This is a genomic window from Kitasatospora sp. A2-31, assembly GCF_022288725.1.
GTDB lineage: Bacteria > Actinomycetota > Actinomycetes > Streptomycetales > Streptomycetaceae > Kitasatospora.
Window position 1 is genome coordinate 544,339 of sequence record NZ_JAKNTA010000001.1, and the last position, 55,471, is coordinate 599,809.

Below are 55,471 nucleotides of genomic sequence, written 5' to 3' on the forward strand. Positions count from 1 at the left end.
AGGAAGCCGGCCCGGAAGGCGTCGCCGACGCCGGTCGGGTCGGTCTTGCTCTCCTCGGGGGCGCAGCCGACCAGCACCGGCGGCTCGCCCTTGCGGTCGATCCGGACGCCCTTGCTGCCGAGGGTGGTGATCCGGGTGCCGACGCGGGTGAGGATCTCCTCCGCGTCCCAGCCGGTCTTGGTCTCGATCAGCGCGGCCTCGTACTCGTTGGTGAACAGGTACGCGGCGCCGTCGACGATCTCCCGGATGTCGTCGCCGTCCAGGCGGGCCAGCTGCTGGGACGGGTCGGCGGCGAAGGCGTAGCCGCGGGTACGGCACTCCTGGGTGTGGCGCACCATGGCCTGCGGGTCGTCCGCGCCGATCAGCACGAGGTCCAGGCCGCCGACGCGGTCGGCGATCGGCTTGAGCTCGATGTTGCGGGCCTCCGCCATGGCGCCGGTGTAGAACGACGCGATCTGGTTGTGGTCCTCGTCCGTGGTGCACATGAAGCGGGCGGTGTGCCGGGTCTCGGAGATGTGGACGGACTGGCAGTCCACGTTGTTGCGCTCCAGCCAGCTGCGGTACTCGGAGAAGTCCGCGCCGGCCGCACCGACCAGGATCGGGCGGAGCCCGAGGACGCCCATGCCGAACGCGATGTTCGGGGCGACACCGCCACGGCGGATGTCCAGGGTGTCGACCAGGAAGGACAGCGACACGGTGTGCAGCTGCTCTGCGACGAGCTGGTCGGCGAACCGGCCGGGGAACGTCATCAGGTGGTCGGTGGCGATCGAGCCGGCGACGGCGATACGCACGGGAGGTCTCCTCAGGATGGCGGCATGGCCACGGAAAGCAGGGGGCGAACCCACCCACGGTACCCGGGACGGGGCGCACGACGGCAATACCGCCGCAGTTGGCACCCCCCGCCCTCGAACGTGTACTACCCCCGGGTAGCCCTGGTGGGGGTCCGGTGGTCGGCCTAGGGTCGCTGGCAGGGGCCGGTCCGGCCCCGACCGAGCCGCGGCAGCGCCGCCGCGGCAGCCTGGATCGGAGCCATGGCCGATGATGCCCAGTCAGCACCCGATGCGTGTTCCGGCCGCCCTGCGGGGCGATGCCGACGGCGAGACCCTGGACGCGCTGGTGGACTCCTCCCGGCAGCTGCGGCGGTTCTGGCCGCTGCTGGCGACCGGCCCCGAGCCCAGCGCCCCCGCGCCGGCCGGCTTCCGCGTCCCGTCCGGGGCGCAGCGCCTGGTCGCGGGCATGGCCGAGTACGGGATGTAGGCCGGTCCTGCGGGCCGGGTCCCCCGGGGCCGTCCAAGGGGGCACGGGGGGCTCGGCGGGGGCCGGGCGGGAACCACGGGAACCGGATCCGTCCGGGCCACGTCACATCCGCGCGGTGCGGCCGCCGAGGCGGTGCCGCTGAGCCCTCGGGAGGATGGACAGATGGACCTGACGGATCTGGAGCCGATGCCCCGGCGTACGAGCGGCGCGCGCGCTGACCGCCCGCGCGGGCGGCGGACGGCGGCGGTGGCCGCCCTGGTGCTGGCGGCGGCCGTCGCGGTGGCCGGGTGCGACGGCGACGGCGGCAAGTCCGCCGCGGAGTCGGCCACCCGCTCCTCGACGGCGTCCGCGAGCACCGCGGCCTCCCCCACCGCTCCGGCCTCCCCGGCGGCGCCGTCCGCCTCCGCCCCGGTGGCGCCCCCGTCGGCCGATCCCTCGGTGACCGCCCCCGACCCCCGGCCGGCGAGCCCCACGCCGGGCTCCGTCCCGCCGGTACCGGCGCTGACGCCGACGCCGGCGCCCACCCCGCCGCGCGAGGGCATCGCGGTCGGCGAGCCGGATCCGAACGGCAAGCCCGCGGTGCGCCCGGCGATCACCTACCGGGTGGACGGCAACCGGTTGACGGTCTGGTTCTACGGCGGGATCTGCGAGCGCTACGCGCTGAAGGCCGACGAGTCCAAGCCTGGCCGGGTGGACGTGCGGGTGACGCTGGCGGCGCCGATGCCGGCCGGCCAGAGCTGCGCCGAGCTCGCCAAGCGGCAGACCGTGGCTGCCGATCTGAAGCAGCCGCTCGCCGGGCGGACGGTGTTCGACGCCTCGAACGGCCAGGCCGTGCCGCTGGAGACCGACGCGGCCGCCGGGCCGAACCCGGACGGGGCCGGCCCGGACGTCGCCGGGCGGTAGCCGGGGCCCGGCCCGCAGGAACGGCGAAGGCGGCCCCGGAGGATCCGGAGCCGCCTTCGCCGTCTGCCGACTAGCTGAACGAGTCGCCGCAGGCGCAGGAGCCGGTGGCGTTCGGGTTGTCGATCGTGAAGCCCTGCTTCTCGATGGTGTCCACGAAGTCGACGGTCGCACCACCCAGGTACGGGGCGCTCATGCGGTCGGTGACGACCTTGACACCGTTGAAGTCCTTGACCACATCGCCGTCGAGCGAACGCTCGTCGAAGAAGAGCTGGTAACGCAGGCCGGAGCAGCCGCCGGGCTGGACGGCGACGCGCAGCGCAAGGTCGTCGCGGCCCTCCTGCTCCAGCAGGCCCTTGACCTTGGCCGCGGCGGCATCGGTGAGGAGGATGCCACTCTCGACGGTGGTCTCGTCCTGGACGGTCATCTGCTTTCTCCCGGTCTTGACGACGGTCTGCCGCCAGTACCAACCGATCGCCGTCCGGATTCATTTCCCGGGCGGCGCTGCTCTTCGGTGGTCTGCTGCGGCGGAATTTCCGTGGGCCGGGTGTGCACCGGCTCCCCTACTACGCTCCCCATGCTCGCACACCGGCGGGGCTCGGTCACCGCCCCGTGCGCCGATCCGGACGAACCGGCCCCCTCCGGGCGCCGCCGCGGCCAGGATGGTGGGCATGATCCTGCGACTGGTCCAGGACACCGCCGCCGATGCGGAGGCCGTCCAGCACCTCGCCCGTCTCGCGTTCGCCCCGTTCCCCGACGCCGGCCCCGGTGCTCCCGGCCCCGGCGGGCGGGACGCACCGCCGTCCGTGTACCAACCGGCCCGCACCAGACACCTGGTCCGCACCGACCCGCAGGGCTGCTGGCTGGCGGAGCGGGACGGCGAGCCGGTCGGCGCGGTGCTGTCGCTGCGCCGGGAGGGCCTGTGGGTCCTGGCCCTGCTCGCGGTGCGGCCGGAGGCCCGGGGCAAGGGCGTCGGGCGGCTGCTGCTGGAGCGGGCCGCCGCGCACGGCCGGGGCTGCCTGCGCGGGATGCTCTGCGCCTCGCCGTCGCCGGCGGCGGCCCGGCACTACCGCCGGGCGGGCTTCACGCTGCACCCGGCGATGCGGCTGACCGGGCGGGTGGACCGCTCGGGGCTGGTCGACCCCGGTGACATCCCGGTGCACCCGGGCAACGCCACCCACCGGCACCTGCTGGACTCGGTGGACCGCCGGCTGCGCGGGGCCGCGCACGGGTCGGACCACGAGCTGATGCTGGCCCACTTCGAGGAGTTGCTGGTCGCCGACGCCCTGGCGGGCAGCGGCTACTGCTACCGGGACGGGGGCGAGGTGAAGCTGCTGGCCGCCACCTCGAAGCGGATCGCCGTCCGGCTGCTGCGCGAGGCGCTGGCCAGGGTGCCGGACGGCGTCCCGGCCCGGGTCGAGTACCTGACCGCCGAGCAGGAGTGGGCGCTGGACGTCGGCCTGGAGGTGGGCCTGAGCGTGGAGACCCGGGGCTACCTGGGCCTGCGCGGGATGCGCCCGCCCGCCCCGTACCTGCCCGACGGCGGGCTGCTCTGAACGCCCGGGACCCCCGCCCGGGCGAGCCGGGCGGGGGTCCTCGGAGCGCGTCGGCTCAGGCCATGGTGTCCAGGATCTCCCGGACCATCTCCATCGTGGTGCCCGGGTGCAGGAAGGCGAAGCGGGCGACCGTCTCGCCGTCCCAGCCGGTCGGGGTGACGAAGCCGATCTGGTCCGCGAGCAGCTGCTGCGACCAGCGGTAGTAGTCGTCGTTGGTCCAGCCCTTGCGCTTGAAGCAGACCGCGGAGAGCTGCGGGTCGAACAGCAGCTCCAGGTGCTCGGTGTCGCGGATCAGCTGGGCGGTGTCCCGGGCCAGCTGGAGGCCGGTCTCGATGGCGTCGGTGTACGCCTGGGTGCCGTGCACGGCCAGCGAGAACCAGAGCGGCAGGCCGCGGGCGCGCCGGGTCAGGTGGTAGGCGTAGTCGGTGGGGTTCCACTCGTCGCCCTCAGTGTGCAGGACGTCCAGGTAGGAGGCGTCCTGGGTGTGCACGGCGCGGGCCAGCTGCGGGTTGCGGTAGAGCAGCGCGGCGCAGTCGAACGGGGCGAACAGCCACTTGTGCGGGTCGACCACGAAGGAGTCGGCGTGCTCGATGCCGTTGTAGCGGGCCCGGACGGACGGGGCGAAGAGGCCCGCGCCGCCGTAGGCGCCGTCCACGTGGAACCACATGTCGCGCTCGCGGGCGACCTCGGACAGGCCCTGGAGGTCGTCGACGATGCCCTCGTTGGTGGTGCCGGCGGTGCCGACGACGGCGATCACCGTCTCCGGGTTCGGGTCGGCGGCCAGCGCGGCGCGCAGCGCCTCGCCGGTGAACCGGCGGTTCACGGTGGGGACCTTGAAGGCCTCGACGCCGATGATGTTGAAGGTGTTCTTGACCGAGGAGTGCACCTGGTCGGCCACGGCGATCCGCAGCCGCGCCTCCGGACCGACGCCCAGGCGGCGGCGGGCGGTGTCGCGGGCGACCACCAGGGCGGAGAGGTTGCCGGCCGAGCCGCCGGAGACGAAGGTGCCGCCGGCCGTCCCGGGCATCCCGGCGCGGTCCGCTATCAGGCGCAGCACCTGGTTCTCGGCGGCGATCGCACCGGCCGCCTCCAGCCAGGAGATGCCCTGCAGCGAGGCGCAGGAGACCACCATGTCGAAGAGCAGCGCGGCCTTGGTCGGGGCGCACGGGATGAAGGACAGGTAGCGCGGGCTGTCCGCGGAGATCACCGCGCGGGACAGCTCGTGGTCGTAGAGCTTGAGCACGTCGGCCGGGTCGTTGCCGTCCGGGTTGAGCAGGCCGGCCAGCTGGGCGCGCAGGTGCTCGCCGTCACCGGGGTGGTCGAGCGGGACGGGGTCGTACTGCAGCCGCTCGCGCATGTAGTCGAAAACCAGGTCGACCAGTTCGCTGTCGGGCCGGTGCATGCGGTCGGGGGCTGCGGACACGGGTGTCCCTTTCAGCTGTGGGGGTCGGGGGCCGCCGGGCCGCGCGGGACGTCGCCACCGCGTTTGCCGGACGTGATCAGCGTAGGCAGCACCGGGCCCTCGCCGCGCGTCCGAACGCGGCTGGTCAGGCAGGTTTCGAGCGTCTTCGGCGGGGTCCGCGCAGGATTCCTGCGCGGGGCCCGGGTCGGGCCGTCCGGGGTCGGGGGCCGCCCGGCCTGGAGGGGTCAGCCGATCAGCTGGGAGAGCACCACGGAGGAGCGGCTGCGCTGGACGCCGGGCTCGCGGCGGATCCGCTCGATGACCGCCTCCAGGTGGCGCATGTCGACGGCCCGCAGGTGGACCAGGGCGTCCGGGTCGCCGGTGACCGTCCAGGCGGCGACCACCTCCGGGAACTGCCGCAGGCTGGCCAGGATCTCCTCGGGGGCGGTCCGCTCGCGGCAGTAGACCTCGACGAAGGCCTCGGTCTGCCAACCGAGCACCGACGGGTCGAGGACGACGGTGAAACCGCGGACCACCCCGCGCGCCCGCAGCCGGTCGATCCGGCGGCGGACGGCGGTGGCGGAGAGGTTCACCTGCAGGCCGATCTCGGCGTACGAGGCGCGGCCGTCGCTGCCCAGCCGGGCCAGCAGGAGACGGTCGGTCTCGTCGAGGTCGGCCCCGACCGTCTCGTGCGCTCGGCTGCTGCTCATCGGTGCGGGGCTCCACAGGTCGTACGGGATCGGCGGGTTGGGTCGGCGGGCCGAAGAAACGGTTCGGCACCATTCTGGCGGATGCCATGACCGAGTTCACGGCTTGCGCATGACCGCCGTGGGCGGTCCGCGGGTGACGGTCGGTCCGTTCCGGGCCGTTCACCGTCCGTGCCGGCCCGCGCCGTGTCCACGCCCTGTCCGCGCCCGACCGCACTCGGCCGGTCAACCGATCAACCCGTCGAGCTCACCCGGTCAGCAGGACGATCTTCCCGCGGGTGCGCCCCTCGGCGCTCAGCGCCTGGGCCGAGGCGGCCTGGGCGAGCGGGAAGGTCGAGGCGACGGTGACGGTGAGCCGACCCGCGTCGGCGAGCTCCGCCAGTTCGGCCAGCCCGGCGGCGTCCGGGCGGGCCCAGACGTACTGCCCGCCGAGCGCCCGCACCCCGTAGTCGGCCACCGACGCGATCCGGGCCGGATCGGCCACCAGGGTGGCCGAGAGCCCGGCCGCGCCGCCGCCGACCAGGTCGACGGCCGCGTCCACCCCGTCCGGGGCCAGTGCGCGGACCCGCTCGGCCAGGCCCTCGCCGTGGGCCACCGGCTCTGCGCCCAGCCCCCGCAGGTAGTCGTGGTTGCGTTCGCCCGCGGTGCCGATCACCCGGGCCCCGAAGGCCCGGGCCAGCTGGACGGCCAGGTGGCCGACGCCGCCGGCGGCGGCGTGCACCAGCACGGTGTCGCCGGCGCCGACCCGGACGGCCCGCAGCGCCTGCAGCGCGGTGAGCCCGGCCAGCGGCAGGCCGCCGCACTGCGCCCAGTCCAGGGCAGCGGGCCGGCGGGCCAGGGTGCGGACGGGCGCGGCGACCAGCTCGGCGTAGGTGCCGTGCTCGACGGTGTCCTTGCGGACGTAGCCGTAGACCTCGTCGCCGGGCTCGAACTCGGTCACCCCGCCGCCCACCGCACGGACCACCCCGGCCGCGTCCCAGCCCATCACCAGCGGGAAGTGCGCGTCGATCAGGCCGTCCAGCCGGCCCTCCCGGACCTTCCAGTCCACCGGGTTCACCCCGGCCGCCCTGACCTGCACCAGGACCGAGTCCGGCCCGACCTTCGGGTCCGGCAGCTCGGTGTACTCGACCACCTCGGGGCCGCCGTAGCGGCGGATCACGATTGCCTTCATGGGGCACAGCCATACCCGGCCGCCCGTGGATATCGCTCCGGCCACGCCGGACCCGGAGCATTTTCCTCCGGCCACCGGAGGGCACCGATCTGGCGAGCGGTTCTCGTCACATCGACAGGATGGCCATCGTCAGTCTGACGCTAACCGGTTATCATAGATAGCGTCAGATAGACGAGAAGGCTGCACCGACTGATCGGCCGCACAGAAGGGCACCCGCCCGTGACCACCACCACCGAGACCTACGGCGTCGACCCCGCTCCGACGCCGCTCGCTCTGCTGCTGCTCGGCCGCGAGGCCGACCCGAACAGCGAGCGCGGCGTCGAGTGTCCGGGAGACCTCCCCCCCGCCTCCGACCCGGACCTCGTCGAGCGCGCCCGGGCGGCCAAGGCCGCGCTCGGCGACCGCGTCTTCATCCTCGGCCACCACTACCAGCGCGACGAGGTCATCGAGTTCGCCGACGTCACCGGCGACTCCTTCAAGCTGGCCCGGGACGCGGCCGCCCGGCCCGAGGCCGAGTACATCGTCTTCTGCGGTGTGCACTTCATGGCCGAGTCCGCGGACATCCTCACCACGGACGCCCAGCAGGTCGTCCTGCCGGACCTCGCGGCCGGCTGCTCGATGGCCGACATGGCCACCGCCGAGCAGGTCGCCGAGTGCTGGGACGTGCTGACCGACGCCGGCATAGCCGACGTGACCGTCCCGGTCTCGTACATGAACTCCTCCGCCGACATCAAGGCCTTCACCGGCAAGCACGGCGGCACCATCTGCACCTCCTCCAACGCCAAGCGCGCCCTGGAGTGGGCGTTCGAGCAGGGCCAGAAGGTGCTCTTCCTGCCCGACCAGCACCTCGGCCGCAACACCGCGGTCCGCGAGATGGGCTTCTCGCTGGACGACTGCGTGCTCTACAACCCGCACAAGCCGAACGGCGGCCTGACCGCCGAGCAGCTGCGGGACGCCAAGATGATCCTCTGGCGCGGCCACTGCTCGGTGCACGGCCGGTTCTCGCTGGACTCGGTGAACGACGTGCGCGAGCGCATCCCGGGCGTCACCGTGCTGGTGCACCCCGAGTGCAAGCACGAGGTCGTCGCGGCCGCCGACATGGTGGGCTCCACCGAGTACATCATCAAGGCGCTGGACGCCGCCGAGCCCGGCTCCAAGTGGGCCATCGGCACCGAGCTCAACCTGGTCCGGCGCCTGGCCAAGGCCCACCCGGACAAGGAGATCGTCTTCCTGGACCGCGCGGTCTGCTTCTGCTCGACCATGAACCGGATCGACCTGCCGCACCTGGTCTGGGCGCTGGAGTCGCTGGTCGAGGGCCGGGTGCCGAACGTGATCACCGTGGACCCGGAGACCGAGAAGTACGCCAAGGCGGCGCTGGACCGGATGCTCGCCCTGCCGTAGCCCACCCCGCTCCCGTCGTCACGCGACAAAGGGCGGGCCCCCTCCGTGCGGCGAATTCGAGGGGTCGTTGCAACACGTGGTGAGTTGATCAAGCCGCGAGCAGTGTAAGCAGACGCTCGGCTGGGGTTTCCCAGCCGAGCGTTTTGCGTGGGCGGCTGTTGAGTCGGTCGGCGACGGCGGCCAGGTGCTCGGGGGTGTGGACGGACAGATCGGTGCCCTTGGGGAAGTACTGGCGGAGCAGGCCGTTGGTGTTCTCGTTGGAGCCCCGCTGCCAAGGGCTGGCGGGCTCGCAGAAGTAGACCGGGACGCCGGTGTCGCGGGTGAAGCCTCGGTGGGCGGCCATCTCGCAACCCTGGTCCCAGGTCAGGGACTGCTGCAACTGCTCCGGAAGCGTCTTGAAGACGTCGGTGAGCGCGCGGCGCACGGCGTTGGAGGTGTGGCCGGTAGGCAGGTGGACGAGGACCAGGTAGCGGCTGCTGCGTTCGACCAGGGTGGCGATCGCGGAGCGCGACTTGGGGCCCACGATGAGGTCGCCCTCCCAGTGGCCGGCGACGGCTCGGTCGGCGGCCTCGACGGGTCGCTCGCTGATCATCAGCATGTTCTTGACGGGGCGGGACCTGCGCCTGTCCGTCTGACGGCGCGGGCGGCGGAGCCGTCGCCCGGTTCTCAGGTTGCGAGTCAGGTCGCGGTGCAGGTCTCCCCGGCCCTGGGTGTAGAGGGCCTGGTAGACCGTCTCGTGGCTGACGTGCATCCCGGGATGCTCGGGGAAGCCTTCGCGGAGCGCGCGACAGATCTGCTCGGGGCTCCACTGGATTGCCAGCCGGTCCTGGATGAAGTCCCGCAGTTCAGGGCTCTGGCCTATCTTGCTCGGCTTGGGGCGGGGCCGGCGCTGGTCGGCACGGCGCTGGGCGGCGTGCGGGCGGTAGTACCAGCCGCCCTTCGGCAGCACCGTGCGGTTGCGCCTGATCTCACGGCTGACGGTCGAGGGGCTGCGGCCCAGCTCCGCCGCGATGGCCCGGATCGTGGCCTTCTCCCGCAGCCGGTCGGCTATGTGGATGCGCTCGGTCTCGCTGAGGTAGCGGGAGGTCTCGGGCGCCGCGGGCTCGGCCGGTGCGACAGGAGGCGGCACCACCTCGTAGATCGGTGGTGCCGCCTTCTTCCGGCCCGACGCGTTGCGGCCGTTGCGCCATCGCTTGCCGGTGCGGACGTTGATGCCGACTACCGCGCAGGCCTCGGCGAACCCCATTCCTTGATCCACAAGCCGGAAGTATTCCTCCCGCTCCCGCACCAAGGCCCTCGGCCCTTGACCTACCGTCCGGTTCTCCCGGATCTCGAACATTGCACCCCTTGAACTGGGGTGTTGCAACGACCGGTAGAACTCAAGGTGCGGAGGGGGCCCGCCCTTTTCGTCGTCTGGCGTCCGGAACGAGATGTCGGCTACTCGGGGATGCCGGGGATCAGGCCGTCACCCTCGGCCCGCAGCAGCAGCCGGACCTCGTCGATCGTCGCATCGGCATTCGGGAGGATCAGGTCGGACGGCTCCAGGGAGTCGTCCGGAAGCGGGCTGCCGTGCTCCTTCACGGCGCTCAGCAGCTGGCCGAGCGCCCGCCGGAAGTGGTCCTCGTCCCCCGACTCCAGCGCGGCGAGGAGCTCCTCGTCGAGCTCGTTGAGCCGGTTCAGATGGGCGTCGCCCACCTCGAACTGGCCCTCCCCCATGACCCTCATGATCATGCCGTGCGTCTCCCTGGTCGGTCGGGTGAAGCTCAGATCACTTGTTGTAGTTGATGCGCGGGGTGTCCTGCTGCGGGGCGGCGTCCTGCGGCCGGCCCTGCTCGATGGCCTGCGGACCGGAGGCCGGGGAGCCGCCCGTCAGCTCGGCCTTCATCCGGGCCAGCTCCAGCTCGACGTCCGAGCCGCCGGCCACGCGCTCCAGCTCCGCCTCGATGTCGTCCTTGCGGCCGAGCCCGCTGGCGTCGTCGAGGGCGCCGGAGGCCAGCAGCTCGTCGATCGCGCCCGCCCGGGCCTGCATCTGCGCCGTCTTGTCCTCGGCCCGCTGGATGGCCAGGCCGACGTCGCCCATCTCCTCCGAGATGCCGGAGAAGGACTCGGCGATCCGGGTCTGCGCCTGGGCCGCGGTGTAGGTGGCCTTGATGGTCTCCTTCTTGGTGCGGAAGGCGTCGACCTTGGCCTGCAGCCGCTGGGAGGCGAGCGTGAGCTTCTCCTCCTCGGCCTGGAGCTGCTGGTACTGCGTCTCCAGGTCGGTGATCTGGGACTGCATGTTGGCCTTGCGGGTGAGCGCCTCGCGGGCGAGGTCCTCCCGGCCGAGCGAGAGCGCCTTGCGGCCCTGGTCCTCGTACTTGGCGGACTGCTGCTGCAGCTGGGTCAGCTGGAGCTCCAGGCGCTTGCGCGAGGTGGCCACGTCCGCGACACCGCGACGTACCTTCTGCAGCAGTTCGAGCTGCTTCTGGTACGAATAGTCCAGCGTCTCACGCGGATCCTCCGCCCGGTCCAAGGCCTTGTTCGCCTTGGAGCGGAAGATCAGCCCCATACGCTTCATGATTCCGTCGCTCATGGGCCTCGGGTGCCCCCTTCTCCGGCCTGCGGTCTCTATCTCGTTACCAGACACGACGAGTGTATGTGCAGCGAGCCCGTCGCCGCAGTGCACCTGCCTGCAACAAGACTGCTACAGCGCACCCGGTGGGGGCCTCATCCCCGGGGTGGATCCGCCCCTCATCCCCGCCCTCCTCCGCCCGAGTGATCCCCTACGGGAACACCCCCGGAAACCCGCCGCCGGCGGCGGCCGGTCCCGATCGATATGCGTTTGGGTCCGAGGGCACCCCGAGAAGCCGTGCCGCACCCCGTACGCTGGGGGTGTGTTCCGACGCCGTTCAGATGATGCCGCTGCCTCCGCCGCCGTGCTGGAGCAGGACCAGACGACCCAGCCGCGCGACCCGCAGGCGAAGAAGGGCCGCCCCACGCCCAAGCGCAGTGAGGCCGAGGCCAACCGGCGTACCCGCGTGACCGTGCCCAAGGACCGCAAGGAGGCCTCCCGCCAGGCCCGCGAGAAGATGCGGGTCGAGCGCGAGAAGCAGCGCACCGCGCTGCTGGAGGGCGACGAGCGCCACCTGCCGGCCCGCGACAAGGGCCCGGTGCGCAGGTTCGTCCGCGACTACGTGGACGCCCGCTGGTCGCTCGCCGAGTTCTTCCTGCCCGCCGCCGTGGTCATCCTGGTGCTCAGCATCGTCAAGGTGCCGGCCCTCCAGCTGCTCTCCACCGTGCTGTTCCTGCTCTTCTTCGTCCTGGTGATCCTGGACTTCCTCCGGCTCGGCCTCGGCCTGCGCAAGCAGCTCGGCGAGCGCTTCGCCGGCCAGAACACCCGCGGCGCGGTCGCCTACGGCCTGATGCGCATCCTGCAGATGCGCCGGCTGCGGCTGCCCAAGCCGCAGGTGCGGCGCGGGGAGAAGCCCTGACCGCCGAACCGGTGGACTCCGGCTGGGCCCCTCCTGCCTGGGAGGGGCCCAGCCTGTACGCGCTCCCGGGCCAGGGGGACGGCGGGCACGACCGGCTCGCCCAGGAGCGCCGGCTGCCCTCGCGCAGCGGCTCCTTCGCCGGCGGCAACGCCCCGCGGCCGGACCGCCACGGCGATCTGCGCAACCTCGTCCGGCAGGAGCTGGTCGCCCGGCAGCTGGCCGAGCAACTCGCCGGCCGCACCGGGCAGCGCGTCCTCGACATCGGCTGCGACCAGGGCACCCAGGCCCTTCGGCTGGCCCGGGCCGGCCACTACGTCACCGGAATGGACTCCGACGCCATCGCGCTCGGCGTCGCCCAGGCCGCGCTGGCCGAGGAGCCGCCCGAGGTCCGCGACCGGGTCCAGCTGCTCAGCGGTGACGGCCACCAGTGCGGACGCTGGTTCGGGCCGCGCAGCTTCGACGTGGTGCTCTGCCACGGCGTCCTGATGTACCTGCCGGATCCGGACCCGATGATCGCCTCGCTGGCCCGGCTGCTGGCTCCCGGCGGGCTGCTCTCCCTGCTCGTGCGCAACCGCGACGCCCTGGCGCTGCGGCCCGCCGCCGCCGGGGACTGGCGGGCCGCCCCGCACGCCTTCGAGACCGACCGGTACTACAACCGCCTCGGGCTGGCGGCCCGCGCCGACCGCCTCTCCGACCTCGCCGTCACCCTCTCCGAGGTCTCGGTGCCGCTGCGGCACTGGTACGGCGTCCGGGTCTTCACCGACAACACCCCCGAGAACATGGCACCGCCGGTGGACGGCCGGCAGCTCGCCCAGCTGCTGGAGGCCGAGGAGCGGGCCGGCCGCACCGACCCGTACCGGCAGGTCGCCGCGCTGCTGCACGTGTTCGGCGCCAAGTAGGCGGGGCGGTGCGGCCGGGGGCCGTCCGGTGAGGACCTCCGGGACCGCTCAGGCCTCGTGCAGGCTCATCGAGTAGATCTCCCGGCCGTCGTCGAGCAGGACCGCGGTGTCCACGCCGTCCTCGGCCAGCTGCTTCCAGGTCTCGCCGATCCAGGTCTCGGCGTCCCCCTGCCCCGCGAACTCCTCCTGGCCGTTCGGGGCGGCCACCACCGTGCCGTCCGCCTTCTCGTACCGCCACGTCCAGACCATGCCCGGCTCCTCCCGCCGACGACCGTTGCACTGAGCTCCGTGCTGCGCACCTTAGCCTGCCCGGCCCGATCTTCCGTATGCCTCGTCCGGCAGGATGGCCGCATGGCACCCGACCCCGCACTCCCCCGCACGCTGGTCCTCGGCGGCGCGCGCTCCGGCAAGTCCACCAAGGCCGAGCAGCTGCTCGCCGCGTACCCGGACGTGCTCTACGTCGCCACCAGCGGCACCCGGGACGGCGACACCGAGTGGGCGCAGCGGGTCGAGCTGCACCGGGAGCGGCGCCCGGCGGGCTGGCGCACCGCGGAGACCTGCGACCTGGAGGCGGTGCTGGCCGACACCGCCGACCCGGCCCCGGTGCTGATCGACTGCCTGGCGCTCTGGCTGACCGCGGTGATGGACGAGTGCGGTGCCTGGGAGGACGCGGTCTGGACGGAGGGCGGCGAGGCCGCCGTGCAGCGGCGGTGCGCGGCCCTGGCGGCGGCCTGGGCGGGCACCGCCCGCCGGGTGGTGGCGGTCAGCAACGAGGTCGGGATGGGGGTCGTCCCGGCCACCGCGGCGGGCCGCCGCTTCCGCGACACCCTGGGCCGGCTCAACATGGCGGTGGCGGACGCCTCGGAGCGGGTGCTGCTGGTGGTGGCCGGGCAGGTGCTGACCGTCAAGCCCGCCGCAGGCTGAACTCCGGCGCCGTGTAGCCTTCGACGCGATGGACACGACCGTGGATCTCGATACGTTCTCCTCGCTCGTCGAGCGCCCCGACGAGAGTGCCCGACGGGCCGCCGAGGAGCGCTGGCACGCGCTGGACCGGCGGCGCGGCGGCCTCGGCCGGCTGGAGGAGCTGGGCAGCTGGCTCGCCTCCGTGCAGGGTCGCTCCCCGGTCCGCCCGCTCTCCGCGCCCAAGGTGCTGCTGTTCGCCGCCGACCACGGGGTGGCGGTCCTCGGTGTGTCCCGGCTGCCCGCGCAGGGCGGCACCGCGGCCCGGGTGCGGGCCGTGCTCGACGGCACGGCCCCGGTGGCCCTGCTGGCCCGGCGCTTCGGCGCCGAGGTGCGGGTGGTCGACGTCGCGGTGGACGCGGACCCCTCGGAGTTCCCCCACGAGGTCGTGGCGCACCGGGTGCGGCGCGGCTCCGGCCGGATCGACGTCGAGAACGCGCTGACCGCGGAGGAGACGGCCGCGGCGTTCCGGGCCGGGATGGCCGTCGCCGACGAGGAGGCCGACGCCGGGACCGACCTGATCGTCCTCGGTGACCTCGGGGTCGGCTCCACGACGGTGGCCTCGGTGCTGGTCGGCGCGCTCTGCGGGACGGACGCGGCCGCGGTCACCGGGCGCGGCTCCGGCATCGACGACAAGGTCTGGATGGTCAAGTGCGCGACCGTCCGGGACTCGCTGCGGCGGGCCCGGCCGGTGCTCGGCGACCAGCTGGCGCTGCTCGGCGCCACCGGCGGTGCCGACTTCGCGGCGATCACCGGCTTCCTGCTGCAGGCCGCGGTGCGCAAGCTCCCGGTCGTCCTGGACGGCGTGGTCTCGGCGGCGTGCGCACTGGTCGCGCAGCGGATCGCGTTCCGGGCGCCGGAGTGGTGGCGGGCCGGGCAGTCCAGCGGCGAGCCGGCCCAGGCGAAGGCCTACGACCGGCTGACGCTCACGCCGCTGCAGGAGCAGGGCATCACCATGGGCGAGGGCGTCGGCGCGCTGATGGCGCTGCCGCTGCTGCAGGCCGCGGCGGACGCGCTCGCCGAGCACGCGCCGGGGGCGTTCGGCCCGGCGGCCCCGAAGGAGCCGGCGAAGCTGCCGACGGCGGCGGAGCTGCTGGGCCGTCCCTAGCGACGGGCTGCAGCGGACGGTCGGAGAAGGGCCGTCGGAGAAGGCCGTCGGGCCGGGCCGCCGGAGGCCTCGGGGGCGCGACCCCGGCCGTGCGGGTCGGTCGGTGATCGGTCGGTCGGTGATCGGGACGAAGGAGCGGTGGGGCATGCGGGACGAGCCGCCGGCCGCGCCGGCATCGTGGGCGGACGGGCTGCGGTTCGGGTTCGGCACCCTGTCGGTGCTGCGGGTCCGGGTCGACCGGTGGGACCGCCCGGCGGCCGGGCGCGCGATGGTCTCCGCCCCGGTGGTCGGGCTGGTGCTCGGCGCGGTCGCGGCCGGCGCGGGTGCACTGCTGGGCTGGCGTGCGGGCGCCCCGCTCGGCGCGGTGGCCGCCGTCGCCGTGCCGGCCGCACTGACCCGGGGGCTGCACCTGGACGGTCTCGCCGACGTCGCCGACGGCCTGGGCAGCGGCAAGCCCGCCGAGGATGCACTGCGCATCATGAAGCAGTCCGACATCGGCCCGTTCGGCGTACTGACGCTGGTACTCGTGCTGCTGGCCCAGGTCGCCGCGCTGGCCGGGCAGTTCGACCTCTCCCCCGCCCGCGGCGCGCTCGCCGTCCTGACCGCGGCCGCGGCCGCCCGCTGCGCCCTGGTCTGGGGCTGCCTGCGCCCGGTGCCGGCCGCCCGCCCGGGCGGTCTCGGGGCGATGGTGGCGGGCACCGTCGCCCCGGCCGCGGCCGTCGCCTCGACGGCGGGCACGGCCCTGCTCCTGACCGTCCCGGCCTGGGCCGACGGATGGTCAGCACTGCGGCTGCCGCTGGCCGTCGGGGTCGGGGTCGGCTGCTCGTGGCTGCTGCTGCGGCGCTGTGTCCGGCGGTTCGGCGGGATCACCGGGGACGTGCTCGGGGCGATGGCGGAGACCGCCGCGACCGGCTCACTCCTGACGCTCGCCCTGCTGGGCTGAACCCCCGTCGGCCACAAGGCCGGGAAGCCCGCGGCCCCAGCTCGGAGACCGGCGGCGCGTGATCCCACCATGCGGACTACCATGCGGTGAGCACCGCAGCCCTGCAGCGTCGCAGGCCCTGCCCGCCCGGCCCCGTCGAGGAGCCGGGGTCTCCGGCGTGTGCGGCCGCCGCGACCGGCGGGCGCCCGCGCCAGGGGCCCCGGACCCGGCAGGCACCGCGGCGGGAGGCCCGCCGCGGCAACCGGCTGCGCCGGTGCGGCAGCCACGCCGCGACCGGTCGTGGACCGCGAAAGAACAGGACGCATTACGTGACTGCATTGTCTGTGAGCACCTCCGCCGCCGCCTCGCTGCGCGCGGACGCCCTGGTGATCGGTGTCGCGAAGGGCCCCAAGGGCATTGTGCTGGCTCCCGGCGCCGAGGCCGTGAACGAGGCGTTCGAGGGCAAGCTGGCCGAGGTCCTCACCACCCTGGGCGCCACCGGCGCCGAGGGCGAGGCCGTCAAGGTCCCCTCCGCCGCCGGCCTCAAGGCCGCGCTCGTGCTCGCGGTCGGCCTCGGCGAGGCCGCCGAGGACGGCTACGGGCTGGAGGCGCTGCGCCGCGCCGCCGGTGTCGCCGCCCGCACGCTGGCCGGCAGCAAGAAGGCCGCGCTGCTCCTGCCGGCCGAGTCGGCCGAGGAGGTCGAGGCGGTCGCGCTGGGCGGTCTGCTCGGCTCGTACGCCTTCGGCGCCTACAAGGGCAACGGCAACGGCAAGGAGCCGGTGGGCGAGCTCGTCCTGCTCGCCGCCCGCAAGGGCAGCAAGGACGCCAAGGCCGCCGTCGAGCGCGCCGCGGTCGTCGGCGAGGAGATGAACCGCGCCCGCGACCTGGTCAACACCGCCCCCAACGACCTGAACCCGAAGGGCTTCGCCGCGATCGCCCAGGCGGCCGGCAAGGAGCACGGCCTCAAGGTCGAGGTGCTGGACGAGAAGGCCCTGGTCAAGGGTGGCTTCGGCGGCCTGCTGGGCGTCGGCAACGGCTCCGTGAACCCGCCGCGGCTGGTGAAGGTGGCCTACACCCACCCGAAGGCCAAGGCCACCCTGGCCTTCATCGGCAAGGGCATCACCTACGACTCGGGCGGCATCTCGCTGAAGCCGGCCGGCCACAACGAGACCATGAAGTGCGACATGGCCGGCGCCGCCGCCGTCTTCGCCGCCGTGGTCGCCGCCAAGCGTCTCGGCCTGGCCGTCAACGTCACCGCCTGGCTGGCCCTGGCGGAGAACATGCCGTCCGGCTCGGCCACCCGCCCGGGCGACGTGCTGAAGATGTACGGCGGCAAGACCGTCGAGGTGCTGAACACCGACGCCGAGGGCCGCCTGGTGCTGGCCGACGCCATCGTGCGGGCCGGCGAGGAGAACCCGGACGTCATCGTGGACGTGGCGACCCTGACCGGCGCGATGGTGCTGGCGCTCGGCAACCGCACCTTCGGCGTGATGGCCAACGACGACGAGCTGCGCGAGACCCTGCACGCCCTCGCCGGCGAGGTCGGCGAGCAGTCCTGGCCGATGCCGCTGCCGGCCGAGCTGCGCAAGGGCATGACCGAGTCGACCATCGCCGACCTGGCCAACATGGGCGACCGGATGGGCGGCGGCCTGGTGGCCGGCCTGTTCCTGAAGGAGTTCGTGGCCGAGGGCATCGACTGGGCCCACCTGGACATCGCCGGCCCGGCCTTCCACGAGGGCGCGCCGTTCGGCTACACCCCCAAGGGCGGCACCGCGAGCGCGGTGCGCACCCTGGTCCGCTTCGCGGAGCGGACCGCGGCGGCCGACAAGGCCTGATCCGCACCCTGCACCCGACGGGGTCCGGCGCTCGTGCGCCGGACCCCGTCCGGCTTTCCGCGGCGCCTACCCGCCGGTAGCCCGGTTACCTGCGAGTAGGCGGCGAACCCGCAGCCCGCACCCCTGTTCGCTGCGGGCGAAACTTTGTTCCACACTGCGGAACCGGCTGGGCGCCGGGGCCTCCGGAGCCCGACCTCTCCCGCTGTCAACCCTGCCGTGAGCTGCGACGATGCCCTTCCACCGAGGCCTCGGCCACCCCGGTGACCACCCCGCGGGACACCCCTGGCGTGGACCCGGACATCAGCCGCCGCGAACAAGTGCGAAGATGTATTTCCGGCACGACTGGGCGCCCCACAAAGGCTTCCGACCCACCGGACCGCGACCGGCCCGGCGACCCACCCCATTGCATGGAGGACGTGACGTGGCGAACGACGCCAGCACCGTTTTCGACGTAGTCATTCTCGGAGGCGGAAGCGGCGGTTACGCCGCGGCGCTCCGCGCCGCTCAGCTGGGTCTGAGCGTTGCCCTGGTCGAGAAGGGTGAGCTTGGCGGCACCTGCCTGCACCGCGGCTGCATCCCGACCAAGGCGCTGCTGCACGCGGCCGAGATCGCCGACGAGACGAAGGAGGCCGCCGAGTTCGGCGTGCTGGCCACCTTCCAGGGCATCGACATCAACGGCGTCCACAAGTACAAGGACGACGTCATCGCGGGTCTGTACAAGGGCCTGCAGGGCCTGGTGGCCTCCCGCAAGGTGACCTTCATCCAGGGCGAGGGCAAGCTCTCCTCGCAGACCTCGGTGGACGTCAACGGCCAGCGCATCGAGGGCCGCCACATCGTCCTCGCCACCGGCTCGGTCCCGAAGTCGCTGCCCGGTCTGACCATCGACGGCGACCGCGTGATCTCCTCCGACCACGCCCTCAAGCTCGACCGCATCCCGAAGTCGGCCGTCATCCTCGGCGGCGGCGTGATCGGCGTCGAGTTCGCCTCGGTCTGGAAGTCCTTCGGCGTCGAGGTCACCATCGTCGAGGCGCTGCCGCACCTCGTCCCGCTGGAGGACGAGAACTCCTCCAAGCTGCTGGAGCGCGCCTTCCGCAAGCGCGGCATCAAGTTCGAGCTCAAGGCCCGCTTCTCCGGCGTCGAGTACACCGAGACCGGTGTCCGCGTCTCCACCGAGAACGGCAAGCAGATCGACGCCGACCTGCTGCTCGTCGCCATCGGCCGCGGCCCGGTCTCGGCCGGCCTCGGCTACGAGGAGAACGGCGTCGCGATGGACCGCGGCTACGTCCTCGTCGACGAGTACATGCGCACCAACGTGCCCACCATCTCCGCGGTCGGCGACCTCGCTCCGACCCTGCAGCTCGCCCACGTCGGCTTCGCCGAGGGCATCCTGGTCGCCGAGCGCCTGGCCGGTCTGAAGCCCGTGCCGATCGACTACGACGGCGTCCCGCGCGTGACCTACTCCAACCCCGAGGTCGCCTCGGTGGGCATCTCGGAGGCCAAGGCCGTCGAGCTGTACGGCAAGGAGAAGGTCGTCACCCTCAAGTACAACCTGGCCGGCAACGGCAAGAGCAAGATCCTGAAGACCGCCGGCGAGATCAAGCTCGTCCAGGTCAAGGACGGCGCCGTGGTCGGCGTCCACATGGTCGGCGCCCGCATGGGCGAGCAGGTCGGCGAGGCTCAGCTGATCTACAACTGGGAGGCCCTGCCGGCCGAGGTCGCGCAGCTCATCCACGCCCACCCGACCCAGTCCGAGGCCCTGGGCGAGGCGCACCTGGCGCTGGCCGGCAAGCCGCTGCACGCGCACGACTGATCACGCCTCCCATTCCCCCATTCCAGTACGCAAGACTTGATAGGAGTCGCTGAAACCATGGCGGTCTCAGTAACACTGCCCGCGCTGGGCGAGAGCGTTTCCGAGGGCACGGTCACCCGCTGGCTGAAGGCCGAGGGTGAGCGGGTGGAGGTCGACGAGCCGCTGCTCGAGGTCTCCACCGACAAGGTCGACACCGAGATCCCGGCCCCGGCCTCGGGCATCCTGGCCTCGATCAAGGTCGGCGAGGACGAGACCGTCGAGGTCGGCGCCGAGCTCGCGGTCATCGACGACGGCTCCGGTGCCCCGGTTGCCGCCCCGGCCCCGGCCGCCGAGGCCGCGCCCGCCGCTCCGGCCCCGGCCGCCGCCCCGGTCGCCGAGGCGCCCGCCGCTCCGGCCCCGGTCGCCGAGGCTCCGGCCGCGCCCGCCCCCGCTGCCGCTCCGGCCGCCGACGCCACCCCGGTGCTGCTGCCGGCGCTGGGCGAGTCGGTCACCGAGGGCACCGTCACCCGCTGGCTGAAGGCGGAGGGCGACACCGTCGAGGTCGACGAGCCGCTGCTCGAGGTCTCCACCGACAAGGTCGACACCGAGATCCCGTCGCCGGTCGCCGGCACCCTGGTGAAGATCCTGGTCGGCGAGGACGAGACCGCCGAGGTCGGCGCCCAGCTGGCGCTGATCGGTGCCGCGGGCGCCGTCGCCGCCGCCCCGGCCCCGGCTGCTCCGGCCCCGGCTCCGGCTGCTCCGGCTCCGGCCGCCCCCGCTCCGGCCCCCGTCGCCCCGGCTGCCCCGGCCGCCCCGGCCCCGGTTGCCGCCCCGGCCCCGGTTGCCGCTCCCGCTCCGGTCGCCGCTCCGGCCCCCGTCGCCCCGGCCGCCCCGGCCACCCCGGCCCCGGTTGCCGCTCCGGCCCCGGCCGCCCCGGTGGCCGACGCCGGTGACGCCTACGTCACCCCGCTGGTGCGCAAGCTCGCCGCCGAGCAGGGCATCGCCCTGTCCGCCGTCACCGGCACCGGTGTCGGCGGCCGCATCCGCAAGCAGGACGTCCTGGCCGCCGCCGAGGCCGCCAAGGCCGCCCCGGCCCCGGTCGCCGCCGCCCCCGCCGCTGCGCCGAAGGCCGCCGCCGCGCCGTCCGCCCTGCGCGGCCAGACGGTCAAGATGACCCGCATGCGCAAGGTCATCGGCGACAACATGATGAAGGCCCTGCACGAGCAGGCCCAGCTCACCAGCGTGGTCGAGGTGGACGTCACCAAGATCATGTCGCTGCGTGCCAAGGCCAAGGACGCCTTCCACGCCCGCGAGGGCGTGAAGCTGTCCCCGATGCCGTTCTTCGTCAAGGCCGCCGCCCAGGCGCTGAAGAGCCACGCGGTCATCAACGCGCGGATCAACGAGTCCGAGGGCACCATCACCTACTTCGACACCGAGAACATCGGTATCGCGGTGGACTCCGAGAAGGGTCTGATGACCCCGGTCATCAAGGGTGCGGGCGACCTCAACATCGCCGGCATCTCCAAGAAGACCGCCGAGCTGGCCACCAAGGTCCGCGAGAGCAAGATCAGCCCGGACGAGCTGTCCGGTGCGACCTTCACCATCAGCAACACCGGCTCGCGCGGCGCGCTGTTCGACACGGTCATCGTGCCGCCGAACCAGGTCGCCATCCTGGGCATCGGCGCGACCGTCAAGCGCCCGGTCGTCATCGAGGCCGAGGGCGGCACCGCCATCGGCATCCGCGACATGACCTACCTGTCGCTCTCCTACGACCACCGCCTGGTGGACGGCGCCGACGCCGCCCGCTACCTGGTGGCCGTCAAGGAGATCCTGGAGGCGGGCGAGTTCGAGGTCGAGCTCGGCCTGTAAGGCTCCCTGGAGGTACCGGAACCCCGTGTCGTCCCCGGACGACGCGGGGTTCCGCGCGTCCGGGCCCGGGCGCGGTGGCCGGTCCGTCGAGGCCGGGCGGTGGCCGGTCCGTCGAGGCCGGGCGGTGGCCGGTCCGTCGAGGCCGGGCGGTGGCCGGTCCGTCGAGGCCGGGCGGTGGCCGGTCCGTCGAGGCCGCGCGGTGGCCGGTCCGTCGAGGCCGCGCGGTGGCCGGTCCGTCGAGGCCGCGCGGTGGCCGGTCCGGGCCCGGATGATCGGTAGAACGGGCGGTTCGCGGCCCCATCGCATGCGCGGGCGCGGGTGAACGGGGATGCTGGAGCGGTGATGGACGAGACCGACTTCTGGCAGATCATCGACGACACCCGGGAGGACGCCGAGGGCGACCCGGACGAACAGGCCGACCGCCTGGTGGAGCGGCTCGTCCAACTGACCCCGGACGACGTCATCGACTTCGCGCGGCTTTTCGAGGCCCGGTTCCAGCGCGCCTACCGGACCGACCTGTGGGGCGCGGCCTACCTGCTGCTGGGCGGCGCCTCCGACGACAGCTTCGACTACTTCCGCTGCTGGCTGATCGGCCAGGGCCGGGACGTGTTCGAGGGCGGGCTGCACGAGCCGGACGACCTGGCCGACCTGCTCCCCGAGTTCGACGAGGAGGAGGACGGCGAGGCCGAGGACCTCGGCTACGCCGCCGACGAGGCGTACGAACAGCTGACCGGGCTGCCGCTGCCCGAGGTGGGCGGGCGGCAGCCCGCCCGGCCGGCCGGCCCGGTCCTGGACTTCGACGACCCGGCCGCCATGGCGAAACGGTTCCCCAAGCTCTGGGAGCGCTACGGGGACTGAACGCGGGCGGGGACGGCCGGCGACCTGCCCGGCTGGCGACCTGCCCGATCGGCGACCCCGCCGGCCGGGGGCCTGCTTACGCGCCGGCCGGAGGGGCGGACCGGCTCAGGCGCCGGAGCCGGAGGCGCTGCCGTCCTGCTTGATGCCCTTGAGGATCTGGTCGAGCACGGAGGGGTCGGGGGCGCTCGGGTCGTCGTCCACACCGCCCTCGAAGGCCACGTAGCCGCCGCCCTTCGCCGGGACGGCCACCAGCAGGATGTACCCCTTGGAGCCGTCCGAGGTGGTGATGTGCCAGCGGACCGCGTACCCCGAGACACCCGCCACCGTGGTGTTGGAGGAGCCGGCGTCGGTGTGCGAGGTGACGTTGTTGAAGATCGCCGACGCGTAGACCGGCATCGCCGCCTCGGCCGCCGCCCGGGCGGAGGTGCCCGAGATGGTGTCCTTCTCGATCGAGAACTGACCGCGGATGCAGGAGCCGCCGCCGGGGCAGGTGTAGCGCCCGCTGCCCAGGAAGACCGTCGAGTGCGTGGTGTCGGTGGAGGCGTCCCAGCCCTGGTAGACCGGCACCGTGATGGAGTGCTGGCTGTCGGTCGCGGTCTCCTTCAGGACCGGGACCGGCGGCAGGCTGGGCGTGGGGGTGGGAGCGGGCTTCCGGGTCGGGCTCGGGCTCGCACTCGCGGTCGGGCTCGGATTGGTCGTCACGGTGACCGTCGGATTCGGCGCAGGGTCCGCCTTGGGGTCGCCGCCGCTGTTCAGGGCGATCGCGGCCACCACGCCGACCACGGCCAGGACGCCGACCACGATTCCGACCACCGCGCCGGCCTTCATCCGGCCGGGCTGCGGGGGCGGCGGGTAGGAGCCCTGCGGGTAGCCGTAGGAGGGCTGGGTCTGCGCGGGGTACCCGTACCCGGGCGAACCCTGCTGCGGGGCGCCGTAGCCGTAGGAGGGCGGCGCGGCCGGCGGCTGCGCGGACTGCCAGGAGACCTGCGTCGGGGCGTCGGCAATCTGGCCGCCGCCCGCCTGGACGGGGCGAACGTCGCTGGTCCAGGCGCTGCCGTCCCACCAGCGCTCGTGGCCGGCCGTGCCGTCCGTTCCCGGTACCGGGTACCACCCGGGAGGCGTCGAGTTGCTCACGGCCGTACGGTACCCGGCGCGGTGCTACTCCAGACAGGGCGGGTTCGTCACGACTCTGCACCACCCGCGCACCGGATCTGACGGCTTGTCAGTGCCGTGTCAGGACGGTGCGCGCAGGGTGTGCGGGCAGTGCGCGAGCCGGGTCCGGGTCGTGCACGAGCCGGCTGCGGCGTTCGCGCGCGGGGAGGGGCGTGCTCGGGCCGGGTGGGACGTGCTCGGGCCGGGGCTCGGGCCCGGTTCAGGCGGTCAGCGAGCGGGCCATCCAGATGTCGTCCACGTACGCGCCGTCGATCAGGAACTCCTCGGCGAGCGAGCCCTCGACGACGAATCCGCAGGACTCGTAGAGGCGACGGGCCGGGGCGTTGTGGCCCAGCACCCGCAGGGTGATCCGGCGGGCGCCGTCCGCCTCGGCCGCCGCGCAGGCGGCCTCGACCAGCGCCCGGCCGATCCCCCGGCCGCGGGCCTCGGCCCCGACCGCCAGGCCCTGGATCTGCCGCACGTGCCGGTTGCTGGCCAGCGGCGTGGGCGGGACCACCCGGATGTAGCCGACGAGCCGACCGTCGAGCCGGGCGATCAGGAACTGGTCCGGGGTGTGGCGCTCGTCGAAGACGCTGTGGTCCTCGGCGGGCTGCGGCGAGACGTCGCTCAGCCAGGACCACGCGGCACGGTTGAGCTCGGAGAGCTCCTTCTCGTCCGCAGCCTGCGCGGGGCGGATGATCAGATCTTCGGCGTGCATGCGCGCCATGCTAGTCAGCGCCGCCCGGGCCGGATACGGAATTTCCGCCACCGCCCCGCTCCCGACGGGCCCTTCGGCCGGGACGCGCTCCCGGGCTGACCGGCAGGACCGTCCCGGGCTGCGAGGATGACCCCATGCGAATCGCGGTCACAGGCTCCACGGGATTGATCGGCACGGCGCTCGTCGGCTCGCTGCTGGCGGACGGCCACGAGGTGGTCCGGCTGGTCCGGCACAGGTCCAGGACCGGCCCGCAGCCGGACGGGACCACGGCGATCGGCTGGAACCCGTTGCTCGGCCAGGTCGACCGGGACGGTCTGGCCGGCGTGGACGCGGCGGTGCACCTGGCGGGGGCCGGGGTCGGCGACCACCGGTGGTCGGACTCCTACAAGCGCGAGATCCGGGAGAGCCGGGTGCTCGGCACCGAGACGCTGGCCGTCGCCCTGGCCGAGCTGAAGGAGCCGCCGAAGGTTCTGGTCAGCGCTTCGGCGGTGGGCTGGTACGGCCAGACCGGGGACGCGGTGGTCGACGAGGACTCGCCCGCCGGGGACGACTTCCTGGCCGAGGTCTGCGTCGAGTGGGAGGCCGCCGCGCGCCCCGCCGAGCGGGCCGGGATCCGGGTGGTCCACCCGCGCACCGGGCTGGTGCTCTCCGCCGCGGGCGGCGCCGGCGGCCGGCTCTTCCCGTTGTTCAAGCTCGGCCTCGGCGGGCGGCTCGGCGACGGCCGGCAGTACTGGAGCTTCATCTCGCTGGCCGACGAGGTCGCGGCGCTGCGGTTCCTGATCGACCGGGAGGACCTCGGCGGCGCCTTCAACCTCACGGCGCCGGAGCCGGTGACCAACGCCGAGCTGACGGCGGCCATCGGGCGGGTGCTGAACCGGCCGACACCGTTCCCGGTGCCGGCTGCCGTGCTCAAGGGGGTGCTCGGCGAGCTGGCCGTCGAGGTGATCGGCAGCCACCGGGTGGTGCCGCGGCGACTGCTGGAGGCCGGCTTCCGGTTCCAGCACCCGGACGTCGACTCGGCGGTGCGGGCGGCGCTGTAGGGCCGCCGCCGGCACCGGCGGGCGGCGCTGTAGGACCGCCGGCGCGGGAGGCGGCGGATGCCGGTCCGCGCCGGGCCGGCGCACGCGTGCAAGGCCGACCCGCGCCGGGCCGGTGGGCGCAGCGGCGTACGTCAAGACGGCCACCGGGTGTACGCCGCGGCCGGCGCGCGTCCACGTGGGCGTCCGCGCCGGCCGGTGCGGGCCCGCGTACGCCCGCTACGGCATCTGCGCTGGCCAGGGGCATATGCCGTGCGGGGTCGGGCGGGTCCCCGGAAGGGGGCGCACGGGAGCACACGGTGGGCGCGTCGCACGCCCCCGGTGACCGTGCGCGCCCGCCGACCCCCGAACGCGGCCGATTGGGCGCACAGTCCGTGACCGCGCCCCCGTACCGTGCCGCCCAACCCTTCCCGGAGCCCGGATCCGGCCCGATGCACTTGTCTGACGCTCCTACTGACTGGGCATCACATGGTCGGACCGTGCCCGGCACCCCGCTGACCGCGTCGGCCGGAGCCCCGGGAACCCAGGGAGGGAGCACGCCAGTGCCCACGTACGACTTCATTCGCCGCGCCCGCCGACAGTCCGACCCGGACGTCGTCGTGGTGGGCGCCGGACTCGCGGGCCTGGCCGCCGCCCGCGTCCTCACCGGTCACGGCCTGAGCGTCCAGGTCCTGGAGGCCACGGACCGGGTCGGCGGCCGGATGGCCACCCGCGAGCTGGACGGCTTCCGGCTCGACCACGGCAGCCAGCTGCTCAACACCGCGTACCCCGAGCTGCGGCGGGTCCTCGACCTCGACCGCCTCGAACTGCGCCCGCTCGCCCCCGGCGTACTCGTGCACAGCGGCGGCCGCCGGTACCGCGCCGGCGACCCCCAGCTGCCCGCGGCCCGCCAGGCCACCACCCGGGCGCCGCTGGGCAGTCCGCTGGACCGGGCCCGGCTGGGCGGCTGGCTCGGCCGGCTGGCCAGCACCCCGGCGGGCCGGCTGCAGAGCCGACCGGAGACCACCACCGCCCGCGCGCTGGCCGAACGCGGTCCGGCACCGCGCGCGGTCGACGGCTTCCTGCGCCCGCTGCTCGCCACCCTGCTCAGCGACCCGGCCCTCGGCACCAGCAGCCGGATCGCCGACCTGGTCCTGCGCAGCTACGCGCGCGGACGGCTCTGTCTGCCCGCCGGCGGGATCGCGGCCGTGCCGGCCCAGCTGGCCGCCGCTCTCCCGGCGGCCACCGTGCGGACCGGAGTGGAGGTCACCGCGATCGCCGCCGACGGCGTGGAGACCGCCGGGCACGGGCGGATCGGCGCCCAGGCCGTCGTGGTGGCGACCGGCGCGCGCTCGGCCGCCGAGCTGCTGCCGGGCCTGCGGGTGCCGGACTTCCACCCCGTCACGACCTACTACCACGCGGCCGACCGGACGCCGATCGGCGAGCCCGTCCTCCTGCTGGACGGCGACCGGCCGGGCGGACAACCGGCGCTGGTCTCGCACTCGGTGGTGCTCACCGAGCTGCACCCCTCGTACGCCCCCGCCGGGCAGGCGCTGATCGCCACCACGGTGCTCGGCCGGCGCTCGTTCGACGCCGGCGGGCCGGCCGCACTCGAACCGGCGGTGCGCGGGCGGCTGGCGGAGCTGTACGGCACGCCGACCGGGGGCTGGCAGTTCCTGAGCGTTCGGCACATCCCGGACGCGGTGCCGGCCATGCCGCCGCCGCACAACAGCCGGCGTCCGGTGCGCCTGCTGGCCGGGCTGTACGTCTGCGGCGACCACCGGGACACCAGCAGCACCCAGGGGGCCCTGGTGTCGGGCCGCCGGGCGGCGGAGGCCGTGGTCCGCGACCTCGGACTGCCGGTCGGCGCCGCCGAGGCGGCGGCGGCCTGACGCCCTACCGGGCGGCGGTCCGGCGCGGCGCGGCCGGGTCGGTGCGGCCAGGTCGGCGCGGCCGGGCGCGGCGCGGCGGGCACGAGGCCGACTTCGCCGAGCTGCGCGGCGGCCCGCTCGGACGGGCGGGCCGCCGCGTGGCCGGTGGCCATGGTGCTCGCGCTCCGTCGCGGGCGCGCCGGTCGGCCCCGCCCGCCGAACGGCGCCTTCGCCAAACGGGCGCTCACCACCACCGCGCTCGGGACGATCCCGCCGATCCTGCGCGCCGCCGGGGAGCGGTCTCCCGTCCGGTCCGCCTTCCCGCGGCCGGCGCAGCGGTTGCGCGGGAACGTCCGCCCGCCGGCCGCCCAGGGCGACCGGCCGCCGCCGTCGGCGAACGCCGAGCACTGTGGACCGGCGCGGCGGGCGCCGGCCAGGGTGCGCAGCGCCGAGTCCGCACCCCACACCCGACACCCGACACCCCACACGCCGCACCCGCGCCGCACCCGGCACCCGGCACCCCCGGCGCCCGGCACCGGCCGTCGCCGTCAGATCACCCCCGACTGGCGAGCCGTCTCCTCGAAGGCACGGGCCACCGGGCTGCCGCGATAGGGCGTGAGGCGGCGGTGGAAGTCGCGGACGTACTCCAGCGAGCGGGCCGACCGCATCTCCCCCGCCGCCCGCAGCGCGTCGGTGGCCATGGAGCAGGCCTCGTCGAGGTCGCCCATGCCGAGCCGGGCGGTGGCCAGCACCAGCCGGCAGAAGATCCGGCTCCGGGCGTAGGCGGGCGAGCGCAGCCGCAGCGACTTCTCGGCGTGCTGGGCCGAGGTGCGCCACTGCTGGAGGTCCCGGTAGCAGTGGGCGAACTCGTCGGAGAGCTGGGCCTCGTCGAAGTACCGCGCCCAGGAAGGGAGTTCGTCCCCGGATCGGGCCGCGGCCAGCGAGCGCTCGGCCCGCACCAGCGCGGTGGTGCAGGCCCGGACGTCGCCGAGCAGGCCGTGGCCGCGCGCCTCGGCGGCGTGCAGCAGCGCCTGGACGGTGGGTGGCACGGCGGTGCCCACCCCCTGCTGGGCCACCCGGGCCAGCTGGACGGCCTCCCGGCCGTGGCCGAGGTGCACCGCCTGCTGGCTCATCGTCACCAGGACGTACCCGCCGAGCGCACGGTCCCCCGCCGCCTGGGAGAGCCGCAGCGCCTGGACGAAGTAGCGCTGGGCCAGGCCGTGGGCGGCGATGTCGAAGGACGTCCAGCCGGCGAGTCTGGTGAGGTCGGCGACCGCGCCGAACAGCGCCCGGCCGATCTGCTCGCCGTAGCGGCCGCGCAGCATCGGCTCCGCCTCGCTCTCCAGGTAGCGGACCAGTGCCTGGCGGGCGTGGCCTCCGCCGTAGGCGTGGTCCAGCGCACGGAAGAGGTCCCCCACCGCCCGGATGGCGGCGATGTCGCCCCGGCCGACGCGCAGCGCCGGGCGGGGCTCCCGGGCCGGGTCGGTGTACGGCGGCTCGACGGCCACCGGCGGGCGCCGGCTCTGGGTCGGGACCCGGCCGAGCGCCGTCCCTGCAGCGGCTCCGGTGGCGCCGGCGGCCGACCCGGGGACAGCTCCGGCGGCCCGCGCGGCCGGTGCCCCGGCCTGGCCGGAGACCGAGCGGGCCGCAGGCGCGGCGGAGGCGCCCGGCGCGGCGGCCGCGGGCGCACCGGCCGTCGCCGCGCCCGTGGCCGGCGGACCGGCTCCGTCGGGCCGGGGCAGGGTGGAGCCGTCGCGGGCGACCCGCTCGTCGGTCCGCCCGATCAGCCAGTCCCGGCTGGGGACGACCAGCCCGGCCGGGGTGAAGGCGATCCGGCGCAGCTCGGACTGCGGGCCGTTGTCCTTGCGCCACATGCTCGCCACGATGTCCACCGCTTCCTGCGGCGTCTCGGCGAACTCCAGGCCGGCGTAGACCGGCGCGCAGGCGTCCAGGCCGAGGTCCTGGGCGGTGAGGCGGCGGCCGAGCCGGCGGGTGAAGACCTCGGCGATCAGCGCCGGGGTGGCCCCGCGCGGCTGCTGGCCGCGGAGCCATCGGGTCACCGAGGTCTTGTCGTACCGCAGGTCCAGGCCGTGTTCCAGGCCGAGCTGGTCGACCCGGCGGGCCAGGCCGGCGTGCGAGAAGCCGGCCTCCTCGATGAGCGCGGCGAGCTGGCCGTTCTGCGGCGACGGCCCGCCGTGGCCCGGCGCGGGCGGGGCGGCCACGGCCGCGCCGGGGCCGTCCGGGGCGGCCACCGCGCCCCGGTGCCGTTCGGGCGTGACGGACGTGGCCTGGGCGGGCACCCGCAACTCGTCGGCGGTCGGGGCGTCGGGGGCGTCGGGGGCGTCCGGAAGGGTCCGGTCGACCGGACCTCGGTGCTGGTCGAGCGGGTCGAGCGGTCCGTACGCCGGGCTGTCGGTTGCAGGCAGTTGGGGCATAGTCAGTCAACACCTCTCGGACGCCGCACCGGCTCCACCAGCACTTCGGCTGCCCGTGGCGGCGCCCCCTGTCGGGAATCGGCGTGAATGTAGCGAGCATTCGGGCGCTATGGGTGGTTCTGACCGAGCAATCCTCCGAACGGGTGAAGCATCGGCGCCCATTGTGGGGAAGCCAGGACAGGATGGGTTTGGCTCAGGACGGGGGAACCGACGTTCGGCCGTCATAGTGGTGACCACCACAGTCCACCCGGGTGCTGTAGCGGACCACTCCATAGGAGCCGAGCCTTCGGATTCCTACCGTTCTCGGCCATGGACACCACTTCAGCCCGCCCGCTGGACGGCCGCACGGCCCTGGTCACGGGCGCCGCCTCGGGCATCGGCCGGGCCTGCGCCGAGGCCTTCGCCGAGGCCGGCGCCCGGGTCTACGTCGTCGACCTCGCGGAAGGCCCGGCCCGCGAGCTCGCCGCGCGGATCGGCGGCACCGCGCTGGTCGCGGACCTCTCCGACCCGGAGGCGGTGGAGGCCCTGCCGGACGACGCCGACATCGTGGTCAACAACGCCGGCCTGCAGCACGTCGCGCCCGTGCACGAGTTCCCGGTCGACCGGTTCACCCTGATCCAGCGGGTGATGGTCGAGGCCCCGTTCCGGATCCTGCGCCGGACCCTCCCGCACATGTACGGGCAGGACTGGGGGCGGGTCGTCAACATCTCCTCCGTCCACGGCCTGCGCGCCAGCGCGTTCAAGTCGGCCTACGTCACCGCCAAGCACGCCCTGGAGGGGCTGAGCAAGACGGTCGCCCTGGAGGGCGCGCCCCACGGCGTCACCAGCAACTGCATCAACCCGGGGTACGTCCGCACCCCGCTGGTGGAGAAGCAGATCGCCGGCCAGGCCCTGGCCCACGGCATCCGCGAGGACGAGGTGGTGGAGCAGATCATGCTCGACCGCACCGCCGTGAAGCGCCTGATCGAACCGGCCGAGGTGGCCGGGCTCGCCGTCTGGCTCTGCTCGACCCACGCCTCCTACATCACCGGCGCCAGCCTCGCCATCGACGGCGGCTGGACCGCGCACTGAGCGGCGCGACAGAAGGAACGAGGAAGAGGAACCCATGACCGCCTCCGCACCCGCATCCGCCCCGGCGGCGGGCCGCTCACTCCCGAGAGTGGTGGCCGCCAGCCTGATCGGGACCACCATCGAGTGGTACGACTACTTTCTCTACGGAACAGCAGCCGCGCTCGTCTTCAACAAGCTGTTCTTCCCCACCAGCGATCCGCTGACCGGGACGCTGCTCTCCTTCCTCACCTATGCGATCGGCTTCGCCGCCCGGCCCCTGGGCGCCCTGGTCTTCGGGCACTTCGGGGACCGGATCGGACGGAAGAAGCTGCTGGTGGTGAGCCTGCTGCTGATGGGCGGGTCGACCACGCTGATCGGCTGCCTGCCCACGTACGACTCGATCGGGGCGGCCGCACCGGTCCTGCTGACGGCCCTGCGGCTGGTGCAGGGCTTCGCGCTCGGCGGCGAGTGGGGCGGCGCGGTGCTGCTGGTGTCGGAGCACGGGGACCAGCGGCGGCGCGGGTTCTGGGCGTCCTGGCCGCAGGGCGGCGCACCGGCGGGGAACCTGCTGGCGGCCGGCGTGCTCTCGCTGCTGACCACGGTGCAGTCGGACGCGACCTTCCTCGCCTGGGGCTGGCGGGTGCCGTTCCTGCTCTCCGCGGTGCTGGTCGGGGTCGGGATGTGGATCCGGCTGGCGGTGGACGAGTCGCCGCTGTTCCAGGAGGCCCTGGCGCGGGCCGAGGCGCGCAAGGGCGCGCAGGCCGAGGCCGAGCAGCCGCCGCTGGTCGCGGTGCTCCGGCACCACTGGCGCGAGGTGCTGGTGGCGATGGGCGCCCGGATGGCGGAGAACATCTCGTACTACGTGATGACCACGTTCGTCCTGGCCTACGCGGTGACGCACGTTCACCTGCCGAAGCAGACCGCTCTGAACGCGGTGCTGATCGCCTCGGCGGTCCAGTTCGCCCTGATCCCGGTCTTCGGGGCGCTCTCCGACCGGGTCGGGCGCAAGCCGGTGTACCTGGTCGGTGCGGTGGGCGTCGGGATCTGGGCCTTCGTCTTCTTCGGGCTGGTGGACACCGAGTCGTTCGGCGGGCTGGTGCTGGCGGTGACGGTCGGGCTGGTCTTCCACAGCGCGATGTACGCACCGCAGGCGGCGTTCTTCTCCGAGCTGTTCGCCACCCGGATGCGGTACTCGGGCGCCTCGATCGGCGCCCAGTTCGCCTCGGTCGCGGCCGGCGCGCCCGCGCCGCTGATCGCCACCGCGCTGCTGAAGGACCACGGCAGCTCGACGCCGATCTCGGTGTACGTGGCGATCGCCGCCCTGATCACCGTGGGGGCCGTGCTCTGCGCCCGGGAGACCCGCGGCCGGGACCTCGCGGACGTTGGGACCGGGCCGGAGCCCGCCGAACAGGCGGCCGCGGTCGCGAAGACCGCCGCGGCCTGACGACCCCTCCCCGGCCCCTGCCCGCCACTCCCCCGGCGCCGGCGCTCGCCCCCTCGCGAGCGCCGGCCCGTCGCACCCCTGGCGTACCATCGCGCTTCCCGCTCACTGCGATTGGCGGCCCGCACCATGACCGACCCCCACACCGGCCCGGCACCGGCGCTGCGCCGGCTGATCGACCTGCTCGCCTCCGGCGCCGCCACCGAGGACTTCGCCGACGTGCTGGCCGACGCCCGGCGCCGGGGGGCACCGGCCGCGGTGCTGAGCGAGATCGACGACGCCACCTGGCAGGCCCTGCGGGTGCACCGGACGCTGCGTCAGCACCGGCGCCGCGAGGCCGAGCTAACCGCCCTGTTCGACACCGCCGGGGACCTCGCCGCCTCCCGCGAGCTCGACACCGTGCTGCAGGCGATCGTCCGCCGCGCCCGGATGCTGCTCGGCACCGACACCGCCTACCTGACCCTGCCGGACGAGGCGGCCGGCGACACCTACATGCGGGTGACGGACGGTTCGGTCTCGGTCCTCTTCCAGAACCTGCGGCTCAGCCTCGGCGACGGCCTCGGCGGCCTGGTCGCGCAGACCGCCCGCCCGTACGCGACCCCGGACTACCGGACCGACGAGCGGTTCCACCACACCGGCACCATCGACGCGGGCGTCCTGGACGAGGGTCTGGTGGCGATCATCGGGGTCCCGCTGCTGCTCGGCGGGCAGGTGATCGGGGTGCTGTTCGCCGCCGACCGCTCCCCGCGGGCCTTCTCCCCCGACGAGGTCGCGCTGCTCTGCACGCTGGCCGCGCACGCGGCGATCGCCCTGGACACCGCCAAGTCGCTGGCCGACACCCGGGCCGCGCTGGCCGAGCTGAACTCGGCCAACGAGCTGATCCGGGCCCACGCGGCGGCCGTCCAGCGCGCCGAGCAGGGCCACGACCGGCTCACCGACCTGGTGCTGCGCGGGGCCGAGGTGCCGGACGTGGCCGCCGCGGTGGCCGCCCTCCTCGGTGGCGAGATAGCAGTCCTGGACACCGGGGGCGAACCGCTGGCCGGGCGGGCGGCGGCCGCGGACGGACTGGCCGAGGCGGTCGCCGCGTCCCGGGCCGAGGGGCGCTCGGTCCGGCACGGCGAGGCCTGGGTCTGCGCGGTGCTGGCCGGCCAGGAGCCGCTCGGCACCCTGGTGCTGCGCGGCCGCCCGGACCTCGACGACGCCGACCGGCGGCTGTTCGAGCGGGCGAGCGTGGTGACCGCGCTGCTCCTGCTGCTGCGCCGTTCGGTGGCCGAGGCCGAGAACAGGGTCCGCGGCGAGCTGCTCGCCGACCTGCTCACCGCCCCCGACCGCGACCCCGCCGGGCTGACCGCGCGCGGCCGCCGGCTCGGCGTCGACCTCGGCCGCCCGCACGTGGTGCTGGTGGCCGAGCCGGCCGGCGCACCCGGCACCGCCGCCACCGACCGCAGCCGGCTGGCCCGCGCCGCCGAGCGGTACCTGTTCGGCTCGCGCGGGATCGGAGCCGAGCACGGCGAGAGCGTCGTGCTGCTCGTCCCGGCCGACGACGCCCCGCCGGGCGGCCGCGGGCCCGACGGGCCGGACGCCGCGGACCCCGCCCGCTGGGCGGCCGAGGTGGCCGCCGAGCGGCTGGCCCGGCTCGCCGGCTTCCCGGTCACCGTGGGCGCGGGCCGCCCGGCCGCCGGCCCGGTGGCGCTGGCCGCAGCGCACGCCGAGGGCCTGCGCTGCGTCCGGGCGCTGCGGGTGCTCGGCCGGTCCGGCGAGGGCGCCTCGGCCCGGGCGCTCGGGTTCCTCGGCGTGCTGCTGGGCGACGGCCACGACGTGGACGGCTTCGTCGGCGCGACGCTCGGCCCGCTGCTGGACTACGACGCCCGGCGCGGCACCGAGCTGGTCCGCACCCTGCGCGCCTACTTCGACTGCGGCGGAAGCCTGACCCGGGCCAAGGACGAGCTGCACGTCCACGTGAACACCGTGGTGCAGCGGCTGGACCGGGTGGAGGTGCTGCTCGGGCGGGACTGGAACCGCCCCGAGCGCTCGCTGGAACTCCAGCTCGCGCTCCGGCTGCAGCTGCTCTCGGGCGCCTGAACGGCGCCACCGGCCGAGGCGTACAGTGGCGAGGTTGGTCTCGAACGCCTGGCAAGGAGCAGCAGTGACCACGGAGCGCAACGAGGTGGGCGCATGAGCAAGGACATACGGTTCGTGCGCATGGGCATGGGCGAGAGCGCGGTCCCGTACCAGGAGGCCTGGGAGGAGCAGCAGCGGCTGCACGCGCTCCGGGTCGCCGACGAGATCCCCGACACGGTGCTGCTGCTGGAGCACCCGCCCGTCTACACCATGGGCCGGCGCACCAACCCGGCCGACCTCCCGCTGGACGGCACGCCGGTGGTCGAGGTCAACCGGGGCGGCGAGATCACCTGGCACGGCCCCGGCCAGCTGGTCGGCTACCCGATCGTGAAGCTGCCCGAGCCGATGGACGTGGTGGCGTACGTGCGGCGGCTCGAGGAGGCGCTGATCCGGGCCTGCGGCGAGTTCGGCGTGGAGACCACCCGGGTCGAGGGCCGCAGCGGCGTCTGGGTGCTGGGCGAGACCATCCCCGACGCGGTGGTGGACCCGTCGCAGGTCGTCGACATCGGCAAGCTCACCCTGCGGATGGGCCTGCCGCTGGGCATCGACCCGCGGCTGGCCGGCCCGGAGTACGCGCCCTCCAACGCCGGGCAGCGCGGCGACGACCGCAAGCTCGCCGCGATCGGCGTGCGGGTCTCGCGCGGGGTGACGATGCACGGCTTCGCGCTCAACTGCGACCCCGACATGACCTGGTTCGACCGGATCGTGCCCTGCGGCATCCGGGACGCCGGCGTGGCCTCGCTCTCCGGTGAACTGGGCCGGGACTTCCCGGTCGGGGAGGCGCTGACCGCGGTCGAGAAGCACCTGGCGGACGTGTTCGCCGAGCTGCCGGAGCCGGCGCCCGGCCGCTGAGCCCCGGGCCCGCGGGCCCGTGCCGCGGGCCGGTCCCCGACCGGGCCCGGGGAATCTACCCGCCGGTAGCACTGTTGCCCTGCGATTGCGGGCCGCGGGCCCGGCGAAGGCCGTACAAGCACAGGCGTACCCTGGGGGTACCCCGTCTAGTTCTAGGAGTCGCACGTGTCCGCTGTCGCGCCGGACGGCAGGAAGCTTCTCCGCCTGGAGGTCCGCAACAGCGAGACCCCCATCGAGCGGAAGCCCGAGTGGATCAAGACCCGCGCGAAGATGGGCCCGGAGTACAACGCCCTCCAGTCGCTGGTGAAGAAGGAGGGGCTGCACACGGTCTGCCAGGAGGCCGGCTGCCCGAACATCTTCGAGTGCTGGGAGGACCGCGAGGCCACCTTCCTCATCGGCGGTGACCAGTGCACCCGCCGCTGCGACTTCTGCCAGATCGACACCGGCAAGCCCGCCGAGTTCGACCGGGACGAGCCGCGCCGCGTCGCCGAGTCCATCGTGACCATGGACCTCAACTACGCCACCATCACCGGCGTCGCCCGCGACGACCTGGAGGACGGCGGCGCCTGGCTGTACGCCGAGACCGTGCGCCAGGTCCACGCGATGACGGCCGGACGCGCTGCCGGACGCACCGGCGTCGAGCTGCTCATCCCCGACTTCAACGCGGTCCCGGAGCAGCTGGCCGAGGTCTTCTCGTCCCGCCCCGAGGTGCTCGCGCACAACGTCGAGACCGTCCCGCGGATCTTCAAGCGGATCCGGCCCGCGTTCCGCTACGAGCGCTCGCTGGACGTCATCACCCAGGCCCGCGCGGCCGGGCTGGTCACCAAGTCCAACCTGATCCTGGGCATGGGCGAGACCCGCGAGGAGGTCAGCCAGGCGCTGGCCGACCTGGTCGGCGCCGGCTGCGAGCTGATCACCATCACCCAGTACCTGCGCCCGTCGCTGCGCCACCACCCGGTGGAGCGCTGGGTGAAGCCGCAGGAGTTCGTCGAGCTGCAGCAGGAGGCCGAGGAGCTCGGCTTCGCCGGGGTCATGTCCGGCCCGCTCGTGCGCTCCTCGTACCGCGCCGGGCGCCTGTACCGGCAGGCGCTGGACCACCGGGCGCAGACCGCGGTCTGACGGCCGCAGGAGCCGGCCGGGCCCGTTCGCGCCGGCCGGATTGAGCCATCCGAAGGGGCGGAGCCACGGCTCCGCCCCTTCCGGTTCACCGGGCTTTGACTGGCAGGTCACGGCCTGGTAACACGGGGTGGTGACGATGGGGGCGTTCGAACCATTTCCACCACGAGGGGAGCTGTTCGACATGCAGGTCGGCATCCGGTCGGTGGGCACCGCGCTGCGGCTGGCCGAGAGCGTTCTGCTGGCGGGCGGCCAGCGTCAGGCGCGACGCAACGCCTGGGCCGCGGTCTGCGAGAACCGCCGGTACGCGGCGGCCCGGGAGCGCGACGCGCTGCCGGTCGGACCGGCAGCGGAGGCCGCGCGGCGCTGAGGCCGGTACCGCTGCGCGACCGCACGGGTTCACCAGGGTCACGTTCGGGGCGAACGGGTACCCGGGCTTGGATATCCCGTACCCACGGCACGTACCATGAGCGTTATGGCGAGGGAAACATCCGAGAACCCCGGGCGACTGAAGCAGATCCGCCTGGCGTACACCATGACCAAGAAGGTCGACACCAAGATCGGCCTGATCATCGCCGGCGTCGGCCTGCTGACCTTCGGCGTGTTCCTCGCCATCGGCTTCGCGATCGACCACCCCGTCTACCTGGGCATCCTGGGCTTCATCGTGGCCTTCCTGGCCATGGCGATCGTCTTCGGGCGCCGGGCCGAGCGCGCCGCGTTCGGACAGATGGAGGGCCAGCCGGGGGCCGTCGCGGCGGTGCTGAACAACATCCGCCGCGGCTGGAGCGCCAGCTCCACCCCGGTCGCGGTGACCCGCAACCAGGACGCGGTCTACCGCGCCGTGGGCCGGGCCGGCATCGCGCTGATCGGTGAGGGCAACCCGAACCGGGTGCGCCAGCTGCTGGCGTCCGAGAAGAAGAAGATGTCCCGGGTCGTCGGCGACGTCCCGGTCTACGACATCGTCGTGGGCAACGGCGCGGACGAGGTCCCGCTGAAGAAGCTGCAGATCCACCTGATGCGGCTGCCGCGCGCCATCACCCCGGCCCAGGTCACCGAGACCAACGACCGGCTGCGCGCGCTGGGCGACCTGCTCTCCAAGGCTCCGATCCCCAAGGGCCCGATGCCCAAGGGCGCCCGGATGCCCAAGGGCGGCCAGGCCCGCTGACCCACCCTCCCCATCGAGCCGAACGGCCCCGCAGCGGAACCTCCGCGGCGGGGCCGTTCGATGTTTCGGGCGACGGGCGACGGGCGACGGGCGACGGGCGTCGGGCCTCGGCCGCTCGGGCCGGTCGGGCCGCTCGGAGCCCGGTCGGCCGTCGGGCCCCGGGCGCGGAAGCGCCGGGGGAACCCGGGAAGAGCCTAGATGCGGACCTCGACGGTGCCGACGGCCTTGTCGTGCAGGCCGCGGGTGTCCCGGTCCCAGACCAGGGCCGGCACCAGCAGGCAGAGCAGCAGGGTGCGCAGCATCACCTGAGGGATGGTGGCGCGGCTGCCGTCCAGGCGCACCACCCGGAGGCCGAACAGCCGCTTGCCGACCGTCGTCCCGGTCGTGGCGAGCAGCACCGCGGTGACGGCGAAGAAGAGCGGGGTGGTCCACAGGTTGGCCGAGCCCGCCGATCCCTTGGCGAGCAGCCCGAAGGCGACCAGGGACACCAGCCAGCCGTCGACGAACAGCGCGCCCAGCCGGCGGGCCGGCCCGGCGACCGAGCCGGTGCCCTCCTTGGGCAGTCCGAGGCGCTCACCGCGGTAGCCGAAGTCGGCGCCCATCTTCTCGGCGGCCGCCTTCGGGCCGTCGATCCACGATCCCAACGCTTCTCTGGTGTCCACGAATCCACACTAACCGGGCGTACACCGGGAACCGCCACCGACTCCCCCGGAGGGTGAACCGGGCCGCCCCCGGCTTTCCACCGCGGCCGCCAAGTGGTCCAGACCACTTCGGCGCCGCCGCCTGGGCCGGCGAAGCGATTTGCCCCGGAGCGTACGGCTTTGCCGCCCGTTCAACGAGGGCGGTTAACATTCAGGAAACGACCGGGTCACCGGTTGGAAACGGGCCATTCCTAGGGTGAGCCCCATTCGCACGCCGAGGAGGATGGATGTTCAACAACGCCGCCGAAGTGAAGCAGTTCATCCAGGACAACGACGTGAAGTTCGTCGACGTCCGGTTCTGCGATCTCCCGGGCGTCATGCAGCACTTCTCCGTGCCCGCCGCGACCTTCGACCCGGCCGACACGCTGATGTTCGACGGCTCGTCGATCCGCGGCTTCCAGGCCATCCACGAGTCCGACATGGCGCTCGTCGCCGACCTGGCCACGGCCCGGCTCGACCCGTTCCGCAAGGACAAGCACCTCAACATCAACTTCTTCATCCAGGACCCGGTCACCGGCGAGGCCTACAGCCGCGACCCGCGCAACGTCGCCAAGAAGGCCGAGGCCTACCTCGCCTCCTCCGGCATCGCCGACACCGCGTTCTTCGGCCCCGAGGCCGAGTTCTACGTCTTCGACTCGGTCCGCTTCGAGACCAGTGCCAACGCGTCCTTCTACCACATCGACTCCGAGGCCGGCGCGTGGAACACCGGCGCGGCGGAGGGCGACGTGCGCGGCTACAAGGTCAAGTACAAGGGCGGGTACTTCCCGATCCCGCCGGTCGACCACTTCGCCGACCTGCGCGCCGAGATGTCGCTGGAGCTGGCCGCGGCCGGCCTGGAGGTCGAGCGCCAGCACCACGAGGTCGGCACGGCCGGCCAGGCCGAGATCAACTACAAGTTCAACACCCTGCTGCACGCCGCCGACGACCTGATGCTGTTCAAGTACATCATCAAGAACGTCGCGTGGCGCAACGGCAAGACCGCCACCTTCATGCCGAAGCCGATCTTCGGCGACAACGGCTCGGGCATGCACGTCCACCAGTCGCTCTGGAGCGAGGGCTCGCCGCTCTTCTACGACGAGCAGGGCTACGCGGGGCTCTCCGACACGGCCCGCTACTACATCGGCGGCCTGCTCCGGCACGCCCCGTCGCTGCTCGCCTTCACCAACCCGTCGGTGAACTCCTACCACCGGCTGGTGCCCGGCTTCGAGGCGCCGGTCAACCTGGTCTACTCGCAGCGCAACCGCTCGGCCGCGATCCGCATCCCGATCACCGGCTCCAACGCCAAGGCCAAGCGCATCGAGTTCCGCGCGCCGGACCCGTCGTCCAACCCGTACCTGGCCTTCTCGGCGATGCTGATGGCCGGCCTCGACGGCATCAAGAACAAGATCGAGCCGCTGGAGCCCGTCGACAAGGACCTCTACGAGCTCGCGCCGGAGGAGCACGCCAACGTCCCGCAGGTGCCGTCCTCGCTGCCGGCCGTGCTGGAGGCGCTGGAGGCCGACCACGAGTACCTGCTCGCGGGCAACGTCTTCACGCCGGACCTGATCGAGACCTGGATCGACTTCAAGCGCAGCAACGAGATCGCCCCGATCGCCCTGCGCCCGCACCCGCACGAGTTCGAGCTCTACTACGACCTGTAGGCCGGACCGCCGGCAGGCCTCCGCGCCGGTTCCGCACGCTGCGGCCCCCGTCCCGAATTCGCTTGCCGGGGCGGGGGCTTCGGCGTGCGGAACCGGCGCCGTGGCGAGCAGGACGAAGCCCCGGCCGGGTACGTCTCGGGGGGCGTCGAGCCGGCCGGGCCGGTCCCCGGCCCGCACGCGATGGTCGGCCCTCGGAGTGGCGGTGACGGGGTGGCACACCACGGGAGGGTTCCGGCGGCCGGCCAGCCGGCGGGGCGGCCGGGTGCTACCGGCTTCCCCGTCAGCGGACGGTGACCGGCAGGGTCTCGTAGCCGCGCAGGACCAGGCGGTCCCGCCGGGTCGCCACGCCGCCGGGAGCGAGCCGCGGGAAGCGGTCGAGCAGCGCCGGGAAGGCGACCTCGGCCTCCGTCCGGGCCAGCCGGGAGCCGAGGCAGAAGTGCGCGCCGCCGCCGAAGCTGAGCGGCTGGATGTCGGGCCGGGCGGGATCGAACAGCTCCGGCCGGCGGTAGCGGGTCGGGTCGTGGTTGGCCGCGCCCAGCAGGACCAGCACCATGGTGCCCGCCGGAGCCGGGACGCCGGCCACGTCCAGCCCGTCGGCGGCGGCGATCCGGGTGGTGAGCTGCACCGGTGAGTCGAAGCGCAGCACCTCCTCGGTGAAGGCCGCGGGGTCCACGGCACCGGTGCGCAGCCCGGCCGCCACCTCCGGGTGCCGGAAGGCCAGTGCGAGGCCGTTGCCCAGCAGGTTGGTGGTGGTCTCGAAGCCTGCCACCAGCAGCAGCACCAGGTTGGCCAGCAGCTCCGCGCCGGAGATCCGTTCGGGCGCGTCGGCGGCGATCCGGGCGAGGTCGCTGACCAGGTCGTCCTGGGGCCTGGCCAGGCGCTCGGCGACGAGCCCGGTGAAGTAGCCGGTCAGCTCGTCGGCGGCCACGTCGGCGGCGCCGAGTTCGTCGAGGTCCTGGACCAGCTCCAGGGCGACGGCGAGGTCCCCCGCGAGGGTGCGGAAGCGGTAGTGGTCCCGCGGGGGGACGCCGAGCAGCTCGCAGATCACCTCGACCGGCAGCCGGAAGGCGAAGTCGTCCATGAAGTCGACCGGCGAGCCGTCCGCCCCCTGCTCGGCCAGGCGGTCCAGCAGCCGGCCGACCGCCGCCTCCACCGCGGGCCGGAGCGCGGCCACCCGGCGGGCGTTGAACGCGGAGGCGACCAGCGATCGGACGCGGGCGTGGTCGGGCGCGTTGCGCTGCAGCATCGAGCGGCCGAACAGGGTGACCGAGGTGTGCCGGGCGAGCCGGGGGTCGGCCCGCAGCCGGTCCTCGATGTCCTCCATGACGAAGGCCGGACTGCGCAGCACCTGGTCGGCCGCGGTGTGGCCGATCGCGAGGACGGTGCCGGGCCCGGCCGGGGCGGCGGCGCCGAGCTCGTGCGCCCGGGCGTACAACGGGTACGGGTCGGCCCGGCCCCCGGTGGTCATCAGCTGTCCGATGATCGCTTCGCCGTCCATCCGGCTCTCCCCTCCCGAGACCCCGCGTCCTGCCTCGTGAACCGCCGCCGTCCCGTCCGGAGTTCCCGGAGTTCCCTCCGGACGCCCCGGGCGGCGTTCACGGGTGACCGGTTCGCCCGGGCGGCGGGGGCTGTCGGGCAGGTCCGCTCGGGCACGCACGGCGGAAGGGCGCGGCCGGGAGGGCCGGTCGGTAGGCTGGCGGCATGGAGATCTGGATCAACCCGCGCTGCGGGAAGTGCCGGACGGCGCTCGGCGCGCTGGAGTCCGCCGGCGCCGAGTACACCGTGCGGCGCTACCTGGAGGACCCGCCGACCGCCGCCGAGCTGGAGCAGGTCCTGGAGCGGCTGGCACTGGAGCCGTGGGACATCACCAGGCTCGACGAGCAGGCCGCCAAGGACCTCGGCATGAAGCAGTGGACCCGCGAGCCGGGCGACCGGGCGCGCTGGATCGCGGCGATGGCCGAGCACCCGATCCTGATCCAGCGCCCGATCATCACCGCCGACGACGGCCACGCCGTGGTGGCCCGCACCCCGGAGGCCCTGAACTCCGTCCTGCCGTAGGGCAGTCACTCCACCCCCCGACGCGCGGGACCCGGCCGGGGCCCGCGCGTCGCGGTCACTCCCGCCGGACGCGCTGCACCGGTCGCCCCGGCCGCCACGACGTGATCCAGACGTGCTCGTCCTCCACCGTGGTGTGCACCACCTGCTCCAGCTCCAGCCGGAAGGCGTGGAACGGGCCCGGCGGCGGCTCCGGCAGCTCGGCCACCCAGGCGGCGATCTCGATCTCGTCGGTGATCTCCACCGCCCTGCCGGAGACCTTGGAGTCGCCACCCGCCAGGGTCTCGTCGCCCGGGTGGGCGTGGAGCGCGAAGCGGGGGTCCCGCTGGAGGTCGCGCGCCTTCATCGCGCCGTACATGGACCCGAAGGTGAGATCGGCCCCCGTGAAGTCCACCTCGATGCCGCTCACCCGGGGCGAGCCGTCCCTGCGCAGCGTCGCCAGGACGTGGTGCTTGTTCGCCTCGAAGCGCGCCCGTACGGCGGGGGCCAGATCCGGGGCCTCGTACTCGAAGTCCTGCCAGGTAGCCATGGCGCCAGTCTGGCACCCGGCACCGACGGCCGCGGTCCGGCGCGCGGCGCAGTGTCGGCGGCCGGTGCCAGACTGGCCCGGTGACCACCACGACCACGTACATCGCCTTCCTCCGGGCCGTCAACGTCGCCGGCCGGACGGTGAAGATGGAGCGGCTGCGGGCCCTCTTCGGCGAGCTCGGACTCGACGACGTCCGCTCCTACATCCAGAGCGGCAACGTCTTCTTCACCACCGACGAGCCGGACCGCGCCGCGCTCACCCGCCGGATCGAGGAGCACCTGGAGGAGGCGCTCGGTTTCCCGGTGCCGGTGCTGCTGCGCACCGTCGAGGAGGTCGAGGCGGTGCTCGCAGCCGAGCCCTTCGCAGGCGTCGAGGTGACCCCGGACGTCCGGCTGGTCGTCAACTTCCTGACCGAGCCGCTGCCGGCGGACTTCCCCGTCCCGTACACCTCGCCCAAGGGCGACTACGAGGTGATCGGCGCCGACGCCGGCACCGCGTACGTGGTGGTCCACCTCCGGGACGGCCGCTGGAACGCCCCCGCCAACCTCTTCGGCAGGTCCTACCGCGGCTCGGCCACGGCCCGCTTCCTGCACACCACCGTCAAGATCCTCGCTGCGGCCAGGAAACCGTCCTGATACGGGTCGTCGACGGCCGAGGGGGATTCTGGACAGTCGGGGCCGGCTGCGCCGACAATCGGGCCATGAGCTCTCCTGAGATCCGGACCCACGTGGTCCGGCCGTCCGAGGCCGAGCGGGACCACGCGCTCGACGTGCTGCGGGAAGGCGCCGGCAGCGGCCGGCTGTCGCACGACACCTTCCTCGGGCGGATGGAGCTGGTGCTGCACGCCAACACCCGGTCCGAGCTGGACTCGGCGCTGGCGGACCTGCCGGCCGGGAACCCGGTCGGGCGGTTCGTGCTGCGGACGGTCGGTCAGCTCTCGGCGTTCGGCGTGCGGTTGCGCGGTGCGTGGCGGTTCGAACGGCTGCCGGGGCTGAGCCTGCCCCAGGGCGGCGAGCGGCAGCTGACGATCGGCCGGGTCCCCGGTTCGGGGCTGCGGCTGCACGACATATCCGTCTCCCGTCACCACGCCGAGCTGCGGCGGGAGGGCGACGACTGGGTGCTGTACGACCTCGGCTCGACCAACGGGACGCATGTGAACGGCCTGCGGATCGCCGGCGGGGTACGGGTGCGGCCCGGCGACCAGGTGCGGTTCGGCAACCTGGAGTTCCGGCTCGCCTCGGGCTGAGGCCGCCGGCCGCACGCGGCGCGGGCCCCGGCGGCGGGACTGTCGGTGGTCGGTGCGAGGATGCGGCCATGGACCAGGAGACCGTGACCCCCGAGCCCGAACCCGCCTCCGACCTGCGGCGCGAGGCCGAGGAACGCGCCCGCGAGCTGATCCGCTGCGGTTTCCAGGAATCGGACGAGATAGCCGAGTCCCTGGCCGACGAGTTCGAGGAGGAGGGGCTCTCGGCGGAGGACGCGGCGGCCGTCGTCGGCCCGCTCTGGCGGGAGCGGCTGGCCGAGCAGGCGTCCTGGCCGGAGACCACCGACGTGGACCGGCTGGCGTCGGCCTTCGACGCGCTGGAGGAGCGCGGCGTCGTGGCGGCCATGGACTTCACCTGCTGCGCGAGCTGCGGTTACGCGGAGATCGGCGGCGAGGCCGAGGAGGGATCGCGCGGCTTCGTCTTCTTCCACCAGCAGGACACCGAGAGCGCGGCCGCCGGCGGCGGGCTGATGCTCCGGTACGGCGGCTTCCGGGGCGCCGGTGAGCCGAAGGAGTCGGCGGAGCGGCGGACGGTGGAGATCGGCCGCGAGGTGGTCGCGGCGCTGGAGGCGGTCGGCCTGCCGGTGGAGTGGAACGGCTCGCCGGACAAGGCGATCCACGTCACCCCGCTGACCTGGCTCAACCGCCTTCCCGAGTAGCGGGCGGGCCGCCCGCGGGGTACCGGGCGCCGCCCGGACCACGGGGTGGGGAGCATCCCGGCGCGCAGTGGTCGCGCGCAGCGTTGGATCGACGGCTCGCGAAAGGGCCGGCGGTCAGTCGGCGAGGTGCTCCCGGACGTCGGCGGGGCCCCAGAGCGGAGCGGTGCAGCGCTGGTAGGTGGCCTGCCAGTGCGGCCAGTTGCGGGCCACGTCGTCGTCGCACTCCGCGATCAGCTGCTCGACCACCTCCGGCTCGACGCCGTCCAGCAGCCAGGCGAGCGCGTCGGCCGTCCCGGGGCCGTCGGCGGCGCGCAGCAGGTCCAGCAGCTCGGGCAGGCTGCCGAGCCGGGAGGAGTCGGCGAAGACCAGCTCCATCCGGGGCAGCAGCTGGCGCTCCTCGATCCGCAGGTGGGTCTCCAGCCGGGCGGCGAGGTCCTCCATGGCGTAGGCGACCGGCCAGGCGCTGCCGGCGTCCCGGCTGGCGATCCGGACCAGGGTGGTGACCCGGGTGAACGAGTGGTCGAGGTTGTGGTGGTCCGCTTCCAGCCAGTTGAGCAGCAGCCGCAGCTCCGGGGCGAACCGGCGGACGAGCGGCCAGAGCCGGGTGTCCTGCTGCTCGTGATGGCAGGTCAGCATCGCGGTGACGAAGTGCCAGTGCCGCAGGAGCGCCGCGCCCTTCTCGTCCTCGCCCGGCTGGATCAGCCGCAGCGAGGTGGGCAGCCGCGCCAGGTCGCGGCGGAGCGCGGCGTGCACCAGGCGCAGCCCGGCGAACCGGAGGGCTTGCGGCGCCACGTCGGCGGCCCGGTCGCGCGAGGGCTCGCCCTGGGCGGGAACGGACGGGGACGCTACGGGCAGCAGGTGGCTCGGCATGGCACTCTCTTCACGACTTGGCACGGCTGGCGGCATCGCCACGGACGACCGCGGCGGCGGATTGCAGTCCCACCACAGTGACCACAGTCGATCAGGCATGAATCAATGTCCGATTGACGCGCAGGTCAGCGCGTTGCGGAGGCTTCGCGCCCGCCGCCCTGCGATGCCGACCCCGCCGCACCACACCGGAGCACGCCGCACCCCGCCGCACCCCGCCGGACGTCGCCGGAGCGACGCGGGGAACGCCCGCGGGAACGCCGACGCCCCGGTGGCCGGCCCGCGCAGAGCCGACCACCGGGGCGTCGCACGCGGCGCCGGGGCACCGCACGGCAGTGGAGCGTCAGTCGCTCTCCGGACCCGCCAGGTTCTTGGACAACCACTGCAGCGTGTCCGGGATCATCTTCTTGAAGTCGCTGGTGAGGTGCTTGCCACCGGGCTGCTCGTAGTACTCCAGCGAGAGCGGCGGCGCGGCCTTGGCGACCCAGGCCTTGACCAGCTTGGTCTCGTACGGGTTGGCGCCGCCGGCGGTGACCAGCATCTTCACGTCGGCCTTGCCCTGGGAGACCATCACGTCCGGGCTGTTGGCCTGGCGCTCGGTCTCGTGGCCCTTCCAGAGCCCCGAGTCCGGGTTGAAGTAGCCGTCGATCGGCACGGCGGCCTTGAACTTGTCCGGGTGCTGGAGGGCGAGCTTCGCGCTGCAGAACCCGCCGGTGGAGGCACCCATCACGCCCCAGCCGTCGCGCCCCTTGAGCGTGCGGAAGTTGGCTCGGACGAAGTCCGGGATGTCCTCGGCCATCCAGGTGCCCATCTTGGGCTGGCCCGGGATGTCTGAGCAGTCCAGGGCGTTCTTCTCGTCGGCGGTGAAGTTTTGCACCGGCATGACCATGATGAACGGGTGCGCCTTGCCCGCCTTGACCAGCGCGACGTTCTCCTCCTGGATCGGCAGCTGGTTGTCGGTCCAGGTGTTGTAGCCGTTGCTCTGGCCGCCCGCGTAGAGGGTGAGGACGGGGAAGCCGGTCTTGGCGTACTTCGGGTCGTTGTACTCGGGCGGCAGCCAGATCCAGACCTTGCCGGACACGCCGGACTTCAGCCCGTTCAGCGTGGTCACCATGATCGCACCGGCAGCGGTGTCCCGGGCCTTGGTCATCGGCGCGGCCGGACCGGTCGGCATCAGCACCTTGCTCGCCGGGTTCGCCGTCGGGGTCGGCGTCGGGGTGGCGGTCGGTGCCGCGGCGGAGCCGCTGCCGCCCGCCGCCGGAGCGCCGGAGGCCGCCGCGCCGGTCGCGCCCGCGCCGCCGCCCTTGGCGGAGTCCCCCTTCTCACTACCGTCCGTGCTGCCACAGGCCGCCAACGAGGCGGCCAGGGTGAAGGCGGCGGCGCCGGTCAGCACGGCGCGGATTCGGGTGGACTGCGGCTGCACGGTGAGGACTCTCCGACCGGTGTCACGCCCGCTCCCCTCGGGAGCCGGACGGCGGCCCCCGGGTGGGGCCGGACATGACCGGGGCGCGACGTCGTCCGCGGCCCCGGGGACCGGCGCGCCGTCCCTCGCGGGGGCGCGCCGCCCTGCGATCTTATGACGTGACTCGCGTCAAGCCGGTTGCGCTACCGCCAGCGGCAATCCAATGTTTGTTCCCGATCCGGTAAAGGGTCCGACCCGGCCCGCCGTCCGGCAGGCCCCGGCCCCCACCGGACGGCGGGGAGCACAACCGGAACGGTGCCGGGGCCGCCACGGTTCGGGCCCTCGCACCAGTGACGCCGCGCTCCGGATCGGGCACGATCGGCTCGCCCGTCGCACCACGTCCGAGGAGACCGCCATGCCCCAGCAGATCGCCGTCGTCACCGGAGCCGGGAGCGGGGTGGGCCGCGCCGTGGCCGTGGAGCTGGCCGCCGCCGGCTGGCGGCTCGTGCTCGCCGGGCGGCGCGAGGAGCCGCTCGACGGGACCGCCGACCGGTGCCGGGCGGCCGCTCCGGACGCCGAGGCGGTCGCGGTGCCGACCGACGTCACCGACCCGGAGGCGGTGGACGTGCTCTTCGCCGCGGCGGCCGGGCGGTTCGGCCGGGTCGATCTGCTGTTCAACAACGCCGGGACCTTCGGCGCGCCGACCCCGGTGGACGAGCTGGACGTCGCCGAGTGGCGCGCGGTGGTCGACCTCAACCTGACCGGGGCGTTCCTCTGCGCCCGGGCCGCGTTCCGGCAGATGAAGGCCCAGGACCCGCAGGGCGGCCGGATCATCAACAACGGCTCGATCTCGGCACACGTGCCGCGCCCGCAGTCGATCGCCTACACCGCGACCAAGCACGCCGTCACCGGGCTCACCAAGTCGCTGTCGCTCGACGGCCGCCCGTACCGGATCGCGTGCGGGCAGATCGACATCGGCAACGCCGCGACCGACATGACGGCGGCGATGAGCGTGGGCGTGCGGCAGGCCGACGGGCGGGTCGCGGTCGAGCCCACCATGGACGTCGCCGACGTGGCCCGCACGGTCCGGCACATGGCCGGGCTGCCGCTGGAGGCCAACGTCCAGTTCGCCACCGTGATGGCCACCGCCATGCCGTACATCGGCCGGGGCTGAGGCGCGCGGCCGCGCAGCGGAGACCGGGCGCCGGACCGCGCCGCACGCCGCCGAGACCGGGGCGCGCGGGCCCGGACCGGCCGCCGGCGCCGCCGGCCCTAGGCCGTGTCCTGCCGATCAGTTGAGTCGTTGATACGACTATGGGGAGTAGGGGTGATCTGACTGACGGCCAGTGGGAGCGGCTTCGGCCGCTGCTGCCGGTGAGTAACGGGCGTTGTGGCAGGTGGCGGGACCATCGGCAGGTGATCAACGGCATCCTGTACCGGACGCGAACGGGCGTGCCGTGGCGGGACCTTCCGGAGCGCTACGGTTCGTGGAAGACGGTCCATGAGCGGCATCGCCGCTGGTCGGCGGACGGGACGTGGGAGCGCCTGCTTCAGCGGGTCCAGGCGGAGTCGGATGCCGCCGGTGGGATCGACTGGGACATCTCCGTCGACTCCACGTCGATCCGCGCGCACCACCACGCGGCCGGAGCCCGCCATGCGCCGCCGGTCCTCAAAGGGGGCGCCGCGCACGCGATCAGGAATGCTCGGATGTGGACGGAGCTGTTCAACTGCCTGGTGGCGGTGGTGCGGCCGGCGAGGCCCTCGGACGCTCCCGGGGCGGCCACACCACCAAGATCCACCTGAGTGCGGAGGGTCGCTGTCGGGTGTTGTCCCTGGTCATCACGCCGGGGCAGCGCGCCGACTGCACCCAGTTCGAGCCCGTCATGGACAAGATCCGGGTTCCACGTCCGACGACCGGCCGCCCCCGTACCACGCCCGACAGCGTCAGTGCCGACAAGGCGTACAGCAACCGGCGCACCCGCCGTTACCTGCGGCGACGAGCGATCCGACACGTCATCCCCGAGAAGGCCGACCAGGCAGCCAACCGCCGCAAGCGGGGAAGCGCCGGCGGTCGGCCGCCCGGGTTCGACAAGGAGCGATACAAGAAGCGCAACGTCGTCGAGCGCGCGATCAACAAGCTGAAGAACTTCCGCGCCGTCGCGACCAGATACGACAAACGCGTCTACGTCTTCCTCGGCACAGTCACGGTCGCCGCACTGGTCATCTGGCTCCGCTCATGATCGCGCGGACAGAACCTAGACGAGTAGATCCGAAGTTCCGCCCCGCCGAAGGGCCGAGGGTATCCAAGATCAGCTTGTGACGACCGACCTGAACACCCTCTTGACCGCACTGTACGTGAAGATCGACGACGGGATCGGAGGGACGCGATGGTTGGGCCGCCCGCCTCTGCTCACCGACAACCCGAAGCTGGACGAGCGGGAGGTGCTGGCCGCGATGCTCGAAGTCGACGCCGATCTGGTCGCTCGGCGTGAGGGCATTGTGCTCATCTCCGACAAGGGCTTTGCTTCCAAGGCGTTCGAACAGGAACTCGCCGACCTGGGAATCGAGTTGCTTCGCCCCTCGTTCAAGCGCGAGAAGAAGCGGTTCGGCGAGCCGATGCTCAAGAAGGTCCGCCAGCTCATCGAGTCGGTTAACGACACCCTCAAAGGGCAGCTTGACCTGGAACAATACGGCGGGCGGACCTTCGAGGGCGTCGCGATTCGGGTGGCCCAGCGAGTCCTGGCGATGGCCACTGCCATCTGGCACAACAACCAGACCGGCGCACCCGTCAGCCGCTCGCTGATCGAGTTCGACCACTGACGGCATCCGGAAATGACCGCAGGCAGGCTCTCGCCGGGTCAGAGAACCTCGGTCTGCCCTGGGGCCACGCAGTGGGAGTACCCACCAACCTCCACGATGTAGCCCTTCGGCGGCTCCAGGGATGTCGTCCACCAGATCCCGGTGATCTCCCCGACAGCCGTCGTCTCGCTCAAGGAGTCCGACTCGATGTGGATTCGGACGCGGGTTCCTTCGGGCAGGTCGCTGCGATAGCGGGGCGGCATGTCGGGATGAAGTCTTCCCCGCGAAATCAGGAACTCTGGCCGTAGCCTCCAGGGGCTGCCGTCCTCGGTCTCCACCGAGTAGAACGGTCCGACGTAGCCGTCGCGCTCGTCCTGCTCGATGACACACGCGACGATCACACCGCGGCTGCCCACGATCTCCGGCCCAAGCCAGCCCAGCTCCTGTATGGGTGGATGCGGAGTCGTCAGTTCCACCAACTCGCCGTAGGCCAGAGTGGCCCGCTCGGGCCACGGAGTCTCGTCCAACGGCCACCGTTGCTCGACCGTCATGGGCGCCTCCTGTTCCTGGCCTCGGTTGACTCACCGCAGCCTAACGGCGAAGCGGTTGGCCGATGTGGCCTGGCCAGCCCTCCAAACGCGCGCTCTCGAGACCTCGCCCGCTGGCACATCGGATCTACTCGTCCTAGTCGTCGTGCGAGTGGCGGTAGCGCCGCCGGCCGCCCTCCACGTCGAGCAGGTAGACGCTGGTGGTCGGCCAGTACTCGCCCGCCTCGGTGACGGGGAGTTCGGCCCGCAGCACCATCCGCAGGGAGGGCGGCGGGGCGGCGGCGTTCACGCGCTTGCGGTGGCCGTCCCAGCGGCCGCCGCAGAGTTCGATGTCGAGGACGACGGGGGTGGTGCTCATGCGGCGATGCTGGCAGCGTTCACCCGACCCGGGGGTTTGAACCCCGCGAAGCCACTCCCCCGAGCGAACCACCGGCACAACAGGCTGACGGCCGCCCCGTCGTGTGCAGGGGCGGCCGTCGGCCGGGCCGCGTCCGCGGGGCGGGCCGCGGGTCCCGGGCGGGTCAGTTGCGCCAGGTGTCGTTCAGCGCCACCGAGCCGGAGGCCGGCACCGTCGCGGACCGGTTGGCACCGGACTCCCAGGTCACCGTGCCCGAGGCGTCCTTGCGGATGTACTTGTACTCGAAGGCGGTGCCGGCGGCCATCGAGACGTTCAGCTTCCAGACCGGGTACGAGGCGGAGGAGAGGGGCAGGGCCTTGCCGGTGTCCCAGCCGCCGAGGGCGGCGGTATTGCCCACCACGTAGATGTTCTGCCCGAACACGGTGGTCGCGTTGACCGCGAACGAGGCGCCGCCGGTCAGCGGGGTACCGGAGGCGCCGGGCGCGCCGACGTGGAGGGCCACCGCGTCGCCGGCGCCGACGGTGGCGGTGAACCGCCCGTCCGAACCGACCGTGTAGGACGCGCCGGTGCAGCCGCCCGCGGCCGGGTCGCCGTGCTGGACGTCGCAGTACGAGCCGGCCGGCAGCGAGGTCTGGAAGGTCTGGGTGACCGGCCCGGACTCGCGGTTGATCGCCACGAAGCCCTTGCCGCCGCGGCCGAAGGCGATCGCGTTGTTGCCGTTGGACCACCAGTTGGTGATGCCGGTGCCCGCCACCGCGTTGCGGAAGCCGACCATGTTGGCCACCTGCCGCCAGGCGTGGGTGCAGTTCCAGCCGTCGCTGTAGCAGGCGTTGACGGTGCCGCCGTTCGGCGGGCCGTCGTCGTGGCCGGTGAAGGCGTAGCCGGAGTAGACGTTGGGCGCGCCGTACGGGTGGGCCAGCATGAAGACGTTGGCCAGCGTGTAGGCGGAGCCGTCCTTGTAGGTCAGGGTCGAGCCGTTGCGCTCGGTGTCCCAGTTGTCGACGAAGGTGCGGGCCTTGTCGGTGGGCAGCAGCCCGGAACCCCAGGACGCGAGATCGGCGATCCGGCCGCCCTGGAAGGCGCTCTTCAGCCAGGTGCCGGAGCGGAACTCGTCCACGTCGCCGGTGCCGGTGTATTCGGAGGGCTGGATCGGCTCGCCGGCGCCGTAGATGACCTCCTGCACCCAGTAGGCGTTCGGGTTGGCCGTCCTCGCCTTGATGCCGGCGAGGTCGGCGGCGGCGATGTGCTTGGCCGCGTCGATCCGGTAGCCGTCGACGCCCAGGGAGGCCAGGTCGTCCAGGTACTTCGCGATGGTCTGCTGGACGTAGGCGCTGCCGGTGTCCAGGTCGGAGAGGTTGACCAGCTCGCAGTTCTGCACGTTGGCGCGGTCGCCGTAGTTGCTGATCGCGGTGCGGCAGGAGTGGAAGTCCCAGTCCTGGTAGTACCCGGGGTAGTTGTACTTGCTGTAGACGGTGCCGCCGGTCCCGGTGCCGGAGCCGGCCGACATGTGGTTGACCACCGAGTCGGCGATCACCTTGACGCCGGCCGCGTGGCAGGTGTCGATCATGTTCTTGAAGGACGTCCGGTCGCCGAGTCGCCCGGCTATCTTGTAGCTCACCGGCTGGTAGGACGTCCACCACTGGCTGCCCTGGATGTGCTCCTGGGGCGGCGAGACCTCGACGAAGCCGTAGCCCTTGGGGCCGAGGGTGTCGGTGCAGGCCTTGGCGACGGAGTCGAATCGCCACTCGAAGAGGGTCGCCGTGACGTCCTTTCCGTTGGCCGGCGGGGTGGCCCGGGCGGCGGGGGCGGCGCCGAGGGCCGCGGTGAGCGAGAGCGCGAGCGCCGCGGAGGCGGTCAGCGCGCCGACCACTCTGGCAGGCCGGCGGACGGGGGCGGTGGTGACCACGTTGTCTCCTGGGGGCTGGGGTGGGGGCAGCCTGGGGTACCGCGCGTGAAAACTTGCTGAAACTTGCGGGAAACTTGCAGCGCTGAACCTAGGGTCGGAGCGGGGGCCCGTCAAGGCCTTGGAAGCAACGTTTCTGCAGCTCCGGAAACTCGTGTGCGACTTTCCCTCCGGCCGAGGCGTGGTTACGGACGGCGATCGGCGACGGCCACGGACGACCACGGGGGGCGGCATGGACAGGGCGGGCGACTTCGAGGAGTTCGCGGCCAATCGGGCCGGGCGGCTCTTCCAGGTCGCCTATCTGATGTGCGGCGACTGGCACCAGGCCCAGGACCTCGTCCAGACCACGCTGGCCAAGATGTACTCGGTCTGGGGCCGGCTGCGCCGCGGAGACGACGAGCCGGCGCTCGACGCCTACGCCCGCAAGGTGCTGCTCCGCTGCTACCTGTCGCACCGCCGGCTGCGTCGCTCCGGCGAGATCGCCGTCGGCGACCTGCCGGAGGCCCCGGCCGGTGCGGACGGCCACCCCGCGGCCGACAGCGACCTGCGGCTCACCCTCGTGGCCGCGCTGCGGACCCTGCCGCCGCGCAACCGCGCGGTGGTGGTGCTCCGGTACCTGGAGGACCACCCGATCGAGGCGGTGGCCGAGATGCTGGGCACCACCCCGGCGGCCGTCAAGGGGCTCTCCACCCGCTCGCTCGCCCGGCTCCGCGAGGTCCTGGCGGACGACCGCGAGCTGCTGTTCCGGCCCTGAACCCGGGCCCCGCCGCCCGCCGCCCGCAGCCCTCACAGCCCGCAGCCCTCACAGCCCCGCCCCGCCGCATCCGACCCGACCCGACCAGGAGCCCGCCTTGGCCCCCGACCCGGATTTCGAACCGGACCTCCACCCGGACCTCCACCCGGACCTCGAACACGACCTCGGCAGGCTGCTCGTCGGCAGCGTCCAGGACCTGCACCCGCCGGTCGCCGTGATGCTCGCCGAGGCCACCCGGCGCGGCCGCGTGCTGCGCCGGCGCCGCCGGCTGGCCACCGCCGCCTCCGCGGCGGCCGTACTCACGCTGGCCGCCGCTGTCACCCTGACCGGCCTGCCGGACCCGCTCGTCCACAGCGCCGGCCCCGCCGCCCCGACCGCCGCCGGCTCACCCACCGCCGGCTCACCCACCGACGGCTCCCCCACCGACGGCTCCGCCAGTACCCGCGCCGCCTCCGACCAGGACGAGCTGCGGCAGCGCCAACGCGCCGCCCTCCAGGACACCCTGGCCCGGCTGATCGGCCCCGGCACCACGCTGGACGCCGAGGCCGGCGGTGACCAGCTCACCCTCGACCCGGCCACCGACGCGGTGCTCTGGACCAGGTACGACGACGGGCAGGGCGCCGCCACCGTCTCGGTCGAGGTGCACGGCCCCGCCTCCGGCGCCACCGCGCCCTCCTGCGGCGCCCGCACCGACGCCGCCCGGGCCGCCGGGTACAGCTGCACCACCGCCGGCGGGCCCGGCCCGGCCCCGCAGATCGTCGAGGTGCTGGTGAGCGCCGACACCGGCTGGACCACCTACCGGATCTGGACGCCGTACCCGGACGGCACCCGGGTCGGACTCGCCGTCCACAACGGCACGATGCACGACGCCGACGACCCGTCCCTCAACCCGCACCGGACCCGGTCCAGCCCGCCGATCGACCTGGCCCGGTGGCAGCAGATCGCCGCCGACGAGGCCTGGCAGCAGGTCCCCGGCCTGCGCGGCGCACACCGGCCCTAGCGGCGGACCCGCGGTCGGGCCGACCGGTCGTCAGGCCCACCCGGGACCGTGGAGGCTACACGGCGTCCGGGCCGCGCTCGCCGGTGCGGACGCGGACGATGGTCTCCACCGGCACCGACCAGACCTTGCCGTCGCCGATCTTCCCGGTGCGGGCGGCGCGGACGATCTCCTCGATCACCCGCTCGGCGTCCTCGTCCTCCACCACGACCTCGATCCGGGCCTTGGGCACCAGGTCGATCCGGTACTCGGCGCCCCGGTAGACCTCGGTGTGCCCGTGCTGCCGCCCGTACCCGCTGGCCTCGGTGACGGTCAGTCCGTGCACGCCGACGGCCTGCAGCGCGTTCTTGACCTCGTCCAGCTTGAACGGCTTGACGATCGCGGTGATCAGCTTCATGCGGAGGCCCTGTCGGACGGGTGCGGGTGCACGGTGACGGTGGCGTGGGTGGTGACGTGGGCGGGTCGTGCCGTGTCCGAGGACGCCGTGATCGTACGCCGTCCCGGTGGCCCGGGCGAGGACGACGCCGCCCGGCGTCGAAAGAGGAGCCGGTCGGGCGGCGGGACCGCACGACGCAGGGCCCGGCAGCCGTGCTGCCGGGCCCTGCTCCCTGTCTCACCTGGTTTCAGCCGGTCCTGCCGGCCGGGTTCAGCTCGTGGCGATCGAGGTGTCGTCGATCACGAAGCTCGTCTGCAGCGAGGAGTCCTCGGTGCCGTTGAACTTCAGGGTGACCGTCTGGCCCGCGTAGGCCGACAGGTCGAAGGTGCGCAGCTGGTAACCGGCGGCGGCGTCCACGTTGGAGTAGGTCTTCAGCGTGGTGCCGTTGACGGTCACGGTCAGCTTGTCGTACACGGTCGAGCCGGACTCACCGGTGTCGATGTGCAGGTAGAAGCTGAGGGTGGCCTTGCAGCCGGACGGGATGGTGACCGTCTGGGAGAGGCTGTCCGTGTGGGTCGAGCCGTAGCCGTTCAGCCAGGCCTTCCAGGACCCGCCGTGCGCGGCCTGCGAGGAGCTGTTGTCGATCACGCCGCTGCTGGCCGTCCACGGCGTGGCCGCGCCCGACTCGAAGCCCGCGTTGCCCAGCAGCTGGGCCGGGGTGCAGGTGCTGGTGGTGTCGGTGACCGCCCAGGTGAAGCTGGTGGTCCCGGTCTTGTTCGCCGCGTCCTTCGCGGTCACGGTGACGTTGGAGGTGCCCAGGGTGGTCGGGGTGCCGGTGATCACGCCGGTGGAGGCGTTGATCGACAGGCCGGCCGGCAGGCCGGTGGCCGAGTAGCTGAGCGGGGCGGTGCCGCCGCTGGCCTTGATGGCCAGGTTGACCGCGGTGCCGACCTTGGTGCTCTGGTTGCCCGGGTTGGTGACGGTGACGCCGCCCGGGTTCGGGGGCACGGTGCCGACGTTGACGCCCGCCCAGGCGGTGCCGACCGCGGTGAGCTCGGCGCTGCCCGCGCCGTACAGGTCGGTGGCCGCCTTCTCCGTCGCGGTGCGGGCCGCGGCGTAGTTGGTGGTGGAGGTCATGTAGGTGGTCAGCGCGCGGTACCAGATCGCGGCGGCCTTGTCCCGGCCGATGCCGGTGACGGTGATGTTGTTCTGGGTCGGCGAGTTGTAGCTGACGCCGTTGATGACCTTCGCGCCGCTGCCCTCGGACAGCAGGTAGAAGAAGTGGTTGGCGACGCCCGAGGAGTAGTGGACGTCCTTGTTGCCGACGGTGGAGCTCCAGACGTCGGCGGACTGGCCGTCCTTGGACGGCTTGTCCATGTAGCGCAGCGGGGTGCCGTTCCCGTTGATGTCGATCAACTCACCGATCAGGTAGTCGGGGTTGTCGGTCGGGATGTTGGCGTAGAACTCCACCATGGTGCCGAAGATGTCCGAGGTGGCCTCGTTCAGGCCGCCGGACTCGCCGGAGTAGTTGAGGTTCGCCGTGGCGGCGGTGACGCCGTGGCTCATCTCGTGGCCGGC

At 73.5% G+C, this 55,471-nt stretch carries 54 protein-coding genes and 1 pseudogene (2 of these 55 running past the window's edge); 33 read left to right on the forward strand and 22 right to left on the reverse strand.

Translation table 11 applies throughout. The features are described 5' to 3' along the window. Positions 1–791, reverse strand: the 5' portion of a protein-coding gene (locus MCM47_RS02420; protein ID WP_238740458.1) for a carbohydrate kinase family protein. The gene continues 187 nt to the left of window position 1, outside the view; 791 of the gene's 978 nt are visible here — the first part of the coding sequence; the start codon lies at positions 789–791; its stop codon lies beyond the left edge, outside the window. 247 nt (positions 792–1,038) lie between these two features. Here MCM47_RS02420 and MCM47_RS02425 point away from each other — a divergent pair, with 247 nt between their 5' ends. Together MCM47_RS02425 and MCM47_RS02430 are read left to right on the forward strand one after the other, a co-directional pair. Further along, complete coding sequence (locus MCM47_RS02425) at positions 1,039–1,257, forward strand: hypothetical protein (protein ID WP_238740460.1); 219 nt, start codon at positions 1,039–1,041, stop codon at positions 1,255–1,257. 162 nt (positions 1,258–1,419) lie between these two features. Continuing rightward, positions 1,420–2,160: a hypothetical protein gene (locus MCM47_RS02430; RefSeq protein WP_238740461.1), complete on the forward strand. Its 741-nt coding sequence runs from the start codon at positions 1,420–1,422 to the stop codon at positions 2,158–2,160. 70 nt (positions 2,161–2,230) lie between these two features. Here MCM47_RS02430 and erpA read toward each other — a convergent pair whose 3' ends face one another. Then, complete coding sequence (erpA, locus tag MCM47_RS02435; protein ID WP_238740463.1) at positions 2,231–2,584, reverse strand: iron-sulfur cluster insertion protein ErpA; 354 nt, start codon at positions 2,582–2,584, stop codon at positions 2,231–2,233. A 244-nt stretch (positions 2,585–2,828) separates the two neighbouring features. Between erpA and MCM47_RS02440 the strand changes: the two genes are divergently transcribed. After that, positions 2,829–3,713, forward strand: a complete 885-nt coding sequence (locus MCM47_RS02440) for a GNAT family N-acetyltransferase (RefSeq protein ID WP_238740465.1) — start codon at positions 2,829–2,831, stop codon at positions 3,711–3,713. Between the two features lie 55 nt (positions 3,714–3,768). Here the strand turns inward: MCM47_RS02440 and MCM47_RS02445 are convergent, their stop codons facing one another. From MCM47_RS02445 to MCM47_RS02455, 3 genes are all read right to left on the reverse strand, one after another. After that, the gene (locus MCM47_RS02445) at positions 3,769–5,136 is read right to left on the reverse strand and encodes an aspartate aminotransferase family protein (protein ID WP_238740467.1); all 1,368 of its coding nucleotides are present in this window, start codon (positions 5,134–5,136) and stop codon (positions 3,769–3,771) included. 224 nt (positions 5,137–5,360) lie between these two features. Further along, positions 5,361–5,825, reverse strand: a complete 465-nt coding sequence (locus tag MCM47_RS02450; protein ID WP_238740469.1) for an Lrp/AsnC family transcriptional regulator — start codon at positions 5,823–5,825, stop codon at positions 5,361–5,363. Positions 5,826–6,069: 244 nt separating this feature from the next. Next, positions 6,070–6,993 (reverse strand): NADP-dependent oxidoreductase, encoded by a 924-nt coding sequence (locus MCM47_RS02455; RefSeq protein ID WP_238740471.1) that lies wholly within the window; start codon positions 6,991–6,993, stop codon positions 6,070–6,072. Positions 6,994–7,212: 219 nt separating this feature from the next. On the opposite strand from MCM47_RS02455, the gene nadA reads away from it, so the two are divergent. After that, positions 7,213–8,394, forward strand: a complete 1,182-nt coding sequence (gene nadA / locus MCM47_RS02460; RefSeq protein WP_238740473.1) for a quinolinate synthase NadA — start codon at positions 7,213–7,215, stop codon at positions 8,392–8,394. Between the two features lie 88 nt (positions 8,395–8,482). Here the strand turns inward: nadA and MCM47_RS02465 are convergent, their stop codons facing one another. From MCM47_RS02465 to MCM47_RS02475, 3 genes are all read right to left on the reverse strand, one after another. Next, positions 8,483–9,640 carry an IS30 family transposase gene (locus MCM47_RS02465; RefSeq protein WP_238740475.1) on the reverse strand — a complete coding sequence of 386 codons (1,158 nt, stop codon included), beginning with the start codon at positions 9,638–9,640 and terminating at the stop codon, positions 8,483–8,485. Positions 9,641–9,831: 191 nt separating this feature from the next. After that, positions 9,832–10,125, reverse strand: a complete 294-nt coding sequence (locus tag MCM47_RS02470) for a hypothetical protein (protein WP_238740477.1) — start codon at positions 10,123–10,125, stop codon at positions 9,832–9,834. 37 nt (positions 10,126–10,162) lie between these two features. Further along, on the reverse strand, positions 10,163–10,966 hold the full coding sequence (locus tag MCM47_RS02475) for a PspA/IM30 family protein (RefSeq protein WP_238740479.1): 804 nt from the start codon (positions 10,964–10,966) through the stop codon (positions 10,163–10,165). Positions 10,967–11,267: 301 nt separating this feature from the next. Here MCM47_RS02475 and MCM47_RS02480 point away from each other — a divergent pair, with 301 nt between their 5' ends. Both MCM47_RS02480 and MCM47_RS02485 read left to right on the forward strand, forming a co-directional pair. Further along, positions 11,268–11,864, forward strand: coding sequence for a DUF3043 domain-containing protein (locus tag MCM47_RS02480; RefSeq protein WP_238740481.1), 597 nt, complete (start codon positions 11,268–11,270; stop codon positions 11,862–11,864). A 176-nt stretch (positions 11,865–12,040) separates the two neighbouring features. After that, positions 12,041–12,763, forward strand: coding sequence for a bifunctional 2-polyprenyl-6-hydroxyphenol methylase/3-demethylubiquinol 3-O-methyltransferase UbiG (locus tag MCM47_RS02485; protein WP_238741485.1), 723 nt, complete (start codon positions 12,041–12,043; stop codon positions 12,761–12,763). 48 nt (positions 12,764–12,811) lie between these two features. Here the strand turns inward: MCM47_RS02485 and MCM47_RS02490 are convergent, their stop codons facing one another. Then, on the reverse strand, positions 12,812–13,012 hold the full coding sequence (locus MCM47_RS02490) for a hypothetical protein (RefSeq protein WP_238740483.1): 201 nt from the start codon (positions 13,010–13,012) through the stop codon (positions 12,812–12,814). Positions 13,013–13,114: 102 nt separating this feature from the next. Between MCM47_RS02490 and cobU the strand changes: the two genes are divergently transcribed. From cobU to MCM47_RS02525, 7 genes are all read left to right on the forward strand, one after another. Next, the gene (gene cobU, locus MCM47_RS02495; protein ID WP_374209052.1) at positions 13,115–13,687 is read left to right on the forward strand and encodes a bifunctional adenosylcobinamide kinase/adenosylcobinamide-phosphate guanylyltransferase; all 573 of its coding nucleotides are present in this window, start codon (positions 13,115–13,117) and stop codon (positions 13,685–13,687) included. A 28-nt stretch (positions 13,688–13,715) separates the two neighbouring features. Then, a complete protein-coding gene (locus tag MCM47_RS02500; RefSeq protein ID WP_238740485.1) occupies positions 13,716–14,831 on the forward strand; it encodes a nicotinate-nucleotide--dimethylbenzimidazole phosphoribosyltransferase in 1,116 nt (371 codons plus the stop codon). Positions 14,832–14,976: 145 nt separating this feature from the next. After that, a complete protein-coding gene (locus tag MCM47_RS02505) occupies positions 14,977–15,774 on the forward strand; it encodes an adenosylcobinamide-GDP ribazoletransferase (protein WP_238740487.1) in 798 nt (265 codons plus the stop codon). Between the two features lie 308 nt (positions 15,775–16,082). Continuing rightward, positions 16,083–17,588, forward strand: a complete 1,506-nt coding sequence (locus tag MCM47_RS02510) for a leucyl aminopeptidase (protein ID WP_238740489.1) — start codon at positions 16,083–16,085, stop codon at positions 17,586–17,588. Positions 17,589–18,009: 421 nt separating this feature from the next. Further along, a complete protein-coding gene (lpdA, locus tag MCM47_RS02515) occupies positions 18,010–19,398 on the forward strand; it encodes a dihydrolipoyl dehydrogenase (protein WP_238740491.1) in 1,389 nt (462 codons plus the stop codon). A 57-nt stretch (positions 19,399–19,455) separates the two neighbouring features. Further along, entirely contained in the window at positions 19,456–21,246 is a 1,791-nt protein-coding gene (gene sucB / locus MCM47_RS02520) for a 2-oxoglutarate dehydrogenase, E2 component, dihydrolipoamide succinyltransferase (protein ID WP_238740493.1), read from the forward strand. 342 nt (positions 21,247–21,588) lie between these two features. After that, positions 21,589–22,104, forward strand: a complete 516-nt coding sequence (locus MCM47_RS02525) for a DUF4240 domain-containing protein (RefSeq protein ID WP_238740495.1) — start codon at positions 21,589–21,591, stop codon at positions 22,102–22,104. A 105-nt stretch (positions 22,105–22,209) separates the two neighbouring features. Here the strand turns inward: MCM47_RS02525 and MCM47_RS02530 are convergent, their stop codons facing one another. Further along, positions 22,210–23,238, reverse strand: a complete 1,029-nt coding sequence (locus tag MCM47_RS02530) for a DUF2510 domain-containing protein (protein ID WP_238740497.1) — start codon at positions 23,236–23,238, stop codon at positions 22,210–22,212. Positions 23,239–23,476: 238 nt separating this feature from the next. Then, positions 23,477–23,983, reverse strand: coding sequence for a GNAT family N-acetyltransferase (locus tag MCM47_RS02535; RefSeq protein ID WP_238740499.1), 507 nt, complete (start codon positions 23,981–23,983; stop codon positions 23,477–23,479). Positions 23,984–24,108: 125 nt separating this feature from the next. Between MCM47_RS02535 and MCM47_RS02540 the strand changes: the two genes are divergently transcribed. Both MCM47_RS02540 and MCM47_RS02545 read left to right on the forward strand, forming a co-directional pair. Continuing rightward, positions 24,109–25,014, forward strand: a complete 906-nt coding sequence (locus MCM47_RS02540) for a TIGR01777 family oxidoreductase (RefSeq protein ID WP_238740501.1) — start codon at positions 24,109–24,111, stop codon at positions 25,012–25,014. 539 nt (positions 25,015–25,553) lie between these two features. Continuing rightward, positions 25,554–26,882, forward strand: coding sequence for an FAD-dependent oxidoreductase (locus MCM47_RS02545; protein WP_238740503.1), 1,329 nt, complete (start codon positions 25,554–25,556; stop codon positions 26,880–26,882). 527 nt (positions 26,883–27,409) lie between these two features. Here the strand turns inward: MCM47_RS02545 and MCM47_RS02550 are convergent. Continuing rightward, positions 27,410–29,296 (reverse strand): regulator, encoded by a 1,887-nt coding sequence (locus tag MCM47_RS02550; protein ID WP_238740505.1) that lies wholly within the window; start codon positions 29,294–29,296, stop codon positions 27,410–27,412. 309 nt (positions 29,297–29,605) lie between these two features. Here MCM47_RS02550 and MCM47_RS02555 point away from each other — a divergent pair, with 309 nt between their 5' ends. From MCM47_RS02555 to MCM47_RS02585, 7 genes are all read left to right on the forward strand, one after another. Next, positions 29,606–30,367, forward strand: a complete 762-nt coding sequence (locus tag MCM47_RS02555) for a 3-hydroxybutyrate dehydrogenase (RefSeq protein ID WP_238740507.1) — start codon at positions 29,606–29,608, stop codon at positions 30,365–30,367. 34 nt (positions 30,368–30,401) lie between these two features. Further along, a complete protein-coding gene (locus MCM47_RS02560) occupies positions 30,402–31,790 on the forward strand; it encodes an MFS transporter (RefSeq protein WP_238740509.1) in 1,389 nt (462 codons plus the stop codon). A gap of 126 nt (positions 31,791–31,916) precedes the next feature. Next, entirely contained in the window at positions 31,917–33,869 is a 1,953-nt protein-coding gene (locus tag MCM47_RS02565) for a GAF domain-containing protein (RefSeq protein WP_238740511.1), read from the forward strand. A gap of 93 nt (positions 33,870–33,962) precedes the next feature. Beyond that, entirely contained in the window at positions 33,963–34,760 is a 798-nt protein-coding gene (gene lipB / locus MCM47_RS02570; protein WP_238740513.1) for a lipoyl(octanoyl) transferase LipB, read from the forward strand. 165 nt (positions 34,761–34,925) lie between these two features. After that, positions 34,926–35,879 carry a lipoyl synthase gene (lipA, locus tag MCM47_RS02575; protein ID WP_238740515.1) on the forward strand — a complete coding sequence of 318 codons (954 nt, stop codon included), beginning with the start codon at positions 34,926–34,928 and terminating at the stop codon, positions 35,877–35,879. 181 nt (positions 35,880–36,060) lie between these two features. Then, positions 36,061–36,246 (forward strand): hypothetical protein, encoded by a 186-nt coding sequence (locus MCM47_RS02580; protein ID WP_238740517.1) that lies wholly within the window; start codon positions 36,061–36,063, stop codon positions 36,244–36,246. 96 nt (positions 36,247–36,342) lie between these two features. Next, complete coding sequence (locus MCM47_RS02585; protein ID WP_374209053.1) at positions 36,343–37,041, forward strand: DUF4191 domain-containing protein; 699 nt, start codon at positions 36,343–36,345, stop codon at positions 37,039–37,041. A 194-nt stretch (positions 37,042–37,235) separates the two neighbouring features. Here the strand turns inward: MCM47_RS02585 and MCM47_RS02590 are convergent, their stop codons facing one another. Beyond that, positions 37,236–37,703: an RDD family protein gene (locus MCM47_RS02590; protein ID WP_238740521.1), complete on the reverse strand. Its 468-nt coding sequence runs from the start codon at positions 37,701–37,703 to the stop codon at positions 37,236–37,238. A gap of 266 nt (positions 37,704–37,969) precedes the next feature. On the opposite strand from MCM47_RS02590, the gene glnA reads away from it, so the two are divergent. After that, the gene (glnA, locus tag MCM47_RS02595) at positions 37,970–39,382 is read left to right on the forward strand and encodes a type I glutamate--ammonia ligase (RefSeq protein WP_238740523.1); all 1,413 of its coding nucleotides are present in this window, start codon (positions 37,970–37,972) and stop codon (positions 39,380–39,382) included. Between the two features lie 280 nt (positions 39,383–39,662). On the opposite strand, the gene MCM47_RS02600 is transcribed toward glnA, so the two are convergent. Continuing rightward, positions 39,663–40,880 carry a cytochrome P450 gene (locus MCM47_RS02600; protein WP_238740525.1) on the reverse strand — a complete coding sequence of 406 codons (1,218 nt, stop codon included), beginning with the start codon at positions 40,878–40,880 and terminating at the stop codon, positions 39,663–39,665. A gap of 203 nt (positions 40,881–41,083) precedes the next feature. Between MCM47_RS02600 and MCM47_RS02605 the strand changes: the two genes are divergently transcribed. Then, complete coding sequence (locus MCM47_RS02605) at positions 41,084–41,440, forward strand: arsenate reductase family protein (protein WP_238740527.1); 357 nt, start codon at positions 41,084–41,086, stop codon at positions 41,438–41,440. A 55-nt stretch (positions 41,441–41,495) separates the two neighbouring features. Here MCM47_RS02605 and MCM47_RS02610 read toward each other — a convergent pair whose 3' ends face one another. Continuing rightward, complete coding sequence (locus MCM47_RS02610) at positions 41,496–41,966, reverse strand: pyridoxamine 5'-phosphate oxidase family protein (protein WP_238740529.1); 471 nt, start codon at positions 41,964–41,966, stop codon at positions 41,496–41,498. A gap of 80 nt (positions 41,967–42,046) precedes the next feature. On the opposite strand from MCM47_RS02610, the gene MCM47_RS02615 reads away from it, so the two are divergent. The 3 genes from MCM47_RS02615 to MCM47_RS02625 all read left to right on the forward strand — a co-directional run bounded on the left by MCM47_RS02615 (position 42,047) and on the right by MCM47_RS02625 (position 43,889). Continuing rightward, the gene (locus MCM47_RS02615; RefSeq protein WP_238740531.1) at positions 42,047–42,601 is read left to right on the forward strand and encodes a DUF1697 domain-containing protein; all 555 of its coding nucleotides are present in this window, start codon (positions 42,047–42,049) and stop codon (positions 42,599–42,601) included. A 65-nt stretch (positions 42,602–42,666) separates the two neighbouring features. Next, a complete protein-coding gene (locus tag MCM47_RS02620; protein ID WP_238740533.1) occupies positions 42,667–43,212 on the forward strand; it encodes a DUF1707 and FHA domain-containing protein in 546 nt (181 codons plus the stop codon). A gap of 68 nt (positions 43,213–43,280) precedes the next feature. Then, positions 43,281–43,889 carry a hypothetical protein gene (locus MCM47_RS02625; protein ID WP_238740535.1) on the forward strand — a complete coding sequence of 203 codons (609 nt, stop codon included), beginning with the start codon at positions 43,281–43,283 and terminating at the stop codon, positions 43,887–43,889. 114 nt (positions 43,890–44,003) lie between these two features. Here MCM47_RS02625 and MCM47_RS02630 read toward each other — a convergent pair whose 3' ends face one another. Together MCM47_RS02630 and MCM47_RS02635 are read right to left on the reverse strand one after the other, a co-directional pair. Further along, positions 44,004–44,759, reverse strand: a complete 756-nt coding sequence (locus tag MCM47_RS02630; protein ID WP_238740537.1) for a hemerythrin domain-containing protein — start codon at positions 44,757–44,759, stop codon at positions 44,004–44,006. Between the two features lie 340 nt (positions 44,760–45,099). Beyond that, positions 45,100–46,179 (reverse strand): esterase family protein, encoded by a 1,080-nt coding sequence (locus MCM47_RS02635; protein ID WP_238740539.1) that lies wholly within the window; start codon positions 46,177–46,179, stop codon positions 45,100–45,102. A 394-nt stretch (positions 46,180–46,573) separates the two neighbouring features. Here MCM47_RS02635 and MCM47_RS02640 point away from each other — a divergent pair, with 394 nt between their 5' ends. The 4 genes and pseudogenes from MCM47_RS02640 to MCM47_RS02650 all read left to right on the forward strand — a co-directional run bounded on the left by MCM47_RS02640 (position 46,574) and on the right by MCM47_RS02650 (position 48,978). Next, positions 46,574–47,332, forward strand: a complete 759-nt coding sequence (locus tag MCM47_RS02640; RefSeq protein WP_238740541.1) for an SDR family oxidoreductase — start codon at positions 46,574–46,576, stop codon at positions 47,330–47,332. A 140-nt stretch (positions 47,333–47,472) separates the two neighbouring features. Next, a pseudogene (locus MCM47_RS41545) lies at positions 47,473–47,646 on the forward strand (transposase); the annotation flags it as partial. A 47-nt stretch (positions 47,647–47,693) separates the two neighbouring features. Then, positions 47,694–48,398 (forward strand): IS5 family transposase, encoded by a 705-nt coding sequence (locus MCM47_RS02645; RefSeq protein WP_308222273.1) that lies wholly within the window; start codon positions 47,694–47,696, stop codon positions 48,396–48,398. Positions 48,399–48,474: 76 nt separating this feature from the next. Then, on the forward strand, positions 48,475–48,978 hold the full coding sequence (locus MCM47_RS02650) for a hypothetical protein (protein WP_238740543.1): 504 nt from the start codon (positions 48,475–48,477) through the stop codon (positions 48,976–48,978). A 38-nt stretch (positions 48,979–49,016) separates the two neighbouring features. Here MCM47_RS02650 and MCM47_RS02655 read toward each other — a convergent pair whose 3' ends face one another. The 3 genes from MCM47_RS02655 to MCM47_RS02665 form a co-directional block, all read right to left on the reverse strand. Beyond that, positions 49,017–49,508 (reverse strand): hypothetical protein, encoded by a 492-nt coding sequence (locus tag MCM47_RS02655; RefSeq protein ID WP_238740545.1) that lies wholly within the window; start codon positions 49,506–49,508, stop codon positions 49,017–49,019. 133 nt (positions 49,509–49,641) lie between these two features. Next, the gene (locus MCM47_RS02660; RefSeq protein ID WP_238740547.1) at positions 49,642–49,863 is read right to left on the reverse strand and encodes a hypothetical protein; all 222 of its coding nucleotides are present in this window, start codon (positions 49,861–49,863) and stop codon (positions 49,642–49,644) included. A 163-nt stretch (positions 49,864–50,026) separates the two neighbouring features. Further along, positions 50,027–51,769, reverse strand: a complete 1,743-nt coding sequence (locus MCM47_RS02665; protein WP_238740549.1) for a carbohydrate-binding module family 20 domain-containing protein — start codon at positions 51,767–51,769, stop codon at positions 50,027–50,029. A 229-nt stretch (positions 51,770–51,998) separates the two neighbouring features. Here MCM47_RS02665 and MCM47_RS02670 point away from each other — a divergent pair, with 229 nt between their 5' ends. Together MCM47_RS02670 and MCM47_RS02675 are read left to right on the forward strand one after the other, a co-directional pair. After that, positions 51,999–52,520 carry a SigE family RNA polymerase sigma factor gene (locus MCM47_RS02670; RefSeq protein WP_238740550.1) on the forward strand — a complete coding sequence of 174 codons (522 nt, stop codon included), beginning with the start codon at positions 51,999–52,001 and terminating at the stop codon, positions 52,518–52,520. Between the two features lie 97 nt (positions 52,521–52,617). Then, the gene (locus tag MCM47_RS02675; RefSeq protein ID WP_238740552.1) at positions 52,618–53,520 is read left to right on the forward strand and encodes a hypothetical protein; all 903 of its coding nucleotides are present in this window, start codon (positions 52,618–52,620) and stop codon (positions 53,518–53,520) included. Positions 53,521–53,575: 55 nt separating this feature from the next. On the opposite strand, the gene MCM47_RS02680 is transcribed toward MCM47_RS02675, so the two are convergent. After that, positions 53,576–53,914, reverse strand: coding sequence for a P-II family nitrogen regulator (locus MCM47_RS02680; protein ID WP_238740554.1), 339 nt, complete (start codon positions 53,912–53,914; stop codon positions 53,576–53,578). 249 nt (positions 53,915–54,163) lie between these two features. Beyond that, positions 54,164–55,471, reverse strand: the 3' portion of a protein-coding gene (locus MCM47_RS02685; protein WP_238740556.1) for a M4 family metallopeptidase. It continues 1,029 nt past the right edge of the window; the window shows 1,308 of its 2,337 coding nt (coding positions 1,030–2,337); its start codon lies off the right edge, out of view — the gene reads right to left on this strand; the stop codon is at positions 54,164–54,166.

Excerpts from the sequence above, each read along its gene's own strand:
- MCM47_RS02425 (WP_238740460.1), top strand. The coding sequence starts at position 1,039 with ATGATGCCCAGTCAGCACCCGATGCGTGTTCCGGCCGCCCTGCGGGGC.
- MCM47_RS02430 (WP_238740461.1), top strand. The coding sequence starts at position 1,420 with ATGGACCTGACGGATCTGGAGCCGATGCCCCGGCGTACGAGCGGCGCG.
- erpA (WP_238740463.1), bottom strand. The coding sequence starts at position 2,584 with ATGACCGTCCAGGACGAGACCACCGTCGAGAGTGGCATCCTCCTCACC.
- MCM47_RS02440 (WP_238740465.1), top strand. The coding sequence starts at position 2,829 with ATGATCCTGCGACTGGTCCAGGACACCGCCGCCGATGCGGAGGCCGTC.
- MCM47_RS02450 (WP_238740469.1), bottom strand. The coding sequence starts at position 5,825 with ATGAGCAGCAGCCGAGCGCACGAGACGGTCGGGGCCGACCTCGACGAG.
- MCM47_RS02455 (WP_238740471.1), bottom strand. The coding sequence starts at position 6,993 with ATGAAGGCAATCGTGATCCGCCGCTACGGCGGCCCCGAGGTGGTCGAG.
- MCM47_RS02465 (WP_238740475.1), bottom strand. The coding sequence starts at position 9,640 with ATGGGGTTCGCCGAGGCCTGCGCGGTAGTCGGCATCAACGTCCGCACC.
- MCM47_RS02470 (WP_238740477.1), bottom strand. The coding sequence starts at position 10,125 with ATGATCATGAGGGTCATGGGGGAGGGCCAGTTCGAGGTGGGCGACGCC.
- MCM47_RS02475 (WP_238740479.1), bottom strand. The coding sequence starts at position 10,966 with ATGAGCGACGGAATCATGAAGCGTATGGGGCTGATCTTCCGCTCCAAG.
- MCM47_RS02490 (WP_238740483.1), bottom strand. The coding sequence starts at position 13,012 with ATGGTCTGGACGTGGCGGTACGAGAAGGCGGACGGCACGGTGGTGGCC.
- cobU (WP_374209052.1), top strand. The coding sequence starts at position 13,115 with ATGGCACCCGACCCCGCACTCCCCCGCACGCTGGTCCTCGGCGGCGCG.
- MCM47_RS02500 (WP_238740485.1), top strand. The coding sequence starts at position 13,716 with ATGGACACGACCGTGGATCTCGATACGTTCTCCTCGCTCGTCGAGCGC.
- MCM47_RS02505 (WP_238740487.1), top strand. The coding sequence starts at position 14,977 with ATGCGGGACGAGCCGCCGGCCGCGCCGGCATCGTGGGCGGACGGGCTG.
- sucB (WP_238740493.1), top strand. The coding sequence starts at position 19,456 with ATGGCGGTCTCAGTAACACTGCCCGCGCTGGGCGAGAGCGTTTCCGAG.
- MCM47_RS02525 (WP_238740495.1), top strand. The coding sequence starts at position 21,589 with ATGGACGAGACCGACTTCTGGCAGATCATCGACGACACCCGGGAGGAC.
- MCM47_RS02535 (WP_238740499.1), bottom strand. The coding sequence starts at position 23,983 with ATGGCGCGCATGCACGCCGAAGATCTGATCATCCGCCCCGCGCAGGCT.
- MCM47_RS02540 (WP_238740501.1), top strand. The coding sequence starts at position 24,109 with ATGCGAATCGCGGTCACAGGCTCCACGGGATTGATCGGCACGGCGCTC.
- MCM47_RS02550 (WP_238740505.1), bottom strand. The coding sequence starts at position 29,296 with ATGCCCCAACTGCCTGCAACCGACAGCCCGGCGTACGGACCGCTCGAC.
- MCM47_RS02555 (WP_238740507.1), top strand. The coding sequence starts at position 29,606 with ATGGACACCACTTCAGCCCGCCCGCTGGACGGCCGCACGGCCCTGGTC.
- MCM47_RS02560 (WP_238740509.1), top strand. The coding sequence starts at position 30,402 with ATGACCGCCTCCGCACCCGCATCCGCCCCGGCGGCGGGCCGCTCACTC.
- MCM47_RS02565 (WP_238740511.1), top strand. The coding sequence starts at position 31,917 with ATGACCGACCCCCACACCGGCCCGGCACCGGCGCTGCGCCGGCTGATC.
- lipB (WP_238740513.1), top strand. The coding sequence starts at position 33,963 with ATGAGCAAGGACATACGGTTCGTGCGCATGGGCATGGGCGAGAGCGCG.
- MCM47_RS02580 (WP_238740517.1), top strand. The coding sequence starts at position 36,061 with ATGCAGGTCGGCATCCGGTCGGTGGGCACCGCGCTGCGGCTGGCCGAG.
- MCM47_RS02585 (WP_374209053.1), top strand. The coding sequence starts at position 36,343 with ATGAGCGTTATGGCGAGGGAAACATCCGAGAACCCCGGGCGACTGAAG.
- glnA (WP_238740523.1), top strand. The coding sequence starts at position 37,970 with ATGTTCAACAACGCCGCCGAAGTGAAGCAGTTCATCCAGGACAACGAC.
- MCM47_RS02600 (WP_238740525.1), bottom strand. The coding sequence starts at position 40,880 with ATGGACGGCGAAGCGATCATCGGACAGCTGATGACCACCGGGGGCCGG.
- MCM47_RS02605 (WP_238740527.1), top strand. The coding sequence starts at position 41,084 with ATGGAGATCTGGATCAACCCGCGCTGCGGGAAGTGCCGGACGGCGCTC.
- MCM47_RS02610 (WP_238740529.1), bottom strand. The coding sequence starts at position 41,966 with ATGGCTACCTGGCAGGACTTCGAGTACGAGGCCCCGGATCTGGCCCCC.
- MCM47_RS02620 (WP_238740533.1), top strand. The coding sequence starts at position 42,667 with ATGAGCTCTCCTGAGATCCGGACCCACGTGGTCCGGCCGTCCGAGGCC.
- MCM47_RS02625 (WP_238740535.1), top strand. The coding sequence starts at position 43,281 with ATGGACCAGGAGACCGTGACCCCCGAGCCCGAACCCGCCTCCGACCTG.
- MCM47_RS02630 (WP_238740537.1), bottom strand. The coding sequence starts at position 44,759 with ATGCCGAGCCACCTGCTGCCCGTAGCGTCCCCGTCCGTTCCCGCCCAG.
- MCM47_RS02640 (WP_238740541.1), top strand. The coding sequence starts at position 46,574 with ATGCCCCAGCAGATCGCCGTCGTCACCGGAGCCGGGAGCGGGGTGGGC.
- MCM47_RS02655 (WP_238740545.1), bottom strand. The coding sequence starts at position 49,508 with ATGACGGTCGAGCAACGGTGGCCGTTGGACGAGACTCCGTGGCCCGAG.
- MCM47_RS02660 (WP_238740547.1), bottom strand. The coding sequence starts at position 49,863 with ATGAGCACCACCCCCGTCGTCCTCGACATCGAACTCTGCGGCGGCCGC.
- MCM47_RS02670 (WP_238740550.1), top strand. The coding sequence starts at position 51,999 with ATGGACAGGGCGGGCGACTTCGAGGAGTTCGCGGCCAATCGGGCCGGG.
- MCM47_RS02680 (WP_238740554.1), bottom strand. The coding sequence starts at position 53,914 with ATGAAGCTGATCACCGCGATCGTCAAGCCGTTCAAGCTGGACGAGGTC.